Source organism: Xanthomonas sp. BRIP62411 (genome assembly GCF_003993525.1).
Lineage (GTDB): Bacteria > Pseudomonadota > Gammaproteobacteria > Xanthomonadales > Xanthomonadaceae > Xanthomonas > Xanthomonas euroxanthea.
This window is the reverse complement of record NZ_QEZI01000023.1, coordinates 1-57,671: the sequence shown is the minus strand read 5'-3', so window position 1 is coordinate 57,671 and position 57,671 is coordinate 1. Positions and strand designations below refer to the sequence as shown.

The window sequence follows — 57,671 nt, the reverse complement described above, 5'->3', positions numbered from 1 at the left end:
ATCGTCACGCAACAGGCTAGCTGCACCGATGCGCTACTGGCGACGCCTCGCACCAGGCGCGCGTCGCCCTGCCGACAGGTATGGGTATTTGACGTGAAGGAAACAACCTCTGGATGATAACGACCTTTCCTTATATCTCCGGACGGCCAGACGCATGCTTCCAGGTTTCGACGGGCTCCGATTCAGCCATTGGCAGGCCGACCTGCGCGAGGACGGCGTGGTCGTGCTCAGCCTTGATCGCCAGGGCGCACCGGTCAACGCATTTTCGCAGGAGGTGCTGCTCGAACTGGGCGCGCTGGTCGAACGCCTGGCGCTGGACCCGCCCAAGGGCGTGGTGCTGCGCTCGGGCAAGCCCAACGGCTTCATCGCCGGCGCCGACCTGAAGGAATTCCAGGAGTTCGACCGCAAGGGCACCGTCAACGATGCGATCCATCGTGGCCAGAGCGTCTTTCAGAAGCTGGCCGAGCTGCCCTGCCCCACGGTCGCGGCGATCCATGGCTTCTGCATGGGCGGCGGCACCGAGATTGCGCTGGCGTGCCGGTATCGCGTGGCCTCCGACGATGCCAGCACCCGCATCGGCCTGCCGGAAACCAAGCTCGGCATCTTTCCCGGCTGGGGCGGCAGCGCCCGCCTGCCGCGCCTGATCGGTGCGCCGGCAGCGATGGATTTGATGCTGACCGGCCGCACCGTCGCGGCCAAGGCCGCACGCGCCATGGGCCTGGTCGACAAGGTCGCCGCGCCGGCGGTGCTGGTCGATGTCGCCGCCGCGCTGGCGCTCACCGGCAGCAAACGTCCGTTCAAGCAGCGCGCCACCGCATGGGCCACCAATACCCTGCTCGCGCGCAAATTGCTGGCACCGCAGATGCGCAAGCAGGTCGCACGCAAAGCGCGCAAGGAGCATTACCCGGCGCCCTACGCCTTGATCAACGTGTGGGAACGTGCCGGCGGCAGCGGCATCCAGGCGCGCCTGGCGGCCGAGCGCAAGGCGGTGGTCAAGCTTGCCAGTACGCCGACCGCACGCAACCTGATCCGCATCTTCTTTCTCACCGAGCGCCTGAAGGCGCTGGGCGGCAAGGACGCCGGCGCTGCGGCCTTGCCCCCGATTCGCCATGTGCATGTGGTCGGTGCTGGCGTGATGGGCGGCGATATCGCGGCCTGGGCTGCCTACAAGGGCTTCGAGGTGACGCTGCAGGATCGCGAGCAGCGCTTCATCGACACCGCACTGGGCCGTGGCGGCGAGTTGTTCGCCAAGCGCGTCAAGGACGAGGCCAAGCGTCCGGCAGTGGCCGCGCGCCTGCGTGGCGACCTGGCCGGTGCGGGCGTGGCCCAGGCGGACCTGGTGATCGAAGCGATCATCGAGAACCCGCAGGCCAAGCGCGAGCTGTACCAGTCCGTCGAGCCGCAGCTCAAGCCCGATGCGTTGCTGACCACCAATACCTCGTCGATTCCGCTGACCGAGTTGCGCGGGCATCTCCAGCGCCCGGCGCAGTTTGCCGGCCTGCACTACTTCAACCCGGTAGCGATGATGCCGCTGGTGGAGATCGTGCAGCACGACGGGCTGGATCCGGCCAACGTGGCGCGCCTGGCGGCATTCTGCAAGGCGCTGGACAAGTTCCCGGTACCGGTGGCCGGCACACCGGGCTTCCTGGTCAATCGCGTGCTGTTCCCGTACCTGCTCGAAGCGGCCACCGCGTATGCCGAGGGCGTGCCGGGCCCGGTGCTGGACAAGACGGCGGTCAAGTTCGGCATGCCGATGGGGCCGATCGAACTGATCGATACGGTGGGGCTGGATGTCGCCGCCGGTGTGGGCGCAGAGCTCGCGCCCTTCCTGCACCTGCCGATTCCCGCGGCACTGGCCACCGTGGAGCCGGGCAAGCGCGGCAAGAAGGACGGCCAGGGTTTGTACAAGTGGGAGAACGGGCGCGCGGTCAAGCCCGAGGTCGCCAGCGGCTACGCGGTGCCGGCAGACCTGGAAGATCGCCTGATCCTGCCGTTGCTCAACGAAGCGGTCGCCTGCCTGCACGACGGCGTGGTGGCCGATGCGGACCTGCTCGATGCGGGTGTGATCTTCGGCACCGGCTTTGCGCCGTTCCGAGGCGGCCCGATCCAGCACATCCGCAGTGTCGGCGCCGACGCGCTACTGGAACGCCTGCTGGCTCTGCAGGCGCGCCATGGCGAGCGTTTCGCACCGCGCCCGGGCTGGGAGTCGCCGTTGTTGCGTGAGCCGGTGGCGTGAGGCGTTGACGCGGCCTTCGAGCTCGGCCAGATACCCAAGCGCCATGCACTCGGCCACGGTGGTGCACTGAAGGTTGCAGCGCGGCACACCATCGCCACCAGATGCAGGCGATCAAAAAACAACGGCGAGCCAAGGCTCGCCGTTGTTCTACCGGGTCGCAAGGCGACTCAGAAACGCAGGCCCACACTGGTGAAGAAGTAACGACCCGCCTGGTCGTAACCGGCGAGCGAGTTGCCGTTGAAGGTCAGGCTGCCACCCACCAGCGGCGGCTCCTTGTCGGCGATGTTGTTGATGCCCAAGGTCCAGGTGACGTAATCGCCCAGCTGCATCGAACCGGAGAGGTCGAAGTAGTTGTACGCCGACACCTTGTTGTCCTGATTCACCAGGCGTACGTCGGTCGTGCCACGGGTCCCGTCGGTGTTCTGGTAATCCAGCTCGCCGATATAGCGCCAGCGCAGGCTGACGGTGTAGCGGTCGAAACTGTAGCGCGTGCTCAGCACATGCCGCCATTCGGCACTGTTGCAGGCCACGTTCACCACGCCGGCGCAGTCGTAGGTCACTTCCTGCACGCCCGGAACAGGCTCGTATTCCTGCTTGATGGCGTAGCTGCCCATCATCGAGGCGGTCAGGCGCCCGGGGCCGACGCTCCACGCGTACGACGCGGTCAGATCCACGCCCTGGAAATGCAGCGACCCAAAATTATCCTGGGAATTGAAGATCAGGCCGGAGACGTCCGGGTCGCTGCCGCGGAACAGGTCGCCTGTCGTGGCATTGCGGCGGACGCGGCTGCAGATATCCGCGTTGCCGGTCACGCCGCATGCGGTCAGGATGTTGGAGGAACCGATGGCACGGATGGCGTCGTCGATCTTGATGTCGTAGTAATCCACGCTCAGATCGAGCCCCTTGATGGGGCTGGCAGCAAAACCGACGGTCCAGGTGTTGGCCGTTTCCGGCTGCAGTGTCGTATTACCGCCGCCGATTTCGTTGTACTGGCCCGCCGGGTTTGCCGCAACGCGGCCGTACTGCGCCGCCGTCACGCCAGTATTGGCGCACTGGGCCTGGGTAAAGACCGGATTGGCACCGGCGCATGGGTCGCTGCCGCTCCACAATCCGATCGTATTTTCGTTATACAGCTCGGTGACGTTCGGCGCGCGGATTGCGCGATTCCAGCCGGCGCGCAGGTGATACTTGCCGTCGGCGAATGTCGCGCCCAGACCCGCCTTGTAGGTGCTGACGCCACCGGAGATGTCGTAGTCCGAGTAGCGATAGCCAAGCTGCATGTCGAGATGATCCAGGCTGCCGGCCTGCGCCACCAGCGGCACCGCGCCCTCCAGGAACAGTTCCTTGACGCCGATGTCGCCGGAGACATTGGAGGTCGGGCCGCCCAGACCGGTGAAGTTGCCGGTCTGCATGTTGCTGTCGGCCACCCGCTTGAAGGTTTCGGTACGCGTTTCCACGCCGCCGACGACGCTGATCGGATTATCCCCGGCCCACGGCAGGCTGTAGCCGAAATTGCCGGTCACGTAGGCGTTGAACACGCGCATCGAGGTTTCATAATTGACAATACCAACCCCCTGCAGCGCTTGCGCCTCTGCGGCGGTGACACTGTCGGTCCACACGCTATAGGGCACGCAGCCATCGAACGCCCCCGGCTGGCAGCCCAGCAGCGCATCGCGTACACGGGTGGTCACGAAGTCGTTGATGTTCTCGGACTTGGTCGTGCTGCGGTTGTAGGTGAAGGACGCGTCGTAGGACCAGTTGTCGTTGATATCGCCCTGGGCGCCGGCGGTGATGCTGAAGCTGTTGGTATCCGAGTCGGTGATGCGCGGGCCGCCTTCGACGTTGCGCTTGGCCACATAGACGGTGAACTCATCGTCGGTGATGCCGACATCGTTGCACAGGCTGCCGATCACCGAGGTGGCGCAGTTGACGTTGAGGTCGGTGAAAAACGCACCCGACGGCGCGATCTGCGTCGAACTCTTGCGGTTGACGAACAGGGTTTCAAGATAGGGCTTGAAGTGCTCGTTGACCTCGTACTTGATGTTGGTGCCGGCCGTGTAGCGCGTATCCGGACGCTGGTAGTAATTCAGCGGCGCGAAGTTGTAGAGATTCGGGGATGCGACCTGCGACCAGGTTCCGCCGGCCGAAGGCTGCACGTAAAAGGCACCTGCAGACGGAGCGACGACGTAGAAGTTGGCCGGATCTGCAGTGGCAGACCCACCGCACGCGGTGCCGCTGTTACTCAGGGCGCAGGCGGAGTAATCGCGCTGGCCCTGCAGCAGGGGATCGTTCTCGCGCCAGGTGGCCCATGCGGTGGCATGCCCCGCTTCGCCGAAGCTGCCGCCGATGGCCAGGTCCACGTTGCGGGAGATGCCGTCGAAACCGGAGTTTCCGGTCGGGTAATCGTAACCGGCATCGTCCATCAGACCGCGCATCAACGTATTGCCGTTGTCATGCTGGTAGGCGTTGTAGCCCATGTCGACGCTGACCCCTTCGAACTCGTCGTCGAGCACGAAATTGACCACGCCGGCAACGGCATCCGAGCCATACACCGCCGAGGCGCCGCCGGTGAGGATGTCCACGCGACGCACCAGCGCGGCCGGGATGATGCTGATATCCGGACTCTCGCCGATGCCCTTGGGAATGCGCCTGCCGTTGACCAAGGTCAAGGTGCGCTGCGCGCCCAGTCCGCGAAGGTCGACGGTCGCATACCCTTGCGAGCCATTGTTGGCGAAGTTGTCGAAGCTCGCCGAAAGCTGTGGATACTGATTAATCAGATCTTCGACCTTGGTCGAGCCGGTGTACTGGAATTCTTCCTTGTTGATCTCGGCCACCGGACTGGAGGCAGTCATCGTCTGGCTCTTGATGCGCGTACCGGTGACACTGACCGTGTCCAGGCTCTTGAGTTCGCTCGCGGGCTGCTCCTGCGCCATCACGGTTCCGGACAGGGCCAACGCCGCGGCGCCCGCGGTGAGCGATACCCGGATGGCGTCGCGCAGCTTGGTGGTCTTCAATCTCATCTCTCTCTCCGAGAAGTTCGAACGGGTAAGCGCAACGCACTGCGTCGGCATCTGATGCAATGCCGGCACGTGCTGCGACGTCATTGGCAAGCGCGTCAAACCGCGCTTCCACACTGGCTAACGGCCGGGCGAAAGAGCGCCCGAAAAAACGTTGCCAACCCGATGTTAAGACCACGTTGAAGAGAATTAAAGCGCCATTCAGAAATGCTCCGAATCGGTGCGGCGAAGCCCCAAAAGGGTGCGGGAATCACGAAAAAGGCACTTCGACGCGCGTTCCCTCCCAAGGCCCGATTTCGCCGCGTACGCTCGTTCGGTGTTCGCGCGCCGCCGGCTCGTTCCGGTGAAATACCGAAACGCGTGGTCGGCCAGCGGGAAATCCTTACGCCACTTCGACGCCGGGCAAGGCCACACCCGCTGCCCGAAGCCGCTTCAACAAGGGCATGAGCGCGTCCAGGTGCCGCCGCGAGCTATGCACCGACCGTTGATGGACATCGCCGCGCACCTGCGCCGCACTCGCGGTCACGAATGGCACATTCTCCAGCCCGGTGATGGTTTCACTGCTCGTCAGCCCGCACCAGCTCAGCACCCGCGAGATCTGATGTTCGGTATCGCGTACCAGCTCTTCGTAATGCACGTCGAGAATGCCGCCGGGCAGTACCGCATGCCAGTGACGCATGGTCTGCTGATAGGCCAGGTAGTAATCGGCGAGCTCATCGAGCGCATACGAAAAAGGATAGGCGTTGTAGAACAAGGTCTTGTACATCGCATAGCACGTGTCCAGCGGATCGCGCACCAGATGGATGATGCGTGCGCGTGGCAGCGCGGTGGCAATCATGCCGCAGTAGAGATAATTGACCGGCATCTTGTCGATGACTACCGGATGGTCGTGCACCAACTCACGGGCACCGCGCAGATACTCTTCGCCGAGCGCAGCAAAATCGATCTGCAGCGATGCCTGGGCGGCGGTCAATCCGGGATTGGTCGCCAGTACGCCGGATGTCGCACTGCCCAGCAGCGCACCGAAATCCATCAACTCCCCGGCCGAGCGCGCACCGCCGCGCTGGATCAGCAGGCGTTCCAGCAAGGTGGTGCCTGAGCGCGGCAAGCCGACGATGAAGACCGTACCCTCGCCCGCATCACCCGGCTGCAGTGCGCGCAAGGCATCCGGGGCGTACGCCTCCCGTACCTGGGCGATATGCGCACACTCGGCGGCAACGTCGTACTGCAGTGTCTTGCGCTTGCAGGCCGCTGCGGCAGTCAACGTCTCGAATGATTCCGCATGCCGGCCCAGATCCTCCAGCTCCTTGCTCAAGGCGTACAGGCCTGCCGCCCTGGCGGAAGGGTCCGATAGCGTGGTCAAGCGGTGACGCAGGTCGTCCAGATGGTTGTGCTGCCCGGTCTGACGCCGGAGCGTGGCGCGCAGGTACAAGGCATCGCCGGTCTCGGGTGCCAGTTGCAGCAGCCGCTCCAGGGTGACCTCAGCGGCGTCGAATTCGCCGCCAAAGAACTGCATGGTGGCAAGGTCGTACAGCAGGCCCGGCTGTTCTCCCAGCCATGTCATCGCATGCCGATACGCGTCACGGGCGGCCGCCACCTCGTGGCAGCCGCTGTACAACGCGCCGATCCGCCACCACGCCGCACCGTCGGCGCCGGCCAGTGCCTGCGCCTGACCGGCGACGAGCCGGGCCTCGCGGCGGCGACGCAGCTGCAGCAGCAAGCTGGCGTACTTGATCAAGAGCGGCACCGGTGACGCCGCAACCGCCGCCGCCCGTGCGATGCGGTCGACCGCGGCTTGCGGATCGCCATTGGCCAACCGGGCCTCGCTGGCAAGTTCCAGCAGATGCGCATTGTCAGGCTGGTCGGCGCAGGCGCGGTCGGCCAACGCAACTGCCTGGGCATAACGTCCCTGACGCAGCAGGTGATACCCGTCGTGCAGCACTGCGCGCAGCTGTCCTTCAGTCATGCGTTCTCTTCTGTTGGTTGCGATGCCGGCGGCCCGGCTAGTCGATGCGGCGGGCGCGTAGCGCCACCCCGGCAGCGGTCACCAGCATGTAACTTCCCATCGCGGCCTTGCGAATCACCACGACTTCGCCCTCGGCCAACGGACCGCGGCTGGTGGCTTCTGTCAGTGCCCAGCGCTGACGACTGTCCAGCGACACGATGCGCGTACCGTCTGGCTGATACGCCACCGCGAGCACCTTCGCGGTGAGTTTCGCAGGCGCTGACTGCTGCGCACCTGTCGCTGCCGAGACCTGTTGGGTGCTGCGGCCGAATGCCCTGACTCCCCTGTCCGCCTCCGCCGCCCGCACCGCTTGCGTTGGGGGGAAACTGGCGTCATAACAGGCCAGCCGCGGCAATGGATCGAGGACTGCGGCGCAGCGATGCGTCGGCACGTCCTGCGCCGATGCCGCCCAAGCGCAGCTCAGGACTGTCAGACCCACCACCACCGGTTTGTGCATGTGCGCATCTCACTGCTCGACTGCAGCAGAGCATACAAGCCAACCGGCGGGCGCAGGAAAGGCCGACCCTCATTGTCTCGCCACCGGGCAGATTGAACGCACCGCCGGCGCCGCCTAAGCTGCAGGTCCCCCGACCCGCGGCAAGACTGCCTGGAAAACGCATTGGACCTGTCCTTGCAGCACGCCGCACGCTTACTGCAACACGGTCATCTGCCGCAGGCGATCGCCGCCTATCGAGCCATCCTGCAGGCCCGGCCCGGCTGCGCCGATGCCTGGTACAACCTGGGATATCTGCTGCGCCGGACCGGCGAAGCATCCGCTGCGCTGGATGCGTATGCGCAGGCACTGCAGCACGGCGCTGCACTGCCGGAACAGATCCACCTCAATCGCGCCGCGCTGCTGAGCGACCATCTCCACCAGGATGCGGCCGCGCTGGAGGAGCTCGACCTGGCACTGCAGTGTCGGCCGGACTACGCCCCGGCCTTGCTCAATCTGGGCAACCTGCACGAAGAGCTGGGCGCACGCGACCAGGCGGTCGCCGCCTATCGCCGACTGCTCGCCAGTCCTCCCGGCGACGCCCGGACACGGACGCTGCAGTTGCAAGCCAGCGCACGTCTGCTGCATCTGGATCCTCCGACGCAGGCGCAGGACCCACGCCTGCTCGGACTCGAGCAGGCCAGCTCGGTCGCGGGGCAGGACCCTGCATTGACGGCCACGCTGCTGCACGCGTTGGCCCATGCCTACGACCGCCTCGGCCTGCACAACCAGGCATTCGATGCGGCCAGTGCCGCCAACCGGCATGGCCACGCCCATGCAAGGCGTTACGATCCGATCCGCACGCAGCAGCATTTCGACAGCATTGCCGCGGTATTTGCCAACGCAAGGGACGCGCAACAGCCACCCCCCATGGCTGCTGGAAAAAGCGCGGTGCCGGCCCTGTTTATCTGCGGCATGTTCCGCTCCGGCTCCACCCTGCTCGAACAGGCCTTGTCGCGCCACCCGTGCATTGCCGCCGGCGGTGAGCTGGATGCGCTGCCGCGACTGGTTGCGCAGTCGTTGTCGCCGTTCCCGCAGGCCGCGCAGCAGCTATCCCCGCACATGCTGACGCAGCTGGCCAGCGCCTATCGTCAACGTGTGGCGGCAGCCGTTCCCCAGCATGCGCAACTGCGCTACATCACCGACAAGCGCCCGGACAACTTCCAACTGATCGGACTGATCAAACAGCTCTTTCCGGCTGCCAGGATCGTGCACACGCGCCGCCATCCGCTGGACAACGGGCTGTCGCTCTTCCTGCAGCAGCTCAATCCGCAACGCTTTGACTATGCGGGCCGGCTGGAGGACATCGGGCATTTTCTTGCCGCCTACCAGCGACTGATGGCGCATTGGCTGTCGCTGTATCCGGACAGCATCCACACCTTCGACTATGACGCCTTCGTCGCCGCGCCGGAGCCCACCTTGCGCGCATTGCTGGACTTCCTGCAGTTGCCCTGGGAACCGGACTGCCTGGAGTTCCACAAGGCGCCTGGCGCCGTCAAGACAGCCAGCTACTGGCAGGTGCGCCAGCCCCTGCATGGCGATGCGTCCGGACGCTGGAAGCCCTACGCCGCTCAGCTCGCTCCCCTGCGCGCCACGCTTGCCCGGTTCGGCATCTCACCTGCGGACTGAACCGGCCGACGACCGGCACCCCTCATCCGGCACGGTGGCGGGCAATCGCCGTTTCCATGGCGTTGACCATCTGCCGCTCCTCCTGGCTCAGCAGCGGGTTCCAGACATCGAAGATCAGCACCGCGCGCAGCTGCGCGCTCTGGTTGCGCGCCTCGTGTTCGATCGAGTCGTCGAACACCAGCACCTTGCCGACCTCCCACTGCCGCCAGTCGTAACCGACCCGGAAGCTGCATCCGTCGGGCACGATCAACGGCAGATGTGCCACCAGACGTGCGTTGGTCTCGCCGTGGTGCGGTGGAATGACCGTTTGCGGCGCCAGCACCGAGAACATCGCGTTCGGGCAAACACCATCGATCTCCGCCGCATCGACCAATGTCAACGCGGCGGCGGTTGCCGGGCACTGCCGCAGATGTTCCTCCGCCGGCTGGCCATGCGCCCACAGCGGATAGGAACTCCAGGCCGGCGAATGGTTGAGGTCTTTCCACTGATTGACCGGCTGGTCCGGCGCGTAGGCGATGTAGGGCGCAAAGCCGCCCTTGTCCTCGTGCATGACGGCGCGCAGTTCCTGCGCGATCGCCTCGGTCTGACGCTGTACTGCAGCGATCCAGGGAAACGCGTCCGGCGGGTGAAACGGCAAGGCGGGCAGTCGCGGTACGTACAGGCGGTTGGACTGGGAATGGAACGGGCGACTGCGTCCACATGCGATCGCGGCCGCTTCCGCCCAGCGTCCCGCGAGCGCGGCGTCCACAGCGACGCCGGGCGTGTCCAGGACGGCGCGCAATTGCGCCTCGAGCTCAAGCGTGTCCTGCTCCACCGCCTGCGTGGCCAGGGCAAGCTTGCGACGCAGCACCGCAGGCCATTGCGGCTCGGGTGGCGCAACCTTCAGCGCGTCGCGATAGACGGCGGCGGCGGCACGCGGGCGGCCGCGCGCCTGCAGAAACGCGGCCTTTGCCAGCAACCCCGGCAGGAAATACGCATCCAGCGCCAACGCCGCGCTGATGGCCTGCCATTCGCCATCCACATCGCCTTGCGACTGCTTCACCACCGCAATGGTCAGCACGATCATCGGATCGCCCGGGCTGCTTGCACGTGCGCCGGCCAGGTAGTCCAGCGCCGCTGCTGCATCGCCGCGCTGGTAGGCGTGCACGCCCAGGCTGTACAAGGCCTGCGGATGCGCCGGCGCCAACTGGCGTACCTGTGCCCACAGCTGCTCGGCCTGCTGCCAATGCCCGGCCGAAGCCGCAGCGCCCGCCTCGGCGATCAGCGCGGCGATGCGTTGGTTGCGTTGTTCGATCTGTACCGCCATCGCGCCGCCGGCCTCTCAATCTTCCCGGCTCGATCATACGGCCTGGGCGGCGGCGCGATGGCGCGATTGGCCTTCCCACGACCGGACAGGGTGGCCCGGCTACGTGCTGTTCCAGGCAACGTCACGCCACGCCAGCGCCAACCAGGCGACAGCCCACTGGCGTGCGGTCCGTGTCAGTGCGCGTGGCCGCCATGCGAATGCGCGTGACCATGATGATCGTCGTGCGCAGGGCCTTGCGTAGCCGGTGGCGTCCCACACGGCGCGGTGCCGCAGTCGCCGCTCTCCACCTGCAAGGTGACATGGGAGATCTCGAAGCGCGTGTGCAGCAGCTCGGCGAGCGCGTCGCGCAGGCGGTCGCGGTCGATGGTTTCGCCGACCACCACGTGTGCGGTGAGCGCAGGCGTGCTGGAGGCCAGTGCCCAGACGTGCAGGTCGTGCACGTCCTCGACGCCGGGGTAGCTGGCCAGCGTCTGCTGTACCTGCGGCAGATCGATGCCTTTGGGAACACCTTCCAGCAGCACGTTGATCGCCTCGCGCAGCAGCACCCAGGTGCGCGGCAGCACCCACAGGCCGATCAGCACGGCCAGTACCGGGTCGATCCACTGCCAGCCGGTCCAGCGGATCAGCAAGGCGCCGATGATCACTGCCACCGAGCCGAGCATGTCGCTCCAGACTTCCAGATAGGCGCCCTTGACGTTCAGGCTCTCGCCGCTGCCGGCGTGCAGCAGCTTCATGGCGATCAGATTGATCACCAGGCCGAAGCCTGCGATCAGCAGCATGCCGCTGGAGGAAATATCCTGCGGTGCGCGAAAGCGCTGCGCGGCCTCCCACAGGATGTAAGCACCAACTGCGAACAACAGCGCGCCATTCGCCAGCGCGCCGAGCGCTTCCAGGCGCACATAGCCATAGGTGCGGCGCGCATCGGCGGGACGACGACTCAGGCGCACGGCAAGCAGGGCGATCATCAGGCCGACGGTGTCGGTGGCCATATGTGCGGCGTCGGACAGCAGCGCCAGGCTGTTGGTGATGAACGCACCGATGACTTCCGCCAACAGGAACGTGGCGGTAAGTCCCAGCGCCCACCACAGCGGTGTCTCGTGGCGGATTTCGCTGGGTGCGTGGTTGTGGTCGTGTCCCATGGATGCGGTAGCCTCGTGCGATGCGCGCACCTTAGGCGCACGCGATGGCGGAGACTATTACACCCGGGCGTGATGACATCACATCACGTGGGCGTGGTGCTGCGCCTTGTTGCCCGGGCCGGGCAGCAATTTGGAGCGGCCAACAGAACCTCTCGAACGCCGCAGCGATGGCGGCAACGCGTCGGCCACCCTCGCTTTCGTTAGCGTGTGGAGTGATGTCGTATTGGCAGTGAGATTGCTCGGATAGAAAGAGGCTGATCAGACCGCACCTCATCGGACGGCTGCGCTGCATGCACTGCCTGCCCCTACTTGCAACCATGCGTACCGACCATCGTGACTGGTCCTTGCCTGCCCACCGTCGCGGGACCTTACGCGGCATGGATGCCGCGTAAGAGCCTACAAGGACGTACTTGCGGCGTGTCCCGCGATGGTGGGCGGGCAAGGGCCCTGCGGCAAAACCACAGCGTCGAGTGCGCGGTGCCCTCACCGCTCGCGGGACACGCCGTGAACCCATCCCCGGGGGCTCGGTGGCGGCATCCATGCCGCTACACGGTCCCGCAACCGGCAAGGACACCGCACCAGACAGTTGGTCGACGCTCATCTGAAAAGCTGCCTGTCGTGCGGTGCGCATCAGACCTGGAGCCTATGCCTCATGATCAAGCAAGGCGCCTCCAGCACTGCTCTTGCCATGCACACCGACCCTCTCCACTGGCCCTTGCCCGCTCACCGTCGCGGGACCCTGAGCGGCATGGATGCCGCGCCGGAGCCTACAGGGACGTACTTGCGGCGTGTCCCGCGATGGTGGGCGGGCAAGGGCCCTGCAGCAAAGCCGCAGAGCACCCGCTCTGCACCCGACGCATTCCCCCGATCGATCACCCATCAAGACAGAGGCGCGTTACAACGCCGTCTACGCCCACTCGGCGGTGGGCATAGACGCTTTGTTAGCCACTCTCAAACCTTGGCCACCAGCTTGATCACGCTGGAAAAATCCAGCGCGCCGTTGCCGGCCTGGCTGTTCATCGCATACAGATTGCGCGCCAGCTCGCCGAGCGGAATCGACACGCCCGCCTGCACTGCGGATTCGGCGACCAGCCCCAGGTCCTTGAGCATCAGATCGTTGCCGAATCCACCGCTGTAACCGCGCGATGCCGGCGCGTTGGGCAGCACGCCCGGCCACGGATTGCAGACTTCGGTGGCCCAGCTGCGCCCGGTGCTGACCGCCATCATCTGCGACAGCACCGCCGGATCCAGGCCCTGTGCAACGCCGAGCGCCAGCGCCTCGCCGGTTGCGGCCATGATCACGCCCAGCGCCATGTTGTTGCATAGCTTGGCGACCTGGCCGGCGCCATTGTCGCCGACGTGGAAGATGTTCTTGCCCATCGCCTGCAGCACCGGCCGCGCACGCTCCAATACCTCTGCGGCGCCGCCGACGATAAACGTCAGGCTGCCGGCCGCCGCGCCAGCGGTACCGCCGGAGACCGGCGCATCCAGCATCGCCAGGCCGCGCGCCTGCGCCTCGGCGGCCAGCTTGCGTGCGCTGGCCGGTGCGATGGTGCTGCAGTCGATCACCAGGGCAGCGACGGGAATCTGCGCCAGAATCCCGCCCTCGCCCAGGTACAGCCCTTCGACATGGCGGCTGGCCGGCAGCATCGAGATCACGATCTCGGCGTCGGCCAGGGTGTCGTGTGCGGAGCTGGCGGCATGCGCGCCGGCGGCGACCGCGGCGTCCAGCGCGGCAGGCACCAGATCGAACACCCGCAGCTGGTGCCCGGCCTTGCTCAGGTTGGCGGCCATCGGCCCGCCCATGTTGCCCAGGCCGATAAAAGCGATCTTGCTCATGGTGTGGTTTCCAGGGTTGGGTGGCCATCACCGATTGGCGCGGCCGTTGAATGGTGTGCCCGGCCGCGGCGCCGCGCGGCAAACGGGCGCAATGGCATACATTGGTCCTGCAGTGCGGATGCGGCTCATTGTCCGCATCCGCCAAAGACCGTTCGCAGCGGCGTGTCAGCGACTCAACCTGCACCAAGATCGGCAAGCGGATGCCGCGCAGGTGGCCAGGGCGATTGCAGGAATGCAGCCGCCCATTGCGCATCGGCCTGTTCCAGTTCGGCAGGCTGCCACTGTGGCGTGCGGTCCTTGTCGATCAACAGCGCGCGAATGCCTTCGGCAAAATCGCCGTGGGCGGCCGCATGCAGCGCCACTACGTACTCGGTGCGAAATGTCTCCGCCAACGTGCCGGTTTCCGGATGATGGTGCAGCTCCCAGGCCAGTCGCGCCGAGCCGGGGGCACCGGCTGCCAGCGTTGCGCGCGCGGCCTGCAGCCAGGCGTCCTCGCTTTGCAGTGCCAGGATTGCAGCGACCACCTCCTGTAGCGTCCGGCCTGCCACCAATTGCGCGATCAAGGCCGCATGCACCTGCAGTGGGCCCGGCTCCAGCGGTTGCGCAATCCCGTGCAGGAACGCGCCGAGCTGGGCGCGATCCTCGTCTGCATCGCCTGTCCAGGCATGTGCGCTCAAGGCTTCCAGCACTGGCCCGTATTGCGCATGCTCCAGCCGGACATCCGCAAGCCCGGCGTAGATGGCATCGCTGGCATCCAGCGGCGCACCGGTCAGTGCCAGAAACAACCCGAGAGCGTGCGGCACCCGGCGCAGCAACCAGCTGCCACCGACATCGGGAAACAGGCCGACACTGATCTCCGGCATCGCCAGCCGCGAGCGCTCGGTGACCACGCGATGGCTGGCGCCGGACATCAAGCCGATGCCGCCGCCCATCACGATGCCGTGGCCCCAGCACAGCAGCGGCTTGGGATAGGTGTGGATGCGATGGTCGAGCCGATATTCCTCTTCGAAGAACGCAGCGGCATGCGCATTGGCTTGCGGCTGCGCGCGACGCTCCTGCGCATCCGGCACCGCCTCGCGATGCGCACGCATGCTCTGGTACAGACCATGCAGGTCGCCGCCCGCGCAGAACGCTTTCTCGCCTGCGCCACGCAACACCACGCAGGCAATTTGCGCATCGTCGGCCCAGGCGCGCAGCTGCGCATCCAGCAGGCGCGTCATCTGCAACGACAGGCCGTTGAGCGTCCTGGGCGCATTCAGGGTGGCGATGCCGATGCGGTGCCCGTCGGCGCAATGACGTTGCTCGAACAGCACCGGCGCGTCTTCGGTTGGGCGCACATCCAGCATCAGCCATTGCTCCACTGCGGTGCGCGCTTTTCCAGAAAGGCTGCCACTCCCTCGGCCTGATCGGGCTGCTCGAACAGGTCGACGAAGGCCTCGCGCTCTGCCACCAGCGCGGCGGCATGGGTGCCATGGCGGGTGGACTGCACCAGGCGCTTGCACGCTGCGACACTGGCCGGACTCTGCTTGCCGGCGCGCTGTGCCCAGGCGATGGCATGCGCACGTGACTCGCCCTTGCCGACCACCTCTTCCACCAGGCCGATCCGCTGTGCAGTGGCGGCATCCAGACGTTCGCCGAGCAGGATCATGCGCTTGGCCCAGCCCTCGCCAACCAGGCGCGGCAGGTTCTGGGTACCGCCGGCGCACGGCAGCAACCCGACGCTGGCTTCCGGCAAGGCCAGTTGCGCGTGTTGCTCGGCGATGCGCAGATCGCAGGCCAGTGCGCACTCCAGGCCACCGCCCATCGCATAGCCGTTGATGGCCGCGATCGACACGCCGCGAAACGCGCTCAGCGCTTCGAAGGCTTCGCCGAACCGCCGCGCCGCGGCGCGCGCATTGGCCTTGTCGCCATCGGCAAACTGCTTGAGATCGGCGCCGGCGCTGAAGAACTTCTCGCCGTCGCCGGTGATCACCAGCGCGTAGATGCTGCGGTCCGCATCCAGCGCGTGCACCAGATCGCGCAAGGCCGCAAGGCTGTGCACGGTCCAGGTATTGGCCGGTGGATTGCGCAAGGTGACGATGGCGACATGGCCATCGCGTTCGACCTGCAAGCCGGTATGCGCGCGTGTTTCCCAATCGCTCATCGCAGTTCCTCCTCGCCATTGAGCAGGTGGCGCGCAATGATCATGCGCATCACCTCGTTGGTGCCTTCCAGGATACGGTGCACGCGGCTGTCGCGCAGCAGGCGCTCGATCGGATACTCGCGGATATAGCCGTAGCCGCCGTGGATCTGCAGGGCATCGTCGCAGATCGCAAAACCGGCATCGGTGGCGAAGCGCTTGGCCATCGCGCACCACACGGTGGCATCGTGGCTGCCGGCATCGAGCTTGCGCGCAGCGGTGTGCACCATCTGCCGGGCGGCAACCAACTGCGTGGCCATGTCGGCCAGCTTGAACTGCAGGGCCTGGAAATCGGCCAGCTTCTTGCCGAACTGACGGCGCTCGCCCATGTAGCGACGCGCGGCATCCAGCGCGCCTTGCGCCGCGCCCAACGAACAGGCCGCGATATTGATGCGGCCACCGTCCAGCGCCTTCATCGCCATCTTGAAGCCCTCGCCCTCCCTGCCGAGAAGATTGCCGGCCGGAATGCGCACATTCTCGAAGCTCACCCCGCGCGTGGGCTGGCTGTTCCAGCCCATCTTCTCTTCCTTGCGGCCGTAGCTGATGCCGGGCGCATCGGCAGGCACCACGAAGGCGCTGATGCCACGGGCGCCGTCGTCGCCGGTGCGGGCCATCACCACCAGCACATCGGTGGCGCCCGCGCCGGAAATGAAGGCCTTGCTGCCGTTGAGCACGTAGCTGTCGCCATCGCGCTGTGCGCGGGTCTTGAGCGAGGCCGCGTCCGAGCCGGCGCCCGGCTCGGTCAGGCAGTACGAGCCCAGCTTGACGCCGCTGGTCATCGCCTCGCCCCATTGCGCGCGCACCGCGTCATTACCGTAGCTGGCGATCAACCAGGTGGCCATGTTGTGGATGCTGATGAACGCCGACGTGGACGGATCGACCGTAGCCAGTTCTTCGAACACCACCGCAGCATCGAGACGGCGCATGCCCAGGCCGCCCACGCCTTCATCGGTATACAGCCCGCAAAAGCCCAGCTCGGCCGCCTTGGCGATGGCCTCGCGCGGGAAGTGGCTTTCCGCATCCCAGCGCGCGGCGTGCGGGGCGAGTTCCTTGTCGGCGAAGTCGCGCGCAGCGGCGCGGAACGCTTCCTGCTCGTCATTCAAGTCGGCCGTATTGGCGTGTAGCTGGATGGCTGCATTCATGGCGATCAGGTCACTTGAGGGAGATGGTGGTGTTGACGCCGTGGCCCAGCGTCTCGTCGTCGAACCAGCGCGCGGTCACGGTCTTGGTCTGGGTGTAGAACATCACCACCTGCTTGCCGTACGGGCCCAGGTCGCCGAGCTTGGAGGCACGCGAGCCGGTGAAGGAAAACAGCGGCACCGGCACCGGAATCGGCACGTTGATGCCGACCTGGCCCACATCGATGTCCTCCTGGAAACGCCGCGCCGCCGCGCCGGACTGGGTGAACAACGCGGTGCCATTGCCGTTGGGATTGGCATTGACCAGGGCGATGGCGTCATCCAGCGTGGCGGCCTCCAGGATCACCAGCACCGGGCCGAAGATTTCCTCGTCGTAGATGCGCATGCCGGGTCTGACCCCGGAAAAGATCGTCGGGCCGACGAAGTTGCCTTGCTCGAACCCCGGCACGCTGGGCGCGCGACCATCCAGTTCCAGCGTGGCGCCCTGCTCCACGCCGGAGGCGATCAGGCCTTCCACGCGCGCGCGCGCCGCGCAGGAGATCAGCGGCCCGACCTCCGTGCCCGGCGCATTGCCCGCGCCCAGCTTCAGGCCCTTGGCCTTGGCCACCAGCGCCGGAATCCACTGCCGCGCCTCGCCTACCAGCACCAGCGTGGAGGCCGCCATGCAGCGCTGGCCGGCCGCACCGAAGGCCGCGCCGACCATCGCGTTGAGCGTCTGTTCCTGGTTGGCGTCCGGCAGCACCACGGCATGATTCTTCGCACCCATCATGCATTGCACGCGCTTGCCTGCCAGCGCGGCGCGTTGATAGACGTGCGTGCCCACCTTGGTGGAGCCCACGAACGACAGCGCCTTGATATCCGGGTGGTCGCACAGCGCGTTGACCACGTCTTCGCCGCCGTGCACGACATTGAGCACGCCCTTGGGAATACCCGCCTCCAGCGCCAGTTCCACCAGCCGCATCGTCACCATCGGGTCCTGCTCGGATGGCTTGAGCACGAAGGTGTTGCCGGTGGCAATGGCCATCGGAAACATCCACAGCGGAATCATCGCCGGGAAGTTGAACGGGGTGATGCCCGCGCACACGCCCAGCGGCTGCAGCAGGCTATAGGTGTCCACGCCGTTGGCGACGTTGTTGGCCAGCTCGCCCAGCTGCAGGTTGCCGATCGCCGCGGCGTGTTCGACCACTTCCAGCCCACGGAACACATCGCCCTCGGCATCGGCCAGGGTCTTGCCCTGCTCGGCACTCAGCAACGCGGCCAGCTCGGGCAGGTGCTCGCGGATCAACTGCTGGTACTTCAGAAAGATGCGCGCGCGCGTGCCGATCGGGGTCTTGCGCCAGCTCACGAAGGCCTGGCTGGCCGCAGCCACCGCCGCGTCCACTTCGCCGGTGGTGGCGAACGGCACCTGCGCCAGCACGGATTGATCGGCCGGGTTGACCACCTCCTGCCACTGGGTGCTGGCGGAGGTGACGAACTGGCCGTCGATCAACAGGGACACGCGCGGGACGGAATCACTCATTGCAGGTTCGCTCGCAGAAGGCAGTGCAGATGCTTCGCATTGTTCGCAGCGCGAGCTGGCTTTCCCAGCCCGAGACTGCTTAATCGCGCTAAGCTGCCGCCACTCTTTTGCGAATCTTGCGAATGCCCCAGTCGCAGCTCCCGCTCCGTCACCAGCTCGGCCTGCGCCTGCAACGGCTGCGCCAGCGCCACGGCCTGACCCAGGCCGAGCTGGCGCGCCGGCTCGGCCTGTCGCCGAGCTACCTCAACCAGATCGAGCGCAACCAGCGCCCCTTGACCCTGGCGATCCAGCAACGGCTCAAGGCCACCCTGGGCGATCTCGACGGCCTGCTCGACCTGGACGACCCGGCCGCGCTGGTCGAGCCGCTGGACGAATCGCTGCGCAGCCTGGGCCACAGCCTGTCGGCCGCCGAGCTGCGTGTGCTCACCGGCAATCTGCCGCAGGTGGCCCAGGCCCTGCTGGACCTGCACCGCGCCCACCAGCACCTGCTCGAGCGCAACGCCGCGCTGGAAATACAGATCGGCGCCGACCACGCCGCGCTGCCCTCGCTGTCGCCGGGCGAGCAGGTGCGCGACTACTTCAATCGCGCGCACAACTATCTGCCGGAACTGGATGAGCGCGCCGAGGCGCTATATGCCGAACTCGGCCTGACCTCGGACAACCTGCCGCTGCGGCTGCGCCAACGCCTGGCCGACCGCCACGGCCTGCTGGTGCAGGACGCGCCCGATCTGCACAGCGACAAGCGCAGCGTGGATACGCAGGCGCGCGTGCTGTGGCTGCCGGCGCATCTGCGCCCCGGCCAGCAGGCCTTCCAGATGGCCGCGCAACTGGCCTTGCTGGAATGCGCACCGCTGCTGGACGCACGCATCGCCGATGCCGGCTTCGCCGATGCCGAGCGCATTGCACTCTCGCGCATTGGCTTGTCGAACTATTTCGCCGGCGCCCTGGTGATGCCGTACGGCGAATTCCTGCGCAGCGCCCAGCGCTCGCGCTACGACATCGAATGGCTGGCCGATCGCTTCGGCGTCGGCTTCGAGGCGGTCTGCCACCGGCTCAGCACCTTGCAGCGGCGCGGCGCGGCCGGGCTGCCGATCTTCTTCATGCGGGTCGATCGTGCCGGCAATGTGTCCAAGCGCCATTCGGCCACCGACTTCCATTTCTCGCATGTCGGCGGCGCCTGCCCGCTGTGGATCGTCTACGAGGCCTTCAACCAGCCCGACCGCATCCTCACCCAGATCGCACGCATGCCCGATGGCCGGCGCTATTTCTGGCTGGCGCGCCAGGTCAGCAGCGGCGCGCCGGGCTATGGCCGCCCGCGCAAGACCTTTGCGCTGGCGATGGGGTGCGACCTGCGCCATGCCGATCAGCTGGTGTATGCGCGCGGCTGGGACCTGGATGCGGTGGACGATGCGGTACCGATCGGCCCCGGCTGCCTGACCTGCGAACGCAACGACTGCGTGCAACGCGCATTTCCGGCATTGCCGCGGTTGTCTGCCAGCACGCGCTGACCGGGGACCAGGGCCCGTCGCATCGACCAGGCACGTCATTGCCCGGCGCCTGCAACTCACGCCGCAACGGTGACGAACCAGACGCTACCGCTGCAGTGCAGCATTCTAACGCGAGATAGCTCACGCAAAATGCTTCATTGGAATGGAATGACTTGCGCTTCTACCCTGAAGCGGACACATGCAGGACAGGGGGACGCCAGGGCGATCGACGATCGTCACAGCGTCACGCAAACGACCAATCGGCTCCACACCGCAGTACCGCAGCAACCGCCATGCCCGCGCCGGACGCACCCGCGCGCAGCCGCGCCAGAGCGCCGCACCAGCGGCCACTATTTCATTCGGTAACTTTGTCCTGGGAGGGATCAAACGATGCCCGTTCACCACACCGGCCACCCGGCCAGCCGGCGCCTGCGCCGCACACCCGTGCGCGACGTCCTCTGCACCACCATCGCCTGCGTGCTGGCCACCGCCTTCAGTGCGCACGCGCAGGACAGCGCGCCTGCCGCAGCGCCGGCCACCGACACCAGCACCGCGGCTGCGCCGCCGGTCACGCTCGACAACGTCACCGTGATTGGCCAGCGCGCCAGCCTGAATCAGGCGGTGCAGGCCAAGCAGATGTCCGATCACGTCATGGAAGTGATCTCCGCAGACAACATGGGGCAGATGCCCAACGTCACCGTGGCCGAAGCGCTGGTGCGCCTGCCCGGCGTCAACGGCACCCGCGACCGCGGCAACGAGAGCCTGGCCACCGTGCGCGGCCTTGGCCCGCGCATGACCATGGGCACCGTCAACGGACGCGAGATCGCCTCCTCCGAGCCCAATCGCGCGGTGCGCTGGGAAGTGTTTCCCACCGAGATCGTCTCCACCGTCAAGGTCTACAAGACCCAGTCGGCGGACCTGGTCGCCGGCGGTCTCGCGGCAACGGTGGACATCTCCACCATCAGCCCGCTGGACTACACCGGCCCGGGCTTTGTCGGCACCGCCGGCCCGGTGTTCTACGACCACGCCAAGGACGTGGATGGCTACACCCCGTGGGGCAGCCGCTTCGGCGCCAGCTGGGTGCACCAGATCAACGACAACCTGGCCGTTGCGCTGGGCGCGACCTACCAGAAGCAGAAGAATTCCAACTCCTCGATCGGCAGCTGGGGCTATACCGATGCCACCACCTCGCGCGATGTGGATGGCGACGGGACCGTGGACCCGACTCCGTTCGGCGCGGCCGACCAGCTCAAGCTGACCGACCAGACCCGCACCGGTGCGATGGGCACCGTGCAATGGCGCTCGGGCAACTTCGAATTGAAGTTCGACGGCCTCTACTCGCGCATCGAGATCGACGAAGACCAGTTGCAGAATTGGTTCAACGGCCTGGCCTACAGCACCTTCTCGACCGGCGCCAATCCGTACACCACGCCGGGCTCGTCCTACACCATCGTCGATGGCGATGTGGTGGCCGGCACGCTGGCCAATTCGAACCTGCAGGTCGACCATGTGGTCAGCCACTACAACGAGGTCAAGACGCTCACCGCCGGCGGCCTGAACGCCAAGTGGAGCGGCGATGTGTGGACGCTGGGCAGCGACCTGTCGTTCTCGCAGGCCAAGCGCGACAACACCTGGCAGGCGGTGCGCTTCGGCAGCAATCCGGACACCGTCTCGTTCGATTTCCGCCGCAGCGTCACCCCCACCATCCGCACCAGCTCGGATACGCCCGAATGGGGCATCGCCGGCCAGACCGAGCCGCAGGGGCTGCGCGACAAGATCGCCGCGCTGGCGCTCAACGCCAGCCGCTCGATCGATGCAGCCGCCTTCACTTCGCTGGAGTTCGGCGCACGTGCCGCGCGCCGTGAGAAGCAGAACCGCCGCTTCATCAGCAACCAGTCCGGCTATGACCAGCCGATCTCGGCCTATCAGGGCCTGATCTACCCGGTCACCATGCCGGACTTGAACGTGCCCACGCTGACCGGCGGCAACATGGATGCCATCGCCGAGATCGGCTTCGGCGGTTTCGACCCGGCCACGCTCAACGAGCAGTTGCTGGACCACTGGAACGTCAAGGAAGACGTGCGCGAAGCCTTCGCCAAGGCGGTCTTCAGCTCGCAACTGTTCGGCACTGATGTCACCGGCAACATCGGCGTGCGCCTGGTCAACACCAAGACCACCAGCGATGGCTTCGATTCGGTCGGCACCACCGTGCAGGCAAGCAGCGACCGCAAGGAATACACCGACGTGTTGCCCAGTGCCACCGTCAACTTCCTGATCGACGATCAACGCATCCTGCGCTTTGCGGTGGCCAAGGTCATCGCGCGTCCGCCGCTGGACGAGTTGCGCACCGGCCGGCGCCTGGACGACCCCAACGTCACCATCGGCCAGCTCACCGGCAGCGGCGGCAATCCGCAGCTGGATCCGTTCAAGGCCACCCAGGTCGACCTGTCCTACGAGTGGTACTTCCACAAGGAAGCGCTCGCCGCACTGGCCGTGTACCGCAAGGAAGTGGATTCCAGCATCGGCTACCGCACCGACCGTGAGGTGATCAACGGCCTGGATTACCTGGTCAGCGCCCCGTTCAACGGCGGTGGCGGGCATATCAACGGCTTAGAACTCACCTTCCAGACGCCGTTCTACTTCATCCCGCACATGGAAAACTTCGGCGTCTATTCCAACTTCTCGCTGGTCGATTCCAACCTCAAGGAATTCTCGCCGGAGAACAACCCGCTGCCGTTGAGCGGGCTGGCACGCAAGACCGGCACCTTCGACCTGTGGTACAGCAACGGCAGCTTCGAAGCGCGCGTGGGTTACAAGTACCACAGCCCCTACACCGTGGTGTATGGCTGGAATGCGGCGCGCCTGGCACGGCTGCAGAGCGAAGGCACGGTGGATCTGAGCCTGAACTGGCAGTACAGCAAGCAGCTTGGCTTCCGCTTCCAGGCCGGCAACCTCACCAACGAACCGCTGCGCGCCTATACCGACAACAAGCCCAACCGCCTGGCCAACCAGGACGACGGCGGCTACCAGGTGTTTGGCCGTCGCTACTCGCTGGAAGCGACCTACAAGTTCTAAGCGTCGCTGACTTCCGCTGCACGACTGCTCCACAGCTGCGGGCGGTGCGCAATCGTCTCCGTCAGCAGCGGTGCGATTGCGCACCGACCGCACGACGGCACCGCCGCCTGCGGCAGGCTGTCACCGCTCCGCGCTCTATCTGTCGAGGAATTGCATGCGCTCCACACGTCGCCTCTGGACACCCGCGCTGCTCGCGCTGGCCATCTCCACCTTCGCACACGCCGCCCCGGCCCCCGCCACGCTGTATCTGGGCGCAGACCTGTCCTACGTCAACGAGATGGAGGAATGCGGCGTGCAATACCGCGAGAACGGCGTGGTCAAGGACCCATTCGAACTGTTCCATGCGCACGGCGCCAACCTGGTGCGCGTGCGGTTGTGGAACGATGCCCGCTGGACCCGCTACAGCGACCTGTCCGACGTCAAGAAGACCATCGCGCGCGCACGTGCGCAGGGTATGCAGGTGCTGCTGGACCTGCACTATTCCGACGACTGGGCCGATGGCGAAAAACAGCTGATTCCCAAGGCCTGGGCCAGCATCACCGATACCGATGAACTGGCGCGCACGCTGTACGGTTTCACCTATGACACGCTCAGCGCGCTCGACCGTGCTGGCCTGATGCCGGAGCTGGTGCAGGTCGGCAACGAAAGCAATTCCGATCTGATGGACAGCCAGCCATGGGACAAAAAGCGCCCCATCGACTGGCAGCGCAACGCCAAGCTGTTCAACGCCGGCATCAAGGCGGTACGCGACATCGGCGCACGCTCCACGATCAAGCCGCGGGTGATGCTGCATATCGCCCAGCCGGAGAATGTGGAGCCGTGGTTTGCCGCAGCCACCAAGGCCGGCGTCACCGACTACGACCTGATCGGCATCAGCTACTACCGCAAATGGTCGACCCAGTCGATGGCCGAGCTGGGCAAGACCATCAAGCGCCTGCGCGGCCGATACGACACCGATGTGGTGGTGGTGGAAACCGCCTATCCGTGGACGCTGGAGCCCGGCGACACCTCGCACAACCTGCTCGGCGAGGATTCGCTGATTGCCGGCTACCCGGCCACCCCGCAGGGCCAGTTCCGCTACATGGTCGACCTCACCCAACTGGTGATCGACACCGGCGGCGCCGGCGTCGTGTACTGGGAGCCGGCATGGACCAGCAGCAGCTGCAAGACGCGCTGGGGCACCGGCTCGTCGTGGGAAAACGCCAGCTTCTTCGACTTCAAGCACGCCAATGACGTGCTGCCGGCGATCGACTTCATGCGTCACCCGTATACCGGCGTGCCGGCGTCCGGTCAGCCTGCAGCAGCCAAGCCTGCGTCGATCACCCCAGGCAAGCCCACCGACGCCCGCAGGAGGACCCAGCCATGACCGGCATCAATCGCCGCGAACTGCTGCGCGGCATGCTCGCCAGCGGCGTGGGCGCCGCACTTCCGGTCGGTACGGCCGGTGCGTTGCTGCCCGCCATCGCCGCTGCAGCGCCAGCTGCAGCCGACAACGCCACGCCGCTTGCCGCACTCGGCGATGCAGCCCTGGCGCCGCGCGAACGGCTGCTGTTCGACTTCGGTTGGCGCTTCCATCTTGGTCACGCCAGCGACCCGTCGCGCGACTTCGAGTTCGGCACCTTCCAGCGCAGCTTCGCCAAGGCCGGCAAGGACACCGCCACCGCCGCGCAGCTCGCCTTCGACGACAGTGGCTGGGAACTGCTGGATCTGCCGCACGACTGGGCGGTCACCCTGCCCTTCCGGCAGGAACCGATCTCGGCCACCATCACCGAAGAGGACCCGGCCGCTGCGCACGGCTACAAGCCGCTGGGCACCAGCTTTCCGGAAACCAGCGTGGGCTGGTATCGGCGCACGCTGCAGATTCCCGCAAGCGATCTGGGCAAGCGCATCAGCCTGGTGTTCGACGGTGTGTTCCGCGACTGCATCGTGTTCTGCAACGGCCACATCGTCGGGCGCAATGCCAGCGGCTATTGCGGTTTCGAGGTCGATCTCAGCGAAGTGCTCGACTACGGCAAGCCCAACCTCATCGCCGTGCGCGTGGATGCCACGCTGGGCGAAGGCTGGTTCTACGAAGGCGCCGGCATCTACCGCCATCTGTGGCTGCACAAGACCGACCCGCTGCATCTGCCGCAGGACGGCGTGTTCGTGCGCAGCACCGTGCACGGCGACAACGCCACCGCGCAGCTGTCCACCGAAGTGCGCAACGATGGCGGCGGCGCGCGCCAATGCACGGTGCAGGTGCGCGTGACCGCGCCGGATGGCCGCGTCGTTGCACAGGCAGCCAGCGCCACGGTCACCGTTGCACCCGGCCAGGTACAGCGCGTCGAGCAGACCCTGCCGCTTGGCCAGGCTGCGTTGTGGTCGATCGACACCCCGCAGCTCTACCACCTGACCACCAGCGTGCACAGCGATGGCAAGGCGGTCGATGCGGTGGTCACGCCGTTCGGCGTGCGCACGGCTGTCTTCGACGCACAACGCGGCTTCCTGTTGAACGGCGCACCACTCAAGCTGCATGGCACCAACAACCACCAGGATCACGCCGGCGTCGGCACCGCCATCCCGGACAGCCTGCACGAATGGCGCCTGCGCCAGCTCAAGTCGATGGGCTGCAACGCCTACCGCAGCTCGCACAATCCGGCCACGCCCGAACTGCTCGCACTCTGCGATCGGCTCGGCATGTTGGTGATCGAAGAGACCCGCCGCATGTCCACCGACCCCGAAGCGATGGGCGAGTTGGAGACGATGGTGCGGCGCGGGCGCAATCATCCCAGCGTGATCCTGTGGTCGCTCGGCAACGAAGAGCCGCAGCAGGTCACCGAGCGTGGCGCGCGCATCGTCAGCCGCATGCAGCAACGCGTGCGTCAGCTCGATCCCACCCGCCCCACCACCTTCGCCATGGACAAGGGCTTTGGCGATGGCGTCGGCCAGGTCGTGGATGTGGTCGGCTTCAACTACCGCACCAGCCAGATGGACGGCTTCCATGCGCAGTACCCCCACATTCCAATCTATGGCAGCGAAACCGGAAGCACCGTGTCGGTGCGCGGCAACTACCAGCGCGACGACACGCGCGGCTACACCCGCGCCTACGACACCGACCACCCCTGGTGGGCCAGTACCGCCGAAGCCTGGTGGAGCTATGTCGCCCAGCGCCCGTTTATCGCAGGTGGCTTCATCTGGACCGGCTTCGATTACCGCGGCGAACCCACGCCCTACAACCGCTGGCCGAATGTCGCCTCGCAGTTCGGCGTGCTCGACAGCTGCGGCTTCCCCAAGGACAACTACTGGTACTACCGCGCGCAATGGACCGGCGAACCGGTGCTGCATCTGTTCCCGCACTGGAACTGGGACGGCCTGCTGCAGCCCGACGACAAGGGCCGCGTCGCGGTCTGGTGCCACAGCAATCTCGAAGCGGTGGAACTGCTGGTCAACGGCGTCAGCCAGGGCCTGCAGCAGGTCCCTGCGTACGGCCATGTCGAATGGCGCGTGGTCTACGCACCCGGCGTGATCGAGGCCCGGGGCTATCGCGGCGGCAAACTGGTGCGCAGCGAACGCCGCGAGACGGCCGGCACGCCGGCAGCGATCCGCCTGAGCTGCGACCGCAATGCAGTGCGCGCCGATGCCGAAGACGTGGCGGTGGTCAAGGTGGAAATCGTCGATGCACAGGGCCGCGTCGTTCCCACCGCCGATACGCTGGTGCAGTTCGCATTGCGCGGCCCGGCGCGGTTGATCGGCGTAGGCAACGGCGACCCTGCCAGCCACGAGGACGACAAGGCGCCGCAACGCAAGGCCTTCAATGGACTCTGTGCGGCCCTGCTGCAGAGCACGCGCAGTGCCGGCAGCATCGTGCTGCAGGCCACCGCGCCCGGCCTCGCCGCTGCCACCCTGCGCCTGGATGCCGACAAGGCCAGGCTGCGCGCATCGGTGGCCTGACGCTAGCCGGAGCAGTGGCTGCGTTGATCACCAAAAATCACGTCAGCACCAACTGACCGCAGGCCCGGGAGCCATGACCGGCTCCCGGCACTGGCGCCCGCCTGCGCAAGCGTCATGCAGTGGCCACGCCCGCCCGGCCCACCGCGGCTACGTCGCGCGAATGGAAAGTTGGCCGACGGGTTTACGCATCCGCGCTCCCCGCATCCGGCGCACGCGGAAAGTAGCGGCTGAGTTTTTCTTCCCACGCCTGGAACTGCTCAAGCGTGTAGGCATCCATCGGCCGTGGATCGGCGGCCACCGCTTTTTTCTGCGCGACATATGCGATGCGCTGGGACGCCAACTCGTCCCATGCCTTGCGCAGCATCACCGGGTCGGGATGCGAGACCATCATCGCTTCCAGCAGCGTGGCCTGGGCCACGCGTGCGGCCAGCAGGTCGCTGAGCGCCTCGGTCACGGCCTGCATCCACTCATGTTGTTTCTGTTCCATACCCGACCGGACCGCCTGCGTGATGTGCCCCACACGGTAGCGCCTCCGCTGGCACGGCCATGTGCAGCCATCATCGACCCGGTGCCGGCGAACACGTCTCCCCGGTGTCGCGGCGCGCGCGGGCCCGCCTCACGCAGGTCTTGCATATCGCGACGCGCAAGCAGGACCCAACGCGACAACGTCACGCTCACTTCCGCCAGCAGCGACGATAAACGCAATCCCTCGGTCTCCAGGCAGCGCCCGACGTCCGCATCACAGGTGCGGCCATTGTCGGAGGCGATGCCGCTCGACATCCCGCGCTCATTGCCCGGACCATGGGGGGCGCTGCGCGCACGCCGTCATTGCCGACCATGATCGAAGATCCGGCGGATAACGGCCTCGGCCATGACATGCAGCAGCGCACCGGTGATGCCCCCGAGAAGAACCTCGGTGCCGCGATAGACACCGACCAGAAGATAGGAGCTTTCCGGGTCTCCAGTCAGAAACACGATGGGGCACGTCCACATGCACACCCGCAGAGGCGGATAAAGACGCGCGACCGCTGCCGCAAGCCCGACGGACATGGCGACTTTGGCGGCGATGGCGATCCCCAATGGTGTGGTCAACGTCCCGACCGTCACCGCGATGGCCACGCCAACCAGCGTGCCGAGCAGACGGCTCACCGTTGCGTCGCGTGTTTCACCCAGCCTCTCCTGGGAGACGATGATGCCGGACATTGCCGCCCAAACCGGATGGGGGAGCCCGACAGCCTGCCCGAGCATGAAGGACACGGTCGCCGCCCCCGAGCAGCGCAGCACGAAGGCGACATCGCGGGCGTGCTTCTCGGCCCGCGACTGGACGATTTCGGCTCGGTCGTCTGGATCTGCCAGGCCCATCATCCGATCAGAACCTCAGATTGGTGCGGGCAAGATCGACCACCTCGTCACCACGTCCGTTGATGAGCGCTTTCAGCATGAAGAGGCTGAAGCCTTTGGCCTGCTCGAGCTGGATCTTTGGCGGCATCACGAGTTCCTGCTTGGCAGTCACCACGTCCACCAGCACCGGCCCGGGATGGGCAAAGGCCGTGCGCAGCGCATCGTCGACATCGTCCGATTGCTCCACCCGTATGCCTTTGACACCCATCGCCGTCGCCATGGCGGCGAAATCCGGATTCTTCAGGTCTGTGCCCGTGTCCAGATACCCGCCGGCCTTCATTTCCATTGCCACAAAGCCCAGCGAGCCGTTATTGATGACGATCACTTTCACCGGCAGCCCGAGCTGAGACAGGGAAATGAAGTCGCCCATCATCATGGAAAATCCGCCATCGCCTGAGAGCGACACCACCTGCCGCTCCGGCGCGGCCGCCTGTGCCCCGATGGCCTGGAGCAACGCATTGGCCATTGATCCATGGTTGAATGAACCGAGCAGGCGGCGCTTGCCGTTCATGGCCAGATAGCGTGCCGCCCAAACCGTCGGCGTGCCGACGTCCGCGGTGAAGATGGCATCTTGCGCTGCGAGCTCGCTGATACGGCGAACAAGATACTGGGGATGGATCGGCCTTCCTGGCGGCGATGCAACAGCAAGATCGTCCAGTCCCTTGCGCGCCTGCGCGTAGTGCTGGCGCGCCGACTCCAGGAAGGCACGATCCGTGCGCTGGTTCAACAGCGGCAAGAGGGCAGCGAGCGTCTCCGCCACATCGCCGACCAGCCCTTGCGTCAGCGCAACGCGCTTGCCGAGGGCGCCGGGATCGCGATCGATCTGAAGCACCTGCGTGCCGTTGGGATAAAAGGCGCGATAGGGAAAGTCCGTGCCCAGCATCAACAGCGTGTCGCTGGACAGCATCGCGTGATAGCCGGAGGAGAAGCCGATCAACCCCGTCATGCCGACATCGTAGGGATTGTCCCACTCGACATGTTCCTTGCCGCGGAGCGCATGCACGATTGGCGCGTTCAGCTTGGCCGCCAGCGCAACCAGGGCATCGTGACTGCCTGCGCATCCGCTGCCGGCGAGGATGGTGATGGTCCTGGCGGCATTCAATCGCTCCGCCAGTGTTTCGATTTCGCTGACGGCGGGAAGTGTGCGCGCGGGTTTGGGCAGTGCGGCATTCCAGGGGGCGATCGCCGGGGCGGGCAGCAGCGCCACATCGCCGGGGATGACGAGCACGGAGACACCGTGACGGCCGATGGCGGTGTTTAGCGCCCGATGCAGCAGTCCGGGCATCTGCGCGGGGTTGGAGACCAGCTCGATGAAGTCGGCACACTCGCGAAACAGTTCCTGCGGATGGGTTTCCTGGAAATAGCCCGATCCGACCTCCGACGATGGGATGTGCGCGGCGATCGCCAGCACGGGAACATGATTGCGCTTGCAGTCAAACAGGCCGTTGATCAGATGCAGGTTGCCCGGCCCGCAACTGCCGGCACAGACCGCGAGTTGTCCGGTGATCGCCGCTTCCGCGCCAGCGGCAAATGCAGCGGTTTCCTCATGGCGCACATGCATCCAGTCGATCTTGCCGAGCCGGCGCAGGCTGTCATTGAGGCCGTTGAGGCTGTCACCTGTGACGCCCCAGATCCGTTTCACGCCCGCGTCGGCGAGGGTATTGGCGATCAGGTCGGCGATTGTGAGGGACATGACGGCGTGGTTCCTTGCGTTTCGAAGTGCACGCATCGTAGCTAAGCTTTCAATATATTAAAATCGCGTTTTTGATATCCAGATATGAATAACATCGACCTCCGGCATCTGCGCTACTTCCTCGTTCTCGCGCACGAACTCCACTTCACGCGTGCGGCCCAGAAGATTGGAATCCGGCAACCGCCGCTGAGCATGCAGATCCAACAGTTGGAAGACATTGTCGGTGCGCGGCTTTTTCGTCGCCGGTCACGCGGCGTGGAGCTCACGGCTGCGGGGCGCAGTCTGCAACTGTCGGCAACCGAAATCTTTGCGCGGCTGGACGCTGCCCTGGCCGACGCGCGGCGTCATGGCGAGGGGCAAGCCGGGCAGTTGCGTGTCGGCTTTGCTGGCGCAACCTATTTCAACCCCGCCATTCCTGCAGCGATCCAGGCCTTTCGCACCCGGCACCCTGATGTCGTGCTGTCGCCCGAACAGAGCAATACGCCCGCGCTGCTGGCGGGCTTGCGTGACAACAGACTGGATGTGGCATTCATCCGCCCGCCGGTTGACCAGGATGATCGCGTGACGGTGCGCCCCTTTGTGGACGAGGAGATGGTCATCGCCGTTCCAAGCGGCCATCCGCTCGACGGTGAAACGCCGCTCCCCCTGTCTGCCACAGCGGGCGAAACCTTGATCCTGTTTCCTCGCACCATCGGCACGGGGCTTTACGACACCGTGATGGCCGCCTGCCGCGATGCGGGGTTCACCCCTCGCCTGGGACAGGCGGCGTCCCAGATCGCGTCCATCATTCCCATGGTGGCGGCGGGGTTCGGCGTGTCGGTCATTCCGACATCGGTCAGCCGCATTCAAAACGAAGGCGTCACCTACCGAAGGATCGCTGGCCAGACCCTACACGCGCCTATCGCACTGGCCACCCGTGCAGACGACCTTTCTCCGCTGGTGTCCGGTTTCGTGGCCGCAGTGCAATTGATCCAGCAGGCCGCAAGCCGGACCACAGCGTGAGGCCAGCCTGGACGCTGCGCTGGTTTGTCAGATCGCATGGCCTGATTTGCGATTGCATCGCACACGTGTGCCCATCACTCATCGCTGCAGGGCAGCGCGTAGGAAACGAATGACAGCCGCGCCGCTTTCCCGGTCGGCTCTTGCATACCCCTGAGGGCTGCCTCCGACCTGAAGATGAGGACCCAACTCATGCCGGTAGGTTGTTGGCTGCCACAGCGGCGAGATCAGATGCCCCGCATCGCTGAAATAGAGGATCTGATCGGGCTGCTTGCGCGCGTGCTGGGCCAGGTAACGCTTTGCCACCGCCGCCATCTGGCCGGAAAGACCCAGTTGGTCGTCCCCTGCCGCGACAAGCATCAGCGGGCCGTTGATCCTTTCAAGGGGCAACATTGCGGCCTTCAATGCCGCCTGGGCCTGCAAATCCGTGTCGTCCAGCCAGGAGGCGCCCGCACGGTAGGGCAGGAATGGCAGGTCCTTCCCTGCAAGGGTCAAGCCGGGCTTGTCGACGGCATGGAAGTCAGCCGGCTCGACGTCTCGCTGGATGCCCCGAAAGGGCGCCGGGCTTCCCACCAGCGAAACCACGGCGTGGAGTCGCTGATCATGCGATGCCGCCGCCATCGCAATGGTGCCGCCCCATGAGCCGCCCAGCACTCCAATCCCGGATGGGTCGACGTAGCGTTGCTTCTGTAGCCAATCCACGGCCACCGAGACAGGATCGATCGGCACCCGCACGAGATCCTTGGGCAACCCAGGCAAGCGATAGTAGCCGACGGACATCGCCACAAACCCATGCGATGCCAGCCAGGCGGCATACATGTCTGCACTGTCGATCCCCCCCTCGGAACCACCCAGGGTAATGACGGCGGGATGGCGGCGTCCGTCCACCAACGCACTTCTGGGCGCGTAAACGTGGGCAACGAGTCCGGGAGAATGCACCGCGAATGCCAAGACGCCTTCACCATCGATCCATCGTCGCATCTCGACGGTATCAACTACCCGCCCGGCCAGCACCATCTCCACCGTGAACTGAGCCGGTGCAAACCTGAGATCCGCTTCCCTCCTCCTGATGGGAAAGGGCGAAGGCCTGGAGGGCCCCTCCGGCCGCATCGACCAAAACAATCCCGCCTCATCGACTCCGACGTAGGTTCCCGCTTCCGACGCCGTGCTCGATGGATCCACCCTGCCGTCCAGATCCGCACGGTACAGCGCGCTCGAGCGCCAGAGGTTGCCCTTGGCATCCCTCATGGAGAGCCTGAGTTCCACAAGCTCGGTGGGCTGCATGCCTGAGACGTGCACACCCAGGGGCGCATCTGCGCCGCTGTCCAATGACCAAACGCGAAGATCTGCCGCAGAGGCGGTGTTGCAGCCCAGCAGTGCAACAAGGGCGATGGCGAGTCGGTGCATGACGGAAAAATCGGGAAAGGACACCGGGACGATGCGCCCCCCGCACCTGGCTTTGGCTGCGTGTGGCGCGACTCGTGCGTCCGACGACCTCAGTCGTGCAACAGCGGCTGAGACAAGGTGGGCAGGCGCGCTTGGAGTTGTCCTCGAAACTGTCGGCTCACCCGCAATGTTGCGCCGCCTAGAAGCTCCAGTTGAGCATCCTGGTTCCGCGCCGGACGGAGCGCCACGACACGCGTCACATTCACCAGGGACGATCGATGGATACGGACAAATCCATGTGGCTCAAGGCAATCGGCCAGGTTTGCCAGGCTATCGCGGCGCAGATACGTGTCCTTTCCGGCGTGGATACAGACGTAATGGCCCGCCACCTCGACATAGTCAATCTGCGCCGGTTCCAGGTAGACGGTGCGATCCCCCACGTCAACGGCCAGGCGGGCCGTCTGCGCACCCTTGCCGTCGATGCGTTGCCGCACGCGGCGTATCGCAAGCTGCAGGCGTTTGGGATCCACCGGCTTGAGAAGATAATCCAGTGCCCCGGCGTCGAACGCGCGCACCGCGTGCACGCTGTAGGCGGTGACGAAGACGACATGTGGCACGAGCGTTTCCAGGTGACGCACCAGGTCCAGGCCACTACCATCGGGCAGGCCGATGTCCAGCAGGACCAGGTCGACATCTCCAAGCCTGGCCCGCACAAGCGCCGCTTCGAGGGTGGCCGCTTCACCGACCACGAGGACATCGGGCTCGGACGCAAGAAAACGCACAAGCCGGTCGCGCGCAAGCGCCACGTCATCGACGACCAGGGTACGAATCACGCTGCCTCCGTCCCTACCGGGAGACGGAGCGTTGCGACAAAGCAGGTCGCCTGCCGCTCGGTGGACAACGATGCCGCTGCGCCATGGGTGAGAGCCAATCGCCTCCTCAGGTGATCCAACCCTATGCCCAGCCCCCCGGGCTGATCGCCACCGATCGGGTTCAGCACAGTGATCATGAGCTCGGCGTTTTCGACAATGGCCTTCACTTCGATACGAACAAAGCCACCCACCCGTGCTCCATGCTGGATCGCGTTTTCGAGCAACGGCTGCAATGCCATCGAGGACACCGGGGCATTCCATGCCCGCGGCTCTATGTCGATATTGAACGTGATGTCACCAGACAGCACCTGGTGCAACTCGATGAACTCCGCGCTTGCGCCTATCTCTTCCCTTAGCGATACCACGGGCGCGCTTTCCAGCATCGCGCGAAGAAGATTCGCTACATGGCCAAGCGCAAGGTCCGCCCGAGCAGCGTCACGATAGCCAAGCTCTCCGATCGCATTGAGCGCATTGAAGATGAAGTGCTGATGCAACCTGGATCGCAGCGCCTGTTCGTTCACTCGGGCCAGCAGCAGCTCTCGCTCACTTCTCAAGACCAGGTGGCCCCAGAGCTGCCCTGCCCCCATGACGACCAAATAAAGGGGAATAGCGAACAGGGTCGTCGCGGTGAGGGCCCCCTGGCCGTCTTGGAGATCACGCCACCCCATGCCCTCAAACCCTGCCAGGTGCAAGAGACCATGGCCAAGCACCCAGCCCAGCACCGTCAACACCGGTATGGCCACCAGGCCGGTCAAGGCGATCAATGCCAGATGACGCGTGCTTCGCCCTGTTCCAATGATCCATCGTCTGGACAGCCAGAGAAGCGTCGGCGTGAGCGCTGCCCAAGGCACGTAGCTTCCCACCAGAAACAGGAAGGCACCGAGCAGGCCCAGAGCACCGCGCGGCGTGTCGGCCAGTGATGTCAGGGCCACCGCGGGAGCGTAGGCCAGCGCGAGCACGAGCCATGGCACGGCGATGCCCGCCCAGTGGAGGCCTACCGGAACCAATGGACGCTTGGCAATCGAAGAAGTGTGTGTCCGCATGGACGGTCATGCTCGGGACGGCGCAGATTAACCCACATCACCGATATCCACGACATGGCGCACCTGGCGCCTCCGCCTGGCCGGCGCCTCTACCGTCGGCGTCGATGTTCCCTGCCACGCCTCGCTTGCACCCTTGCGGCAGCGGCCTGGCTCGCCCGCTCGCCTCCGCAGTTCACCATCTCGTGGTGGGCAGCGGTCCTGCCGAATGTCGACTTCAGGCCGACCTACACCAGCCCTGTGGCGGCCTTCCGCCGTTCAGAAAATGGCGCGAGGCCTCGCTATAGCTAGATCCTTTACTGCCGATATCAGATGCATCCCAAACGCTGCCGCTCCATGTCGACCGAACTCAGAACCCAAGTCCCCTTCTCCGGCATGGCAGACACCGCGAGCGAGCTGCTTGAGCGGCTTGCCGAGCTGACGCCGCTGAAAACCTGGGTGCTTGCCGAGGTCAAAAACGATCATTGGATCATCCGTGGCTGCACCGACGCCTCCTTCGGGTTGAAGGTCGACCAGTCCTTGAGCTGGCCCGAGTCGGTGTGCCGCAGCATGATCGTCATGGGCGGCCCCCAGTTCGCCCCAGACCTGCAGAAAGTCGAACACCTGGCCCAATCCGCCGTGGCGACACGGCTGGGTATCGCAAGCTACCTGGGCGTGCCGATTCGAATCCCTGGCAAGGTCGAGGGGATGCTCTGCGGGCTGGACAACCGGGTCGTCGACGACAAACTCGAGCACCTCCTGCCGCTGGTTGAAACCTTTGGACGGGTCCTGGCCGGATCGTGGGCCCAGCACCTGGCCGAGGTGCAACGGCTGCCGGCTGATTCGCAGGTCATGGAAAATGCACAAACGTTGGCAGGCCTCTACGATCTCGGGACGTTCCGTGATGTCCTGCAGGCAGCGGCGGATCATCGCCATCGCAACGAGCAAGGCGGCGTATTGCGCTTTGACGTGGACGCCAACAGCTCGGTAGGCGGCGTCGGGCCAGAGCAGAACGTAGCGAAGGCCATTGCCCTGCTGAAGCAGGCCACCCGCCCCCAGGACAGCCTGGCGCAGCTGGCGCGCGGAGAGTTCGCCCTGTTCCTGCCTGGCAGCAGCGAAGCCGGGTTGGTGTCGGTCGCCCGGCGTATCCAGTCGTCCTTGAACGCAGAGGGGCTCAGCGCGCGATGGGGAGCCAGCTGGTTCAAGGAAATGCAGCAGCTCGACAATATCGATCAGCTCATCAAGGTGGGTCCCCTGCCACGCGCAAATCCGGCCGAAGGCAATGCGCATCCGATCCCGTCGGCCGCCCTGTAGGACCGGGCCAAGCCTTACAGGCCGAGGGCACGGAGCGTTGGCAGCGGCACCGCCATCGGCGGGTCAGGAAAATACTTACAGTCACGTTCGTCTATTGCCGATAGTGGATTGCGCTGTTTTCTTCAATGATGGCGTGTCACCCGGCGAGCATCGACAGCCAATCGTCTGACACTGATGTTGGACGAAGGTAGGTGCCTGCCCATCAAGGAGGATTGCTATTGGGCGTCACCGCAATTCGGCACGTGGGCGATTATCTGCTCACTGCGCACAGCGTTCCGTGCGATGGAAAGTTTCTGCCGGAGCTTCTGATTTCCAGGCCCGGCGGCATCACCTTGCACCGCTGCCAACCTGAAAGCATCGCCTTTGCCGATCAACGCGCCGCGTATGACTACGCCAAACGCTGGATGGCGACCTGCCAGGTGTCGAGCACGGGCTCGGTCAGCGCAGCCTAGCAACGGGCAGGCCCGCGACTGCGTCCTCGCCTGCGGGACGCAGCGCTCGATGCGATCGTTCCATGCCGCCAACTGTTCGAGCGTGTAAACCTCGACCGGCTTCGCCGCTGCCAACAGGGCTTTGCATTGCGCAACCGTCGCCACCAAGGATGACGACAGGCGGTCCCGGCAGCCGGTCAGCGATGCGGGGTCCGGGTGCGAGGCGCGCACCGCCTCAAGCACCGCGCCTCGAGCCACTCTTGCCGCCTGCAGGTCACTACAGTGCATCCGCCACTGCTGCCATCCATTGCGCGTTCAACTGCTCCATTCTCTTCCACAATGCCTAGTCGGAAGTGGATAGCCCTGCCATCGGTGTTATCGCGCATCAGCCATCGACAACCGCCGAACCCTCAACTGCATTGCCTTCCCACGCGCGCAACCGCTCTGCCTGACATGCGTCAGGCGTACCCCGACAGCGCGGACGTTTTCTGAAGGGTTAGATTATCGTTTAGTGACAGATATTCCAGTTTTTGAGGAGAGCGCCGTTATTGGGAAACCGATGCCAGGCTCGCTAACCGCGTGAGCATCGATGCCTCTACTGATCTCTTCTGGGACGTCCATGATCGCTTTTCTCCAACGCTTCAACGTCGGCCACCGCCTGGCCGTTGCATTTGGAATCTTGATTCTCCTCTCAGGCCTGCTCGTGGCCACCGGCCTGGGCACCATGGCGAACGCGCGAGCGCAGCTGGACTTCATCGTCCTCGACCGCACCGCCAAGATCCAGGTCGGCAACGGCATGCTGGATGCCAACTCCTCGCTGCTGATCGCATTGGGCACGTATGCCATGGCGACAAGCGAAGAGCTCAACACCGAAGCACTCAACACGATCAACGCGCAGCGCCAGCGCTACCAGGAGCTGCGCACCAAGCTGGACGCGCTGTCCAGCTCGGAGGAAGGGCGGAAGATTCGTGCCGAGATGGACGAGCGTCGGGCAGCGTCCATGAAGTTCAACGACGAAGTCATCGCACTGGCAGCCAGGAACGAGAACGCGCAGGCCCAGGACATCCTCAGCGAGCAAGGGCGGCCCGCCACCCTCGCCTGGCAGGACAAGATCCGCGAACTGGTCACCCGCCAGGAAGGACAGAGCAGGCAGGCCTACGCAGAAGCAGTCAAGTCGATGGACCGGGGCAAGTTCCTGCTCATCCTTGGCGGTGCCGCGGTCGTGCTGGTCAGCAGCCTGCTGGCGTGGCTCATCACCCGAAGCCTGACCCAGCCGCTGGCACGCGCCACGAAAGCGGCTGAAGCCATTGCCAATGGTCAGCTCGGCAACGACGTGCACACGCAAGCCAAGGACGAAACCGGCCGGCTGTTACGCGCCATGCAAGGCATGCAAACGCAGCTCCAGGCCCTGTTGACCGCACAGGGCGACATGGCAAAGCGCCACGATGAAGGCCAGACCAGCTTTCGCATGGATGCCCAGGCCTTCCCGGGTGACTACGGCCGCATGGCCGAGGACACCAATGCCCTGGTGGCCTCGCACCTGGCAGTGCAGTCGAACCTTGCACGGATCATGGGGCGTTACGCCATCGGCGACCTGAGCGAGAGCATGGAGCGCTTGCCTGGTGAGAAAGCGGTGCTGACGCAGACCATGGACGAGGTCAAGGCGAACCTGTCTGCCATGAACATCGAGATCAAGCAGCTGGCGCAGTCCGCGGCCAACGGTGACTTCACCGCGCGCGGCGATGCCGATCGCTTCCAATATGATTTCCGCGTCATGGTGGAGAGCTTGAACCTGCTCATGGCCACCGCGGACGGCAACCTGCAATCGCTGTCGTCGCTGCTGCAATCCATCGCTGCAGGCGACCTCACCGCGCGCATGACGGGCGAGTTCAAGGGGGTCTTCGCGCAGATGCGCGACGACGCCAACGCCACCGCCGCGCAGCTTGCAGAGATCGTCGGACGCATCCAGCAATCGGCGGTGTCGATCAACTCGGCGGCCAGCGAGATTGCTGCCGGCAACCAGGACCTGTCGCAGCGCACCGAACAACAGGCCGCCAACCTGGAGGAGACGGCTGCCTCCATGGAAGAGCTGACCTCCACGGTTCGCCAGAATGCGGAGCACGCACGTCAGGCCAACCAGTTGGCCATCGGTGCCGCAGGCGTCGCCTCCCAGGGCGGGGAAATCGTCAGCAAGGTGGTGGGGACCATGGCCGGCATCGAGGCCTCGTCCAAGAAAATTGCCGACATCATCTCCGTGATTGACGGCATCTCGTTCCAGACCAATATCCTGGCCTTGAATGCTGCCGTGGAAGCGGCGCGGGCTGGTGAGCAAGGCCGTGGGTTTGCGGTGGTCGCATCGGAAGTGCGGACGCTGGCACAGCGTTCCACCGCTGCGGCCAAGGAAATCAAGACCCTGATCGACGACTCTGTCGAGCGCGTCACCGAAGGCTCCACGCTGGTGCATACGGCGGGCACCACGATGGCCGAGATCGTCTCCAGCGTGCAGCGCGTCACCGACATCATGGGTGAAATCTCTGCGGCCTCGCAGGAACAGTCGGCCGGCATCGAGCAGGTCAACATCACGGTAACGCAGATGGATGAAACCACGCAGCAGAACGCGGCCCTGGTGGAGGAAGCCACTGCCGCTGCACGCTCCATGGAAGAACAGGCCGTCCAGCTCACCGAGGCCGTTGCGGTGTTCAAGATTGACACCACCGCGATGTCGCCAATTGTTCAAACCGCTGCACTCGTCTCCAGCAGGAAGCCGGCGGGACCCAGGTCGCTGCCTTCGGTTGCACGTGCGAAGGCGAACATCATTGCCCCGCAACAGGCTGTTTCCTCGACAGCTGTCGCCACGGATTGGCAGGAATTCTAGCCACCGTCTCAGGAGGCCCGGCACTGCCGGGCCTCTGCCGCCCAGAAACATGCTCCTTTGCGATTCCTTTTTTCCACCGAAAATGCAGCGCAAGCGTCCCCGGCGCCAGCCTCCAGTGATGGATGCCTTGCGCCCAATCGTGCGTTCGCATCATCCGGCCTTATCGAGTTTCCGGCGCGCTTGCGGGCAAAAAGCATCCCGTTGACTCCATTGGTTAATAGCGTTCGCCGATCGCAGGCAGGCCAGGGTCGATTCCGGTCATGGCGACAGAGATGTCCCACAGCCGCCTGGCGAGCGCCGGGTCTTCAGCTTGCGGGGCGCGTCTGGCCTCTCCGGCCACACCCCTGATCCCGCGGAAGCCGGTGGGGCCGTAATAGCCGCCGGGCTTCACGGGCCCGGTCGCTGCCAGCAGGGCCGGCCACGCGCCCTTCGCAGCACTGTTGAGCAGCAGGCCGACAAGTGGGCCCATCACCTGGATGGGGCCCATGTGCCGTCCCAGGCTGGTGCTGGCCACGCCGGGGTGGGCACCGACAGCCATGGTGGGCGACCGGGTCGCGCGTAGGCGCCGGTCCAGTTCGAAAAAGAACAACGCATTCGCCAGTTTGCTCGCTCCATAGCGATCGCCCTTGGAGTAGCTCCGCTCGGCGTTGAGATCATCCCAATCGAGGGTTGCCTTCAAATGCGCGATGCTGGACGTGACCACGACGCGCGAGCCGAGCGTCTCGGCCAGCTTGGGCAGCAGCAATGAGGTCAGCGCAAACACCCCGACATGGTTGACGCCGAACTGCGATTCGAAGCCCTGCTTGGTACGCATCAGCGGCGGATTCATGATGCCGGCGTTGTTGATGAGCACATCGATGCGTGGCTCCTTCAAAACATGTGCGGCGGCTGCACGGACGCTATCGAGATCGCCCAGATCCAGTGGCAACCATGCAAGATCGGCACCGGGTGTCAGCCGCTTGATGCGCGCAATCGCCGCATCGGCCCTGCCCTGCTCGCGACAGCCCAGCAACACCCGCGCGCCCCGCGCGGCGAGCACCCGGGAGATCTCAAAGCCCACGCCTGCGTTGGCGCCGGTGACGATGAAGCATTTTCCCGCCTGGTTCGGCACATCTGTTTCGGTAAAGCCGCTTTGATCAAGCAACATGGGTCGCTCCTATTTGAGTGAGTGCTTACGCATTTAACTGGCAAAAAATTAGGCGGCAGACCCCTTCCAGAAAAGGTCGAATCCGGCCCGTTGAATCGCCTCGCGCTCGGCGGGGTTTGCCACGATGGCGTTCATGGTGATGTCGGCAAGCTCGAACAACACGGTGTCGATGTAGAACGTGAGCCTGTCAGGCGCCGAATGCTCCGCAAGACACCGCTCCACGAGTGAGCGCGCGTCCAGAAAAATCGAGTGGCAGCGCAGGCGGCTCTCGGTCGTTACACGGTCCGAGACCTTCAACTGCCGTAAGGCGTTACGTGCCGCCGCATGCTTCAGCCCCCAATCGATCAGCCGACTCCACACCACGAAAAGCCGGTCGTGGGCGGATGCGTCCGCCGGGTACGGCCCCGCCATCGATTCGGCAAGTTCGCCTTCCAATGCCAGAAACAGCGCATTGAGAAGGTCATCCTTCGTGGGAAAGTAAGTAAACAGGGTTCCTTCGGACACACCTGCGGCCTTGGCAATCTTCGAGGTGGGCGCCCCAATGCCCAACTGCGCGATGAGCGCACATGCGGCTCGAAGAAGCGCATCGCGCTTTTCTTCGCTCAGGGGACGCGCCATGATCTGCCACCGTGTAATGAGTGATCACTCAATCATCTTAGAAGGAGACATTTCTGTCAAGGCTTACCTCGACCGGTGCCCGTTCACGATCACGTCTGCGCTCACCGAAGTGATGCGCGTCGTACAAAACTCAGGAGGTTCTCTCACCGCCGTCATCCAGAGGCGATACGTCATTCTCCGCATGCACCTGATCCTCGGACACCCCATCGCTGATGGGATCCCATGTCGGCAGATGGGCAGTTCTCCCCGGTGCTTCTCAACACCGCCAACTCATCCCTGGCGACGGCACAGGCACCCCTCCAGGCCGATGTCAGTAACGTGATCCAGCAAGAAGCGACGCACGCCCTGCGGGCCACGCCGAACCACTTCACAGGTCGTGGTCCGCTTTCCTGCATAGAACCCGAATCCAGTCGGCGCCCACTGGAACCGATGGGCGGCCCCTCTCGATCGACAGCTCAAGGATTTGTCGATGGCAGAGCTTAAACTTGAGCCCATGCCGACTTGAGGCGGCCCCTGGTTCCGTCGCAACATCTGCGCCACTCCAAGGCCTCGTCCGTTTCGTCGCATATCGATCCGATCTCGTTCGGAGGGTCGCCGCAACGGCGTCGCGACAAAACTCACCGCCACTCGCCGCTACCGACCCTGATTGACCGCCACATCCCGGAAGAACATTTCTTGCAAAGCACTGACACAAAAGAAAAAACCAAGAACACCGGCGGGGCTGCAGAGCACACCCCGCTCATGAAGCAATTCTTCGCCGCCAAGTCGGACTATCCCGACCTGCTGCTGTTCTTCCGCATGGGCGATTTCTACGAGCTGTTCTACGACGATGCGCGCAAGGCGGCGCGGCTGCTCGACATCACCCTGACCCAGCGCGGCAGTTCCGGTGGCGCGCCGATCCCGATGGCCGGCGTGCCGGTGCATGCCTACGAGGGCTACCTGGCCCGGTTGGTGGCGTTGGGCGAGTCGGTGGCGATCTGCGAGCAGATCGGCGACCCGGCGCTGGCCAAGGGCCTGGTCGAGCGCAAGGTGGTGCGCATCGTCACCCCGGGCACGGTCACCGACGAGGCGCTGCTGGACGAGCGCCGCGACACGCTGCTGATGGCGATCGCGCGCAGCAAGCAAGGCTACGGCCTGGCTTGGGCCGATCTGGCCGGCGGGCGTTTTCTGGTCAACGAAGTGGACAGCGTGGATGCGCTGGAAGCGGAGATCGCGCGCCTGGAACCGGCCGAGCTGTTGGTGCCCGACGAAGACAACTGGCCGGAGTTCCTGCGTGGCCGCGTCGGCGTGCGGCGGCGGCCACCGTGGTTGTTCGACGCCGACAGCGGCCGGCGCCAGCTGCTGGCCTTCTTCAAGTTGCACGACCTGTCCGGCTTCGGCATCGACGACAAGCCCTGCGCCACCGCGGCCGCCGGCGCGCTGCTGGGTTATGTCGAGGAGACCCAGAAACAGCGCCTGCCGCATCTGACCTCCATCGCGATGGAAGTGGCCAGCGAGGCGATCTCGATGAACGCGGCCACGCGCCGGCATCTGGAGCTGGATACGCGCGTGGATGGCGACACCCGCAACACCTTGCTCGGGGTGCTCGACAGCACGGTTACGCCGATGGGCGGGCGCCTGCTGCGGCGCTGGCTGCACCGTCCGCTGCGCCTGCGCGAGGTCCTGGTACAGCGCCACCACGCCGTCGGCACGCTGATCGACAGCGGCGCCGATGCCGACGTGCGCGAGGCCTTCCGCGCGCTTGGCGATCTGGAACGCATCCTCACCCGCGTGGCACTGCGCTCGGCGCGCCCGCGCGATTTTTCCACCTTGCGCGATGGTCTGGCGCTGCTGCCGAGAGTGCGCGCGATCCTCGCGCCGCTGGATTCGCCGCGCCTGCAGGCGCTGCATGCCGAACTCGGCGAGCACGATGCCACCGCGCATCTGCTGCTCAGCGCGGTGGCCGAACAACCGCCGCTCAAGCTCAGCGACGGTGGCGTGATCGCCACCGGGTACGACGCCGATCTGGATGAGTTGCGCCGCCTGTCCACCAACGCCGATCAATTCCTGATCGACCTGGAACAACGCGAACGCGCCAGCAGCGGCATCGCCACGCTCAAGGTCGGCTACAACCGCGTGCACGGCTACTACATCGAGATCAGCAAGGGCCAGGCCGACAAAGCCCCGCTGCACTACAGCCGCCGGCAGACGCTGACCAATGCCGAGCGCTACATCACCGAAGAACTCAAGAGTTTCGAGGACAAGGTGCTGTCGGCGCGCGAGCGCGCGTTATCGCGCGAAAAGCTGCTGTATGAAGGCCTGATCGATGCACTCGGCGGCGAGTTGGAAGGCCTCAAGCGCTGCGCGAGCGCATTGAGCGAACTTGATGTGCTGGCCGGCTTCGCAGAACGCGCGCAGGCACTGGATTGGTCGCGGCCAGAACTGGACAACGCACCGTGCCTGCGTATCGAACGCGGTCGCCACCCGGTAGTGGAAGCGGTGCGCGATCAGCCGTTCGAACCCAACGATCTGGAGCTGCACGCCGACCGCCGCATGCTGGTCATCACCGGCCCGAACATGGGTGGTAAATCGACCTACATGCGCCAGAACGCGCTGATCGTGTTGCTGGCGCATATCGGCAGCTATGTGCCGGCCAGCCGCGCGGTGATCGGGCCGATCGACCGCATCCTCACCCGCATCGGCGCCGGCGATGACCTTGCGCGCGGGCAATCCACCTTCATGGTGGAAATGGCCGAGACCAGCTATATCCTGCACCACGCCACGCCGCAATCGCTGGTGCTGATGGACGAGATCGGCCGCGGCACTTCCACCTACGATGGCCTGGCATTGGCCGATGCGGTTGCACGCCATCTGGCGCATAGCAATCGCTGCTACACGCTGTTCGCCACGCATTATTTCGAGCTCACCGCACTGGCCGACGAATCGCATGCCGGCGGGACCAGCGGCATCGCCAACGTGCATCTGGACGCGGTCGAACACGGCGAGCGCCTGGTGTTCATGCATGCGGTCAAGGACGGCCCCGCCAATCGCAGCTTCGGCCTGCAGGTAGCCGCGCTCGCCGGCTTGCCCAAGGCCGCCGTGACCCAGGCGCGTCATCGCCTGGCCGAACTGGAGCAACGCGGCGGCGAAAGCCATGTCGCACAGATGGCACCGGCGGCACTGGATGCGCCGCAACAGTTCGGTTTGTTCACTGCGCCCTCTTCCGCTGCGCAGGAAGCACTGCAGGCGCTGGACCCGGACGAACTCACGCCCAAGCAGGCACTGGAAGCCTTGTATCGGTTGAAGGCGTTGCTTTGAGTGCGGGGATTGGGGAGTCGGGATTTGGGATTCGTAGCAGCGCAGCTTGCTGCGCTTGCGGATCTGTTACGGCGGCAAGGTTGGTTGGTCGTTTGAATGCTGGTTGGAGGTTCGTCACGGCGTAGCTGCATGACTGATGCTTGCGGGGCCTGATAATCCATTGCTGTTGCAGGTTTGCGTGGTTGCTTCAATGCTGCTTTGCGATACGCCGGCTCGCGCTGCATCGCGCGCTGCGCGATGACGTGCAGCGCGCGGTTGCCCTGATGGCGCGACGGGCGCACGCTGCCGCAACGTTTTGTCCAACCGGAGACACCGATGACCACGTCCGCCTCGTTGACCGATCAACTTGCCGCGCAGTTGCAGGGCCCGCAGTTGCAGCAGCTCGCCAGCCGGCTCGGCATCGCGCCCGAGCAGGCGCAATCGGCGGTGCAGACCGCGCTGCCGCTATTGATGGGCGCGCTGGGCCGTAACAGCCAGCAGGCCGGTGGCACCGATGCGCTGCTGGGTGCATTGCAGCGCGATCATGCCGGCAGCCCGGACATCGGCAGCCTGCTCGGCGCGTTGCTGGGCGGCTCGGCCAGCGGTGCGCAAGGCAATGGCGCCGGCATCGTGGCGCATCTGTTCGGCGACAAGGCACCGCAGGCTGCCGCAGGCCTGGGCCAGGCCACCGGGCTGGAAACCGGCAAGGCCAATCAGCTGCTGCAATTGCTGGCACCCATCGTGATGGCGTATCTGGCCAAGCGCTTCCTCGGCGGCAATGCCGCGGCCGGCAGCCAGCTCGGCCCGGCCCTGGCGCAGGAACAGCAGCGCGCCGGCAGCAACACCGGGGTCAACGGCCTGCTGGGCAGCGTGCTAGATCAGGACGGCGACGGGAAGCTTGGGCTGGGCGATGTCATGAAGCTGGGTGGCAGCCTGTTCGGCAAGCGCTGACATCGCGCGCGCAGGTTGGGGACATCGGCGCGCCATCCATAGCGTCTCGCTATCGATATGGTTGAATAATTCGAATTCCCCAACCGATCGATGCTGCTTATCGTGTGCACACCCCGCCACGATGAGCCCGCCTGACGCGCATGTCTGCCAGTCACATTCTGCATATCGCCCCATACCGGCCCCTGCAGGCAGGCGCTAGCATCGCCACACGCGGCGACGCTTCTCGATGCCCCCACGGCCGCATGTGCGCCGTCGATGGATGACCACCGCTGACGCATTGCCCGCCCTTTCGATTCCACCAGCACGTGTCCGCAGTTTCGGCACACAGCTCCCCAGGTGCTCACGCACACAGGTATTGCCATGACAACCGAAGCAAAGTGCCCGTTCAACCACGCCGTCGTCGGTACCGGAACCACCAACCGCGATTGGTGGCCCAAGCAGTTACGCGTGGACCTGCTCAGCCAGCATTCGAGCAAGTCCAACCCGCTGGGCCAGACCTTCAACTACGCCGAGGCGTTCAAGCGCATCGATCTGGCCGCGCTCAAGCAGGAACTGCGTGCGCTGATGACCGACTCGCAGGACTGGTGGCCGGCCGACTTCGGCCATTACGGCCCGCTGTTCGTGCGCATGGCCTGGCATAGCGCCGGCACCTATCGCATCGGCGACGGGCGTGGCGGCGGCGGTCGCGGCCAGCAGCGCTTCGCACCGCTCAACAGCTGGCCGGACAACGTCAGCCTGGACAAGGCGCGCCGGCTGCTGTGGCCGATCAAGCAGAAGTACGGCCAGGCGATCTCCTGGGCCGACCTGATGATCCTCACCGGCAACGTCGCGCTGGAAAGCATGGGCTTTACGACCTTCGGCTTTGCCGGTGGCCGCGAGGACACCTGGGAGCCGGATCAGGATCTGTACTGGGGCCGGGAAACCAAGTGGCTGGGTGGCGACGAGCGCTACTCGCGCGGCTCGCCCGGCGTGGACGAGGCGCACGGCGTGCTGGTGAAGGACGACGACAGCGAAGTGCCGCATACCCGCGACCTGGAAAACCCGCTGGCCGCCGTGCAGATGGGCCTGATCTACGTCAACCCGGAAGGCCCGGACGGCAAGCCCGACCCGGTTGCCGCCGCGCGCGACATCCGCGACACCTTCGCGCGCATGGCCATGAACGACGAAGAGACCGTGGCGCTGATCGCCGGCGGCCACACCTTCGGCAAGACCCATGGCGCCGGCCCGGCCGACAACGTCGGTGCCGAGCCGGAAGCCGGCGAGCTGGAAAGCCAGGGCCTGGGCTGGCACAACCGCTACGGCAGCGGCAAGGGTGCCGACACCATCACCAGCGGCCTGGAAGTCACCTGGACCACCACCCCGGCGCAGTGGAGCAACGACTTCTTCGACCACCTGTTCAAGTTCGAGTGGGAGCTGAGCAAGAGCCCGGCCGGTGCGCACCAGTGGGTGGCCAAGAATGCCGACGCCATCATCCCCGATGCGCACGATGCAGCGAAGAAGCATCGCCCGACCATGCTCACCACCGATCTGGCGCTGCGTTTCGACCCCGCTTACGAGGCCATCTCGCGTCGCTTCCACGAACACCCCGACCAGTTCGCCGATGCCTTCGCCCGCGCCTGGTTCAAGCTCACCCACCGCGACATGGGACCGCGCTCGCGTTACCTGGGGGCGGAGGTGCCAAGCGAAGAACTGCTGTGGCAGGACCCGGTGCCGGCCGTCGACCACCCGCTGGTCGATGCGCAGGACGCCGCCGCCCTCAAGCAGACCATCCTCGACTCCGGCCTGAGCGTGGCGCAGCTGGTGTCCACGGCGTGGGCATCGGCGTCGACCTTCCGCGGCTCGGACAAGCGCGGCGGCGCCAACGGCGCACGCATCCGGCTGGCACCGCAGAAGGATTGGCAGGCCAACCAGCCCGAGCAGCTGGCGCAGGTGCTGGGCACGCTGGAGCGCATCCAGGCCGACTTCAACGGCGCACAGTCGGGTGGCAAGCGGATCTCGCTCGCCGACCTGATCGTGCTGGCCGGTAACGCCGCGGTCGAGCGCGCCGCACAGGCCGCAGGCCACAGCGTCACCGTGCCGTTCGCACCCGGCCGCACCGATGCCTCGCAGGAGCAGACCGATGTCGAGTCCTTCGCGGTGCTGGAGCCGGTGGTCGATGGCTTCCGCAACTACGCCAAGCAGCGCTACGCAGTGCCGGCAGAGGCACTGCTGATCGACAAGGCACAGCTGCTGACGCTGACCGCGCCCGAGTTGACCGTGCTGGTCGGCGGCCTGCGCGTGCTCGGCGCCAATGTCGGCGACTCCAGGCACGGCGTGTTCACCACTCGCCCCGGCGTGCTGAGCAACGACTTCTTCGCCAACCTGCTCGACATGCGCACCGAATGGAAAGCCACCTCCGAAGCGAAAGAGGTGTACGAAGGCCGCGACCGCAGCACCGGCGAACAGAAGTGGACCGGCACGCGCGTGGACCTGGTGTTCGGTTCTAACTCGATCCTGCGTGCGGTGGCCGAGGTCTACGCCAGTGCCGATGCCCAGGAGAAGTTCGTGCACGACTTCGTTGCCGCCTGGACCAAGGTGATGCAGCTGGATCGTTTCGATCTGGCGTGAGTTGCAAGGCGCACGCCTTCGTGCGTGCGCCTGCAGCGGTGTTGAAATACACGCAAGAGCTCGACTCGGCACACTGAAGACGTCCGTGGAGCGGCTGTTCTGCGGCTTGGCTGCAAGGCCCTTGCCCGCCCACCATCGCGGGACACGCCGCAAGTACCTCCTTGTAGGCTCTTACGCGGCCTCCATGCCGCGTAAGGTCCCGCGACGGTGGGCGGGCAAGGACCAGGCGGGATGGTCGGTGTGCTTGGTAAGAGCAGGCACGGTGCCCTGCCGTTCTGACAAAGAAGCGTCAGCCAATTTCCTAACGCAACTCGATCAACGACAAGCGTTTAAGCAAACAACCGATCAGCTATCTGGTGCGGTGTCCTCGCCAATTGCGGAACCGTGGGGCGGCATGGATGCCGCCACCGAGCCTACAGGGACGGATTCACCGCGTGTCCCGCGATTGGTGAGGGCGCCGCACACTCGACTCAGCTGGGAAGCGCCCTCTCCTCTTGCGTGAACAGCAACGCTCTGGGTGTTTTATGTCCATCACCCAATTCGCAGCGGACAACCACGCACTGCTACAACGCGTCGATATCGCCCAGTGCGTTGATCAGCCGGCGTGCACGCTTGTCCGGCTTGCCCTCGGGTGCGCGGTAGCCGGTGCGTTCGGCGGCACGCTGCAGCCGCCATTGTGCACGCGCCTCGCGTGAGGCATCGCTTTCCAGGTAGAGCGTCTGTGCGACCGGTGCCGGGCCACGCACATCGCTCAGCGCGGCAACGGTGATTTCGAAGATTTCGCCGCCGCGGTCGATGCGCAGTTGCTCGCCGGTGCGCAGCGTGCGCGAGGGCTTGGGCCGCTGGCCTGCCACATCCACTTTGCCGTTGTCCACCGCCGTCTTGGCCAGGCTGCGCGTCTTGAAGAAGCGCGCCGCCCACAGCCAGACATCCAGCCTGACCGTCGTCGCTTGTTCCACCAGTTGAGTCATCGCGTTGTGCTTGCCGTCGGGTCCAATGGGGCCGCAGGCCGCTGTCGTGATCGCCGCTGCTGCGGCGCCTCGCAACGGGCTGCGTTGAACAAAAAACATTTGGGCACCTTCGCCGGAACTCAAGCATGGCGAGCTGCAGGACCTGGCACGCGACCACGCCCTGGCTGACCGATACAGGCAGAACCGCAGAACCGGTGGCCTGCCCCGCGTCCTCGAAACGCCGGGCAACCGCATGCCTCACACAAGCCAATGCTAGTGTTCGCAGCTTCCGTCCCACGGCGCGTCTGCGATGCCCAAATCCGCTGTCCTGACCGAAGGCCCGATCGGCAAGAATCTGCTGCTGTTCGCGATGCCGATCCTTGCCGGGAATATCGCGCAATCGCTCAATGGCTCGATCAACGCGATCTGGGTAGGTCGCTACCTCGGCGAGGCGGCGCTGACTGCGGCAGCCAATGCCAACAGCATCATGTTCTTCCTGATCGGCTCGGTGTTCGGCATCGGCATGGCTTCGACCATCCTGATCGGCCAGGCGATGGGCGCGCGCGACATTGCGCAGGCGCGCAAGGTCATGGGCACCAGTGCCAGTTTCTTCGGCGGGCTGTCGGCGCTGATCGCGGTGCTTGGCTGGTTTCTGGCGCCGCACCTGTTGACTGCGATGGGCACGCCGCCGGCATCGCAGACGCTGGCCGAGCAGTACCTGCGGGTGATCTTCCTGGCCATGCCGCTGATCTATGTGTTCGCGTTCCTGTCGGCGGCACTGCGCGGCACCGGCGATGCCCGCACGCCGTTCCGCTTTCTGCTGGTGTCGGTGGTGCTGGACATCGTGTTCAACCCGTTGCTGATCTTCGGTCTGGGGCCGTTTCCGGCATTGGGCATCGCCGGCGCGGCCTGGGCCACGTTGCTGGCGCAGGCAGTGGCGCTGGGCGGTCTGCTGCTGTACCTGCGCAGTCAGCGTCATGTGTTGTGGCTGGGACGCGGCGACCTGCACCTGTTCCGCATCGCGCCCACGATCCTGCGCGCGCTCATCGTCAAGGGCGTGCCGATGGGCCTGCAGATGGTGCTGATTTCGCTGGCCATGATCGCGATGATGACGTTGGTCAACAGCTTCGGCACCGACACCGCCGCCGCCTACGGCGCTGCGTTGCAGCTATGGACCTATGTGCAGATGCCGGCGATGGCGCTGGGCGCGGCGTGTTCGACGATGGCGGCGCAGAACGTGGGCGCCGGATTGTGGACGCGTGTGGATGCAACCGCACGCACCGGCATCGTCGCCAACTTTCTGATGACCGGCGTGTTGATCGGGCTGCTGATCGTGTTCGACCACTGGACGCTGGCGCTGTTCCTGCCGAGCGACAGCCCGACACTGGAGGTTGCGCGGCATCTCAATCACATTGGTATCTGGTCGTTCCTGCTGTTTGGCGTGAGCTTTGTGATTTCCGGCGTGGTGCGGGCCACTGGCGCGGTGATCCCGCCGCTGCTGATCCTGGCGTTCGGTCTGTGGGGCGTGCGCGTGCCCCTGGCGAACGCCTTGATTCCGCACCTGGGAGCCGATGGCATCTGGTGGAGCCTTCCGATCAGCTCGGTGTGTTCGATGCTGCTGTCGCTGGCGTATTACCGCTGGGGCGGCTGGCGCAAGGCACGCATGCTGACCACGCCAGCGCATCCGGCGAATCCTGCGGAGCTGGCCGCCGCCGCCGAAGTGCCGGTGCATCCGGCCTCGCCGGTCGCCGATACCGCGCCGATCGCAGCATTGCCGCAGCACCGCCAGCGCTGATGTCGGCCGGCATCACCGGGCGGCGGGCGGCAACAGCGACTGAAATCAAGCCAGGTCGAACCCAGCAGCCGGATGCCCTGTTGAGATGATCGATCCAGCGCATGGCCGCCTGGTGAGTGATCCACTCGACCAATCCACGGAACAGCTGGCGGAGCAGCTGCCAGGACGTCGTTCCCTCGACCAACACAGCACGCGCTCGCCCTCAACGCATGCCCCACCGCCCAATCCCCAATCCCCAATCCCGATTCCCGATTCCCGATTCCCGATTCCCACAACGCAAACGGCCGCCCGAAGGCGGCCGTCTGGCATCAGCAGGACAAGCCTGCCGGTGACTTACTCAGCCTTGGCAGCAGCCTGGCGAGCAGCCTTGGCCTGTGCAGCGGCGGCCAGATCTTCCTTGATGCGGGCGGCCTTGCCTTCCAGACCACGCAGGTAGTACAGCTTGCCGGCGCGAACCTTACCGCGACGCTTCACTTCGACCGAGTCGATGATGGCGCTGTGGGTCTGGAACACGCGCTCGACACCGAAGCCGTGCGAGATCTTGCGCACGGTGAAGGCGGAATTCAGGCCGGCGTTCTTGGTACCGATCACGACGCCCTCATAGGCCTGCACGCGCTCGCGGTTGCCTTCCTTCACCTTGACGTTCACCACGACGGTGTCGCCCTGGTTGAACTCGGGAAGCTTGCGCTGAATCTGGGCGGCTTCGAAGTCAGCCAGGATGGTCTTGTTGAGTTTGCTCATGATGGGCACCGCGTGTCTGGTGATATTGGACCGGCAGTCGCCGCACGGCGATTGCTCGAGGTTCGTAGGAGGGCCAGACGCAAGGCTGGCCAGCAAGCCGCATATTGTACCCCAATCGATATTGCAAGAGCTAGGGGTGAGCCCTTATTTCTCGTCGCCTTGGGCGAGTTCGCGGCGAAACTCGTCCAGCAGACGGCGATCGTTCTTGTCCAACCCGGCCTCGTCGAGCAGGTCCGGGCGACGCAACCAGGTCCGGCCCAGCGACTGCTGCCGACGCCAGCGCGCAATTGCAGCGTGATTGCCCGAGCGCAATACCTCCGGTACATCGCCCCAGTCATGAGTCGACGGATGGCTGTAGTGCGGGCAGTCGAGCAGGCCTTGCGGGCCTTCGAAACTGTCCTGGGCTGCGGATTCGGCGTCGTTCAACACCCCTTCCTGCAACCGCGTCACCACATCCACCAGCACCGCCGCGCCAAGCTCGCCACCGGACAACACGTAGTCGCCGATGGAGATTTCCATATCCACCGCCTGCGCCAGAAAACGCTCGTCCACGCCTTCGTAGCGCCCGCACAACAACACCATGCGTGGCAACTGCGCCAGCTCGCGGGCAAGCGGCTGGGTGAGCGGCCGCCCCTGCGGGCTGAGATAGATCACCGGCGCCGGACGCGGGTCCGCCGCTTGCACCGCGTCCAGACAGGCCCGCAACGGCTCGATCAACATCACCATGCCGGGCCCACCACCGAACGGACGGTCGTCCACGCGGCGGTAATTGCCCTGCGCATGCTCGCGCGGATTCCAGCCCTGCAATTCCAGCAGGCCACGCTCCTGCGCCCGCCCGACCACGCCGAACGCTGCGCATTGCGCAATGAACTCGGGGAACAGGCTGATGACGTCGATGCGCACTAGCGGGAGTCGGAAATCGGGACTGGGAATGGGTAGAGCAAGCGCGGAGCCGGGGCACCGCCTTGATCAGAAATCCGGATCCCAGTCCACCACGATCAGGTTGGCGTCGAAGTCGACCGACTTGACGAAATCCGGCAGCACGAACGGCACCAGCCGCTCGCGATCGCCGCGCACCACCATCACGTCGTTGGAGCCGGTGGAGAACAGGTGCGACACCGTGCCGAGCTTGACGCCCTCGACGGTTTCCACCTGCAGCTCTTCCAGATCCACCCAATAGTATTCATCGGGCTTGGGCGGCGGCAGCACGCTGCGCGAGACATAGATCTCGGTCCCGTGCATGGCTTCGACGGTGTCACGGTCGCTGACGTCCGGGAACACTGCAATCAGATTCTTGCCCTGATCGCGTCCACGGACGCCACTCACGACCGACTCCTGCCCCGAGGGCGCCCGCACGATCCACGGTTGATACCGGAAGATCGCACTGCGCGGCTCGGTCCAGGATTCGAGCTTGAGCTCGCCCTTGACACCAAAAGCGCCGACAATCCTGCCTAACAGGATGCGGCGCTCGGTCGGCTTCATCTGCGTCGACTCTGGGCCGGGCGGTGACGCCCGGCCCTCAAGATCAGGCCGCAGCGGCCTGGGACTTGGAGGCTTCGCGATACAGGTTACGCACCTTATCAGTCAGCTGTGCGCCCTGGCCGACCCAATGGTCGACGCGTGCGACGTCCAGCACGACGCGCGGTTCTGCGCCCTGTGCAACCGGGTTGTAGTAACCCAGACGCTCGATATTGCGGCCATCGCGCGCGCTGCGCACGTCGGTCACGATGATGTGGTAGAACGGACGCTTCTTGGCGCCGCCGCGGGTCAGTCGAATCTTGACCATGGTGTCGTTTTCCTAAAGTTGCCCAGTCGCCAGAATGGCGCGGTAAGCCAGCGATTATAGCGGGCTCCGGCGGCGAAGCCAAGCCACCCCCAATTCGCTCAGATCCCTTGCCAGGCCTGGGTCTGCAGGGCCCGCTCCAGCAATGGCAGTTGCGCGGCCTGCGCCGGCCACGATGCCGCTCCGGCTTGCACGATCGCCTGCTGACCACGCGCATTGCAGCTGAACACCCCATCGAACCCGTCCAGCTCGCCCAGCGTAACCGGGCGCGACTCCTGCTGGATCCCGAGCATCTGCAGGCCTGCCTGCAGCAGACGCTGCTGGGTGCCTAGCAGCGCCGGTCCTTGCGGCCACACCACCCTGCCCTGCTGCCACAGGCCCAGATTCCAGAAGGCACCTTCCAGCAGATGCTCCTGGGCGTCGACCAGCAGGGCATCGTCGTAGCCGGCCACCAGGGCCTGGCGACGCAGGTGCAGCAGCGCGAAGGTGCCGACATGCTTGTGCCGGGGTTGCTCGCGCACATGATGGACCGGCTGCACGCGTAGTGCGGTGGCTGGCATCCGGGCGGCGGGCGCGATGGAGATCAGCACATCGAGCGCAAGCTGCCGCGATGGATCGCGCAGGTCGAAATCCTGCGCAAACACAGTGATGCGCACGCTGGCATCGGCGCAGTCCGCAGCCGACAACGCAGCGCGCAACTGGGCGCGCAGGGATGCCTCATCGATCGCTGCACCGAACAAGGCAGCGCCGTCGTGTTGCAGCCGCTGCAGATGCAGGTCCAGCCCGCGTACCGCACCGGCGCGCACCTGCAACGTGGTGAAGTGGCCGTAGTTGATCAGTGCGGCGGCGCCCAGTTGCTGCGCTGTCGCCACTGCACCGTTGCAGAAGATCAGCGGCACACCAGCGCCTGCGCCTGCGCCCACCACTGGGTCACCAGTTGCGCGGCAGGCTGGGCCGGCGCCATCCAGGCCGATTGGCCGGCCCAGGCCTGCATGGCGTCCAGGCGGTTGTCGCGCGCGGCGGCCTGACGCATCGGCGCGGTCAGCGCGCGCTGCACCGGATACGGCGCCGGCACCGGTGCCTCTGCGGCGGCGGAGGCATGCACATACGGCGTGGCGAGCGCACGCCCCAGCCGGCCGGAAAATGCGCGGGTCGGCTGGGTCTGTTCCGGTTCGGCCTGGGCCAGGGCATCGGCCCAGGCGCTTGGCAGCGCCGCCTCGGGGGTGCGCAGCAGGCAGGTGCCGATCTGCACCGCGCTCGCGCCCAGCGTCAGCGCCGCGGCAATGCCGCGCGCGTCGGCGATGCCGCCTGCGGCGATCACCGGGAGATCGAGGTGATCGACCAGTCGCGGCAACAAGGCGAACAGCCCGGTCATCTGCCGCTCGGCACGGCCGGCGTCGAACGCACCGCGATGCCCACCGGCCTCGGCCCCCTGCGCAACCACCGCATCGGCACCGGCCGCCTGGGCCGCACGCGCTTCGTCCAGCGTGGTGGCGCAGGCGAACCAGGCGATGCCGGCGTGCTTCAGGCGTGCAACCTGGTCAGGCCGAAACACGCCCATGATCGACGAGGCCACCGCAGGCCGCGCGGCGAGCAAGGCCTCGAACTGGGCATCGAAGTCGGCAGGCGCCGCATCGCCCGCACCCTCGGGAACCGGCGGCCCCCAGTGCGACAGAAACTTACGTACGCGCGCCTCCGCAGCGGCGTCGCGCACCGGTGCCGGATCGGGAATCCATAGATTGACCTGTGCAGGCCCGGCGCTTGCGTCACGGAAGGCCGCCATCCACGCCACGATGTCCTGCGGCTGCGACAACACCGCGCCCATCGCACCCATGCCGCCGGCCGCAGCAACCGCCGCCGACAACGGCACCGGGCAGGCGCCGGCCATGGGGCTGAGCAGGATCGGCATGCGCAGCCCGAATTGGTTACAGAAAGAGTCAATACGACCTAAGCAGGAATGGCTCATCCAGACTTTGAAGATGTCACGACCAAACCACAGTATGCATTGACGCATCGGCCAATGGACATTGAGCGCCTTGCAGCGCAAGCAACGAACTCTGTATACCCGGCTGAGCTCCACAAGGCAATGAAATGCCTGCCCGACGGCACCTAACATCACTACTGAAAATGGCTGGCAATAAATTGCCAGTACTTCAGCAAGGAGGCGGGCCTGCAACTCGCAGGCCCGCCAATCAACTAGATGCCAAAGTGAATCGTTCCGCGCAAAGGCGTCGTGCGATTATCGCAATACTGTTCAAAGTCCGCGTACAGCTTGACCACGTTGGCCTGGGCATCTTTCTCAATAGCACGCACGTTGAGCGTGCCACGATTTTCATTGCACCCTCGTCCGTTACCAGTGAAGTCCAATCCCGCATGAGTGCCATCTGCGAAACGTCGCGTAGGGTAACGCCCAGGCACCAGCGTCTTCCCTACAGGCGCAGCGATACTCGCATACCAATCGTCACGCAGGCCTGAAGCGGAATACCGCAGGTATGACGCGTTTCCATCCAACACGAAGATACTGGTGTCGTTGTAATACATCTTTCCCACGCCGCCGCCCACGTAATCATCGCTACCGCTCGTCAACTTCAGCGATAAGGGCGGTGCGTTATAGCTGATGATGCCAGCAAGTGCTGGCGCCTTACTCTGCTCGCATCGCTGCAGGAACGTTGCCTCCAGCTTGTCCACGTTGCCAGCGGCATCGAATGAAATCTGCCTGACCGTCACCTTCCCCCAGATTTCGTTACAGCCCCGCCCGGTACTGGATACGTCAAGACCAGGGGAACGCCCGGTCTTGAAAGCTGACCGTTCGGCGTTCGCATAAGTGCCTGGAGCCAGAACGCTGCCGACCGGAGCGGCGATTCTTATATACCAGTATTCGCCAGACGCACCATCGGCAGTAAACGTGAGCCGATCCTTGTTCCCTGACATGCCGAATTTTGCATTGGCATCAGTCAAGACAGCAGACTTTCCCTGACCAATATAGTCACCAGCGTTGCTGGAATAAGAAAAGATTGATGCCGCACTACATGCAACCGACAATCCAATACCGCTAAGACTGACCGTAAACTTGCAAAAAAATCCTTTAAATCCTTTCATGAATCCTCCGATGATTAGATTGCTCGTCCGCGAGCAATCGCGCCCGTCCGCGGGCGCGCAATCCTAACATCGAAGTGATTTCAATACTCAGCGGGTGATGCGACCAAGCGGACGCATCAGCACACTACCGCACTCAGCGGAACGGCATGCCGCCGCGGCCGCCCATGGCGCCCATCATGCCCTTCATGTTGCGCATCAGGCCCTTCATGCCGCCGCCAGCCAGCTTGCCCATCATCTTTTCCATCTGCTGGTACTGCTTCATCAGCTTGTTGACGTCGGCCGGCTGCATGCCGGAGCCGCGGGCGATGCGGGCGCGGCGCGAGCCGTTGAGCAGGGCCGGGTTGCGGCGCTCCTTCTTGGTCATCGAATTGATGATCGCGATCATGCGCGGCACTTCCTTGCCGGTGACCTGCTGCTTGACGTTGTCCGGGATCTGGCCCATGCCCGGCAGCTTGTCCATCAGCCCATGGATGCCGCCCATGTTCTGCATCTGCTCGAGCTGCTCCTTCATGTCGTTGAGGTCGAACTTCTTGCCCTTGGCGACCTTGGCGGCGAGCTTGGCGGCCTTTTCCTGGTCGACGCTGTGCTCGACCTGCTCCACCAGCGAGAGCACGTCGCCCATGTCCAGGATGCGGCTGGCGACGCGGTCGGGGTGGAACACGTCCAGGCCGTCGGTCTTTTCGCCGGTACCGACGAACTTGATCGGCTTGCCGGTGATGTAGCGCACGCTCAGTGCGGCACCACCACGGGCGTCGCCGTCGGTCTTGGTCAGCACCACGCCGGTCAGCGGCAGCGCCTCGCCGAAGGCCTTGGCGGTGTTGGCCGCGTCCTGGCCGGTCATCGCATCGACCACGAACAGGGTTTCGGTGGGGTTGACCGCGGCGTGCAGCGCCTTGATCTCGTCCATCATCGCCGCATCGATCGCCAGGCGGCCGGCGGTATCGACCAGCAGCACGTCGGCGAACGACTTGCGCGCATCGCTGATGGCGGCGCGCACGATGTCGACCGGCTTCTGCGAGGCGTCGGACGGGAAGAACAGCACGCCGACCTGCTCGGCCAGGGTCTTGAGCTGCTCGATCGCGGCCGGGCGATAGACGTCGGCCGAGACCACCATGACCTTCTTCTTGCGCTTTTCCTTCAGGTGCTTGGCGAGCTTGCCGACCGTGGTGGTCTTGCCCGCGCCCTGCAGGCCGGCCATCAGGATGATCGCCGGCGCCGGCACGTTGAGGTTGAGGTCGGTGGCGGCCGCGCCCATCACCGCGGTCAGCTCGTCGCGGACGATCTTGATCAGCGCCTGGCCCGGGGTCAGCGATTTGAGCACTTCCTGGCCGACCGCGCGCACCTTGATGCGCTCGATCAGCGCCTGCACCACCGGCAGCGCCACGTCGGCTTCGAGCAAGGCGATGCGCACTTCACGGGTGGCTTCGCGGATGTTCTCCTCGGTCAGGCGGCCGCGGCCGCGCAGGCGCTCCATGGTGCCGGAGAGACGTTGGGTAAGGGACTCGAACATGCGCAAGGGACCGCGTGAGGGGAAACGGGCGTCGATTATAGCGGCACCGGCCAATGCGCCGCCCCGGCGGCCCCGCTGCCCGGCCGGTCAAGCCAGCCCGGGACGCCGCCGCACCACCGCCCGTCCATGCGCGCGGCCAGCCAGCGCCGGCGCCGCAATGGACAGAAACCGCGGCCGCGGGACCAGCGGCCGCCCCATCCCGGGCCCGCCC

41 protein-coding genes and 1 pseudogene are annotated in these 57,671 nt (G+C 65.4%); 14 read left to right on the top strand and 28 right to left on the bottom strand.

Features of this window, described 5'->3' with window-relative positions; all coding sequences use genetic code 11:
• The first annotated feature begins 154 nt into the window (after positions 1–154).
• Positions 155–2,236, top strand: a complete 2,082-nt coding sequence (locus EO139_RS18445) for a 3-hydroxyacyl-CoA dehydrogenase NAD-binding domain-containing protein (protein ID WP_126971867.1) — start codon at positions 155–157, stop codon at positions 2,234–2,236.
• 167 nt (positions 2,237–2,403) lie between these two features.
• Here the strand turns inward: EO139_RS18445 and EO139_RS18440 are convergent, their stop codons facing one another.
• The 3 genes from EO139_RS18440 to EO139_RS18430 form a co-directional block, all read right to left on the bottom strand.
• On the bottom strand, positions 2,404–5,256 hold the full coding sequence (locus tag EO139_RS18440; protein WP_104650558.1) for a TonB-dependent receptor: 2,853 nt from the start codon (positions 5,254–5,256) through the stop codon (positions 2,404–2,406).
• A 379-nt stretch (positions 5,257–5,635) separates the two neighbouring features.
• On the bottom strand, positions 5,636–7,219 hold the full coding sequence (locus EO139_RS18435; RefSeq protein WP_126971865.1) for a tetratricopeptide repeat-containing sulfotransferase family protein: 1,584 nt from the start codon (positions 7,217–7,219) through the stop codon (positions 5,636–5,638).
• 37 nt (positions 7,220–7,256) lie between these two features.
• Positions 7,257–7,715 carry a hypothetical protein gene (locus tag EO139_RS18430; RefSeq protein WP_126971863.1) on the bottom strand — a complete coding sequence of 153 codons (459 nt, stop codon included), beginning with the start codon at positions 7,713–7,715 and terminating at the stop codon, positions 7,257–7,259.
• Positions 7,716–7,877: 162 nt separating this feature from the next.
• Here EO139_RS18430 and EO139_RS18425 point away from each other — a divergent pair, with 162 nt between their 5' ends.
• Positions 7,878–9,380 carry a sulfotransferase gene (locus EO139_RS18425; protein WP_126971861.1) on the top strand — a complete coding sequence of 501 codons (1,503 nt, stop codon included), beginning with the start codon at positions 7,878–7,880 and terminating at the stop codon, positions 9,378–9,380.
• Positions 9,381–9,402: 22 nt separating this feature from the next.
• Here EO139_RS18425 and EO139_RS18420 read toward each other — a convergent pair whose 3' ends face one another.
• The 7 genes from EO139_RS18420 to EO139_RS18385 form a co-directional block, all read right to left on the bottom strand.
• Complete coding sequence (locus EO139_RS18420) at positions 9,403–10,686, bottom strand: aspartyl/asparaginyl beta-hydroxylase domain-containing protein (RefSeq protein WP_126971859.1); 1,284 nt, start codon at positions 10,684–10,686, stop codon at positions 9,403–9,405.
• Positions 10,687–10,859: 173 nt separating this feature from the next.
• Positions 10,860–11,825 (bottom strand): cation diffusion facilitator family transporter, encoded by a 966-nt coding sequence (locus EO139_RS18415; RefSeq protein WP_126971857.1) that lies wholly within the window; start codon positions 11,823–11,825, stop codon positions 10,860–10,862.
• Between the two features lie 951 nt (positions 11,826–12,776).
• A complete protein-coding gene (mmsB, locus tag EO139_RS18405) occupies positions 12,777–13,664 on the bottom strand; it encodes a 3-hydroxyisobutyrate dehydrogenase (protein ID WP_126971855.1) in 888 nt (295 codons plus the stop codon).
• Between the two features lie 173 nt (positions 13,665–13,837).
• A complete protein-coding gene (locus EO139_RS18400; RefSeq protein ID WP_164739916.1) occupies positions 13,838–15,010 on the bottom strand; it encodes an enoyl-CoA hydratase/isomerase family protein in 1,173 nt (390 codons plus the stop codon).
• The gene (locus EO139_RS18395; RefSeq protein ID WP_119128960.1) at positions 15,010–15,807 is read right to left on the bottom strand and encodes an enoyl-CoA hydratase; all 798 of its coding nucleotides are present in this window, start codon (positions 15,805–15,807) and stop codon (positions 15,010–15,012) included. Before EO139_RS18395 ends, EO139_RS18400 begins: the two co-directional genes overlap by 1 nt.
• The gene (locus tag EO139_RS18390) at positions 15,804–16,985 is read right to left on the bottom strand and encodes an acyl-CoA dehydrogenase family protein (protein ID WP_104650514.1); all 1,182 of its coding nucleotides are present in this window, start codon (positions 16,983–16,985) and stop codon (positions 15,804–15,806) included. Before EO139_RS18390 ends, EO139_RS18395 begins: the two co-directional genes overlap by 4 nt.
• Before the next feature lie 10 nt (positions 16,986–16,995).
• Positions 16,996–18,501, bottom strand: a complete 1,506-nt coding sequence (locus tag EO139_RS18385; RefSeq protein WP_104585518.1) for a CoA-acylating methylmalonate-semialdehyde dehydrogenase — start codon at positions 18,499–18,501, stop codon at positions 16,996–16,998.
• 122 nt (positions 18,502–18,623) lie between these two features.
• Here EO139_RS18385 and EO139_RS18380 point away from each other — a divergent pair, with 122 nt between their 5' ends.
• The 4 genes from EO139_RS18380 to galA all read left to right on the top strand — a co-directional run bounded on the left by EO139_RS18380 (position 18,624) and on the right by galA (position 26,993).
• Complete coding sequence (locus EO139_RS18380; RefSeq protein ID WP_126971853.1) at positions 18,624–20,009, top strand: short-chain fatty acyl-CoA regulator family protein; 1,386 nt, start codon at positions 18,624–18,626, stop codon at positions 20,007–20,009.
• A 369-nt stretch (positions 20,010–20,378) separates the two neighbouring features.
• Positions 20,379–23,063 carry a TonB-dependent receptor gene (locus tag EO139_RS18375; RefSeq protein ID WP_126971851.1) on the top strand — a complete coding sequence of 895 codons (2,685 nt, stop codon included), beginning with the start codon at positions 20,379–20,381 and terminating at the stop codon, positions 23,061–23,063.
• Positions 23,064–23,217: 154 nt separating this feature from the next.
• Positions 23,218–24,429 carry an arabinogalactan endo-1,4-beta-galactosidase gene (locus EO139_RS18370; RefSeq protein WP_119128958.1) on the top strand — a complete coding sequence of 404 codons (1,212 nt, stop codon included), beginning with the start codon at positions 23,218–23,220 and terminating at the stop codon, positions 24,427–24,429.
• On the top strand, positions 24,426–26,993 hold the full coding sequence (gene galA / locus EO139_RS18365; protein ID WP_119128957.1) for a beta-galactosidase GalA: 2,568 nt from the start codon (positions 24,426–24,428) through the stop codon (positions 26,991–26,993). Before EO139_RS18370 ends, galA begins: the two co-directional genes overlap by 4 nt.
• 181 nt (positions 26,994–27,174) lie before the next feature.
• Here the strand turns inward: galA and EO139_RS18360 are convergent, their stop codons facing one another.
• The 3 genes from EO139_RS18360 to poxB form a co-directional block, all read right to left on the bottom strand.
• Positions 27,175–27,480: a hypothetical protein gene (locus EO139_RS18360; RefSeq protein ID WP_164739019.1), complete on the bottom strand. Its 306-nt coding sequence runs from the start codon at positions 27,478–27,480 to the stop codon at positions 27,175–27,177.
• A 338-nt stretch (positions 27,481–27,818) separates the two neighbouring features.
• Positions 27,819–28,355, bottom strand: coding sequence for an FUSC family protein (locus EO139_RS18355; RefSeq protein WP_180708056.1), 537 nt, complete (start codon positions 28,353–28,355; stop codon positions 27,819–27,821).
• A 7-nt stretch (positions 28,356–28,362) separates the two neighbouring features.
• Positions 28,363–30,075: a ubiquinone-dependent pyruvate dehydrogenase gene (poxB, locus tag EO139_RS18350; protein WP_206515163.1), complete on the bottom strand. Its 1,713-nt coding sequence runs from the start codon at positions 30,073–30,075 to the stop codon at positions 28,363–28,365.
• Positions 30,076–30,171: 96 nt separating this feature from the next.
• Between poxB and EO139_RS18345 the strand changes: the two genes are divergently transcribed.
• Positions 30,172–31,089, top strand: a complete 918-nt coding sequence (locus tag EO139_RS18345) for a LysR family transcriptional regulator (RefSeq protein ID WP_208412064.1) — start codon at positions 30,172–30,174, stop codon at positions 31,087–31,089.
• 78 nt (positions 31,090–31,167) lie between these two features.
• Here EO139_RS18345 and EO139_RS18340 read toward each other — a convergent pair whose 3' ends face one another.
• From EO139_RS18340 to EO139_RS21730, 3 genes are all read right to left on the bottom strand, one after another.
• Entirely contained in the window at positions 31,168–32,517 is a 1,350-nt protein-coding gene (locus EO139_RS18340; protein ID WP_126971848.1) for an acyl-CoA thioesterase/BAAT N-terminal domain-containing protein, read from the bottom strand.
• A 65-nt stretch (positions 32,518–32,582) separates the two neighbouring features.
• Positions 32,583–33,305, bottom strand: coding sequence for a LytTR family DNA-binding domain-containing protein (locus tag EO139_RS18335; protein ID WP_241235979.1), 723 nt, complete (start codon positions 33,303–33,305; stop codon positions 32,583–32,585).
• Positions 33,302–34,387, bottom strand: coding sequence for a histidine kinase (locus EO139_RS21730; protein WP_126971844.1), 1,086 nt, complete (start codon positions 34,385–34,387; stop codon positions 33,302–33,304). Before EO139_RS21730 ends, EO139_RS18335 begins: the two co-directional genes overlap by 4 nt.
• A 333-nt stretch (positions 34,388–34,720) precedes the next feature.
• Here EO139_RS21730 and EO139_RS18325 point away from each other — a divergent pair, with 333 nt between their 5' ends.
• On the top strand, positions 34,721–35,677 hold the full coding sequence (locus EO139_RS18325) for a GAF domain-containing protein (RefSeq protein ID WP_126971842.1): 957 nt from the start codon (positions 34,721–34,723) through the stop codon (positions 35,675–35,677).
• A gap of 218 nt (positions 35,678–35,895) precedes the next feature.
• Complete coding sequence (locus EO139_RS21470) at positions 35,896–36,129, top strand: hypothetical protein (protein WP_164739915.1); 234 nt, start codon at positions 35,896–35,898, stop codon at positions 36,127–36,129.
• 51 nt (positions 36,130–36,180) lie between these two features.
• Here EO139_RS21470 and EO139_RS21725 read toward each other — a convergent pair.
• Positions 36,181–36,436, bottom strand: a pseudogene (locus tag EO139_RS21725) (hypothetical protein); the annotation flags it as partial.
• A gap of 291 nt (positions 36,437–36,727) precedes the next feature.
• Here EO139_RS21725 and EO139_RS18315 point away from each other — a divergent pair.
• A complete protein-coding gene (locus EO139_RS18315) occupies positions 36,728–38,983 on the top strand; it encodes a methyl-accepting chemotaxis protein (protein WP_126971840.1) in 2,256 nt (751 codons plus the stop codon).
• Positions 38,984–39,197: 214 nt separating this feature from the next.
• Here the strand turns inward: EO139_RS18315 and EO139_RS18310 are convergent, their stop codons facing one another.
• Together EO139_RS18310 and EO139_RS18305 are read right to left on the bottom strand one after the other, a co-directional pair.
• Positions 39,198–40,130, bottom strand: coding sequence for an oxidoreductase (locus EO139_RS18310; RefSeq protein WP_126971838.1), 933 nt, complete (start codon positions 40,128–40,130; stop codon positions 39,198–39,200).
• 48 nt (positions 40,131–40,178) lie between these two features.
• On the bottom strand, positions 40,179–40,748 hold the full coding sequence (locus EO139_RS18305) for a TetR/AcrR family transcriptional regulator (RefSeq protein WP_119132594.1): 570 nt from the start codon (positions 40,746–40,748) through the stop codon (positions 40,179–40,181).
• A gap of 741 nt (positions 40,749–41,489) precedes the next feature.
• Here EO139_RS18305 and mutS point away from each other — a divergent pair.
• The 3 genes from mutS to katG all read left to right on the top strand — a co-directional run bounded on the left by mutS (position 41,490) and on the right by katG (position 47,582).
• Positions 41,490–44,045: a DNA mismatch repair protein MutS gene (gene mutS, locus EO139_RS18295; protein WP_343136469.1), complete on the top strand. Its 2,556-nt coding sequence runs from the start codon at positions 41,490–41,492 to the stop codon at positions 44,043–44,045.
• 315 nt (positions 44,046–44,360) lie between these two features.
• Positions 44,361–44,975: a DUF937 domain-containing protein gene (locus tag EO139_RS18290; protein ID WP_126971834.1), complete on the top strand. Its 615-nt coding sequence runs from the start codon at positions 44,361–44,363 to the stop codon at positions 44,973–44,975.
• Between the two features lie 360 nt (positions 44,976–45,335).
• Positions 45,336–47,582 (top strand): catalase/peroxidase HPI, encoded by a 2,247-nt coding sequence (gene katG / locus EO139_RS18285; RefSeq protein ID WP_126971832.1) that lies wholly within the window; start codon positions 45,336–45,338, stop codon positions 47,580–47,582.
• A gap of 563 nt (positions 47,583–48,145) precedes the next feature.
• Here katG and EO139_RS18275 read toward each other — a convergent pair.
• Entirely contained in the window at positions 48,146–48,553 is a 408-nt protein-coding gene (locus EO139_RS18275; protein WP_104650531.1) for an RNA-binding S4 domain-containing protein, read from the bottom strand.
• Between the two features lie 289 nt (positions 48,554–48,842).
• On the opposite strand from EO139_RS18275, the gene EO139_RS18270 reads away from it, so the two are divergent.
• Positions 48,843–50,327 carry an MATE family efflux transporter gene (locus tag EO139_RS18270; protein ID WP_126971830.1) on the top strand — a complete coding sequence of 495 codons (1,485 nt, stop codon included), beginning with the start codon at positions 48,843–48,845 and terminating at the stop codon, positions 50,325–50,327.
• A 333-nt stretch (positions 50,328–50,660) separates the two neighbouring features.
• On the opposite strand, the gene rplS is transcribed toward EO139_RS18270, so the two are convergent.
• From rplS to ffh, 8 genes are all read right to left on the bottom strand, one after another.
• Positions 50,661–51,068 carry a 50S ribosomal protein L19 gene (gene rplS / locus EO139_RS18265; RefSeq protein ID WP_005989873.1) on the bottom strand — a complete coding sequence of 136 codons (408 nt, stop codon included), beginning with the start codon at positions 51,066–51,068 and terminating at the stop codon, positions 50,661–50,663.
• Positions 51,069–51,212: 144 nt separating this feature from the next.
• Entirely contained in the window at positions 51,213–51,971 is a 759-nt protein-coding gene (gene trmD, locus EO139_RS18260; protein WP_119128921.1) for a tRNA (guanosine(37)-N1)-methyltransferase TrmD, read from the bottom strand.
• Between the two features lie 66 nt (positions 51,972–52,037).
• Entirely contained in the window at positions 52,038–52,550 is a 513-nt protein-coding gene (gene rimM / locus EO139_RS18255; protein WP_126943450.1) for a ribosome maturation factor RimM, read from the bottom strand.
• A gap of 43 nt (positions 52,551–52,593) precedes the next feature.
• On the bottom strand, positions 52,594–52,854 hold the full coding sequence (rpsP, locus tag EO139_RS18250) for a 30S ribosomal protein S16 (protein WP_011036396.1): 261 nt from the start codon (positions 52,852–52,854) through the stop codon (positions 52,594–52,596).
• A gap of 98 nt (positions 52,855–52,952) precedes the next feature.
• The gene (locus EO139_RS18245) at positions 52,953–53,750 is read right to left on the bottom strand and encodes an aminotransferase class IV family protein (protein ID WP_126943453.1); all 798 of its coding nucleotides are present in this window, start codon (positions 53,748–53,750) and stop codon (positions 52,953–52,955) included.
• Positions 53,741–54,817, bottom strand: a complete 1,077-nt coding sequence (locus EO139_RS18240; protein ID WP_126943456.1) for a nitronate monooxygenase — start codon at positions 54,815–54,817, stop codon at positions 53,741–53,743. The genes EO139_RS18245 and EO139_RS18240 overlap by 10 nt, the downstream gene beginning before the upstream one ends.
• A gap of 230 nt (positions 54,818–55,047) precedes the next feature.
• On the bottom strand, positions 55,048–55,950 hold the full coding sequence (locus EO139_RS18235; RefSeq protein ID WP_241235978.1) for a hypothetical protein: 903 nt from the start codon (positions 55,948–55,950) through the stop codon (positions 55,048–55,050).
• 133 nt (positions 55,951–56,083) lie between these two features.
• A complete protein-coding gene (gene ffh, locus EO139_RS18230; RefSeq protein WP_046342053.1) occupies positions 56,084–57,460 on the bottom strand; it encodes a signal recognition particle protein in 1,377 nt (458 codons plus the stop codon).
• Positions 57,461–57,671 lie beyond the last annotated feature (211 nt).

Excerpts from the sequence above, each read along its gene's own strand:
- EO139_RS18290 (WP_126971834.1), top strand. The coding sequence starts at position 44,361 with ATGACCACGTCCGCCTCGTTGACCGATCAACTTGCCGCGCAGTTGCAG.
- EO139_RS18370 (WP_119128958.1), top strand. The coding sequence starts at position 23,218 with ATGCGCTCCACACGTCGCCTCTGGACACCCGCGCTGCTCGCGCTGGCC.
- EO139_RS18380 (WP_126971853.1), top strand. The coding sequence starts at position 18,624 with ATGCCCCAGTCGCAGCTCCCGCTCCGTCACCAGCTCGGCCTGCGCCTG.
- EO139_RS18415 (WP_126971857.1), bottom strand. The coding sequence starts at position 11,825 with ATGGGACACGACCACAACCACGCACCCAGCGAAATCCGCCACGAGACA.
- EO139_RS18360 (WP_164739019.1), bottom strand. The coding sequence starts at position 27,480 with ATGGAACAGAAACAACATGAGTGGATGCAGGCCGTGACCGAGGCGCTC.
- EO139_RS18310 (WP_126971838.1), bottom strand. The coding sequence starts at position 40,130 with ATGTTGCTTGATCAAAGCGGCTTTACCGAAACAGATGTGCCGAACCAG.
- EO139_RS18390 (WP_104650514.1), bottom strand. The coding sequence starts at position 16,985 with ATGAATGCAGCCATCCAGCTACACGCCAATACGGCCGACTTGAATGAC.
- EO139_RS18440 (WP_104650558.1), bottom strand. The coding sequence starts at position 5,256 with ATGAGATTGAAGACCACCAAGCTGCGCGACGCCATCCGGGTATCGCTC.
- EO139_RS18275 (WP_104650531.1), bottom strand. The coding sequence starts at position 48,553 with ATGACTCAACTGGTGGAACAAGCGACGACGGTCAGGCTGGATGTCTGG.
- EO139_RS18400 (WP_164739916.1), bottom strand. The coding sequence starts at position 15,010 with ATGCTGGATGTGCGCCCAACCGAAGACGCGCCGGTGCTGTTCGAGCAA.
- rplS (WP_005989873.1), bottom strand. The coding sequence starts at position 51,068 with ATGAGCAAACTCAACAAGACCATCCTGGCTGACTTCGAAGCCGCCCAG.
- EO139_RS18270 (WP_126971830.1), top strand. The coding sequence starts at position 48,843 with ATGCCCAAATCCGCTGTCCTGACCGAAGGCCCGATCGGCAAGAATCTG.
- EO139_RS18395 (WP_119128960.1), bottom strand. The coding sequence starts at position 15,807 with ATGAGCGATTGGGAAACACGCGCGCATACCGGCTTGCAGGTCGAACGC.
- EO139_RS18305 (WP_119132594.1), bottom strand. The coding sequence starts at position 40,748 with ATGGCGCGTCCCCTGAGCGAAGAAAAGCGCGATGCGCTTCTTCGAGCC.
- rimM (WP_126943450.1), bottom strand. The coding sequence starts at position 52,550 with ATGAAGCCGACCGAGCGCCGCATCCTGTTAGGCAGGATTGTCGGCGCT.
- EO139_RS18325 (WP_126971842.1), top strand. The coding sequence starts at position 34,721 with ATGTCGACCGAACTCAGAACCCAAGTCCCCTTCTCCGGCATGGCAGAC.
- EO139_RS18445 (WP_126971867.1), top strand. The coding sequence starts at position 155 with ATGCTTCCAGGTTTCGACGGGCTCCGATTCAGCCATTGGCAGGCCGAC.
- galA (WP_119128957.1), top strand. The coding sequence starts at position 24,426 with ATGACCGGCATCAATCGCCGCGAACTGCTGCGCGGCATGCTCGCCAGC.
- mmsB (WP_126971855.1), bottom strand. The coding sequence starts at position 13,664 with ATGAGCAAGATCGCTTTTATCGGCCTGGGCAACATGGGCGGGCCGATG.
- EO139_RS18385 (WP_104585518.1), bottom strand. The coding sequence starts at position 18,501 with ATGAGTGATTCCGTCCCGCGCGTGTCCCTGTTGATCGACGGCCAGTTC.
- EO139_RS18435 (WP_126971865.1), bottom strand. The coding sequence starts at position 7,219 with ATGACTGAAGGACAGCTGCGCGCAGTGCTGCACGACGGGTATCACCTG.
- EO139_RS18240 (WP_126943456.1), bottom strand. The coding sequence starts at position 54,817 with ATGAGCCATTCCTGCTTAGGTCGTATTGACTCTTTCTGTAACCAATTC.
- EO139_RS18235 (WP_241235978.1), bottom strand. The coding sequence starts at position 55,950 with ATGAAAGGATTTAAAGGATTTTTTTGCAAGTTTACGGTCAGTCTTAGC.
- EO139_RS18355 (WP_180708056.1), bottom strand. The coding sequence starts at position 28,355 with ATGGGCCTGGCAGATCCAGACGACCGAGCCGAAATCGTCCAGTCGCGG.
- EO139_RS18345 (WP_208412064.1), top strand. The coding sequence starts at position 30,172 with ATGAATAACATCGACCTCCGGCATCTGCGCTACTTCCTCGTTCTCGCG.
- EO139_RS18315 (WP_126971840.1), top strand. The coding sequence starts at position 36,728 with ATGATCGCTTTTCTCCAACGCTTCAACGTCGGCCACCGCCTGGCCGTT.
- EO139_RS18375 (WP_126971851.1), top strand. The coding sequence starts at position 20,379 with ATGCCCGTTCACCACACCGGCCACCCGGCCAGCCGGCGCCTGCGCCGC.
- mutS (WP_343136469.1), top strand. The coding sequence starts at position 41,490 with ATGAAGCAATTCTTCGCCGCCAAGTCGGACTATCCCGACCTGCTGCTG.
- EO139_RS18430 (WP_126971863.1), bottom strand. The coding sequence starts at position 7,715 with ATGCACAAACCGGTGGTGGTGGGTCTGACAGTCCTGAGCTGCGCTTGG.
- katG (WP_126971832.1), top strand. The coding sequence starts at position 45,336 with ATGACAACCGAAGCAAAGTGCCCGTTCAACCACGCCGTCGTCGGTACC.
- EO139_RS18420 (WP_126971859.1), bottom strand. The coding sequence starts at position 10,686 with ATGGCGGTACAGATCGAACAACGCAACCAACGCATCGCCGCGCTGATC.
- EO139_RS21730 (WP_126971844.1), bottom strand. The coding sequence starts at position 34,387 with ATGCGGACACACACTTCTTCGATTGCCAAGCGTCCATTGGTTCCGGTA.
- ffh (WP_046342053.1), bottom strand. The coding sequence starts at position 57,460 with ATGTTCGAGTCCCTTACCCAACGTCTCTCCGGCACCATGGAGCGCCTG.
- rpsP (WP_011036396.1), bottom strand. The coding sequence starts at position 52,854 with ATGGTCAAGATTCGACTGACCCGCGGCGGCGCCAAGAAGCGTCCGTTC.